This is a genomic window from Antribacter gilvus (assembly GCF_003946865.1).
GTDB classification, from domain to species: domain Bacteria; phylum Actinomycetota; class Actinomycetes; order Actinomycetales; family Cellulomonadaceae; genus Antribacter; species Antribacter gilvus.
Genome location: NZ_QXTH01000012.1, coordinates 1 through 57,671, shown reverse-complemented (window position 1 = coordinate 57,671; position 57,671 = coordinate 1). Strand labels below are relative to the sequence as shown.

Below are 57,671 nucleotides of genomic sequence, written 5' to 3'. Positions count from 1 at the left end.
GACTACCTGCGGGACGCGGACCGCCACGTGTCGCTCTTCGTGCAGGTCGAGTCCGCGACCGGCGTCGAGAACGCCGGCGCGATCGCGGCGGTCGGCGGGATCGACGGCGTGTTCGTCGGACCGTCCGACCTGGCCGCCTCCCTGGGCCTGCTCGGGCAGCAGACGCACCCGGACGTCGTCGCCGCCGTGCGCGCGACCTTCGAGGCGGTACGCGCCGCGGGCAAGCCCGTCGGCGTCAACGCCTTCGACCCGGCCGTGGCCCGGGACTACCTGGAGGCCGGTGCCTCCTTCGTGCTCGTCGGGGCCGACGTCGCGCTGCTCGCCCGTGGCTCGGAAGCCCTGGCGGAGACGTTTGTCGCCTGAGCGGGAATGCGGCCGACGTGCCTGTCCGATAATGGATTCGAGGGGCATTTTGAACCGGTTTCCTTGACGGATTGTGATATTCGATCGTTACCTTTCGCTGATGCGGGCGGGTGAAGTTTTTCTGGGTCGGTCTCGACGGGGCTACCGGGCCGGCTAGTGCCCTGACCTGGGACGAGATTGCGTCGGGCCATCACTTGGTACCGGGGAATCGCTGTGCTTTGACCGTTTCCCCGTCCGCTTGCGGTCCACTTGCGAGTGCCGGAACGTGGGCTTCGCCGTCGCGCACCGTCGCGCACGGCGTGGGCCGTGCATGGGCGCTGGGGGGCGAACAATATGGTTGCTCGACGCATTTCTGGTGGATACTCGCGGACGATTGCCATGGCTGTGACCGGGGTGCTGGCTCTTTCCTGAGCCGCGACCGCCTCTGTGGCCACGGCGCCGTCGGCGAGAGCGGCGGAGCAGAACGGCTACGTCTTCAACGACCCGTGGACCCTGGTGACACCGGGTACGGCGGCTACAAGCTTTACCGACCCGGCCTACCGGGCGAGCGCGACCAACACGGCGCGGACCACGATCCCCGCGGGGCTCGGGAGCGTGACCGTGACGGCGCAGTTCGCTCCCGACGCGACGAGGACCGCAGGAACGACGTTCCTGACCAACGGGACCAACCAGAGCGCCTACGGCGGCACGCCCGCGATGTTCCACGGTGCTCCCACCCCGGCGAACGTCCCGGCACTGGGCCTGCTGACCCACGCGTCAGGGGGCTGCGGCGGAGCGCTGGGGACGGCGGCGCACCAGAACTTCGCCAGCTCGTGCGACGTGGGCCTGCTGACCGTGACGTTCTCGCGGCCGGTCACCGACATGGTGCTCGACATCAGCGGCCTGGGCGGCTACGCGACGGCGCAGTACGAGCAGGCCCCCAACTTCTACGCCCGCGGCTCGTTCAACAGCACGATCTGGTCGATCGTCGGCGGCGGCGTGACCTTTGCGAACCCGACGGCGGGGCGCACCAACCTGGCCGTCAGCCCCACGTCGATGCAGGTCACGAACCGGAACACGAGCCCGTTCTGCAACACCCGGAACAAGTCGAACGACGGCACGCCGTCGGAGTCGCCCGACACCGACTTCGCGGGCTGCGGCTCCGTCATCCTCTCGGGCACCACCACCGCCGTGACGTTCCGGATCCAGTCGCTCGTGTCGCCCTTCAGCCTGTACCCGACCGCCACGTACGGCACCGGCTCGGCGCTGTTCCAGAACAACGGCACGGTGAACGCGGACGGCATCAACGGCGCCAACGTCACCTACAGCGAGCCGATCCTGCTGCCGAGCCGCACGGCCACCCTGGTCAACGCGGACCTGCAGCGCATCTCCTTCCGGCTCCCGGCGCTCGGCGTGCTCGGCGACAGGGTGTGGCAGGACGTCGACGGGGACGGGCTGCAGGATGCGGGCGAGCCCGGCGTCGCGGGCGTCACCGTCACGCTCACCGACGCGGACGGCAACCCCGTGCTCGGCGCGACGGGACAGCCGATCGCCACCACCACGACGGCCGCGGGCGCCTACACGTTCACGGGCCTGCCCTTCGGCACCTACCGGGTACGGTTCAGCGGCCTGCCCGCGGGCTTCTCCTTCGTGGCTCCGGACGCAGGCGACGACACGCTCGACTCGGATGCCGACCCGGCCACGGGTCTGACCCCGGCGACCACGCTGAGCAGCGCCGCGCCGCAGGATCTCACGCTCGACGCGGGGATCGCCCAGCTCGGCTCGATCGGTGACCGTGTCTGGCGTGACGACGACGGCGACGGCGTCCAGGACGCGGGGGAGCCCGGCGTCGGCGGGGTGACGGTCGTGCTCTACGACGCCGCGGGTGCCGAGGTGGCGCGGACGACGACCGCCGCGGACGGGACCTACCTGTTCGCGAGCCTGCCGCTGGGGGACTACGCGGTCGAGTTCACGGCCCTGCCCGCCGGCACGGTCCTGTCCCCGCAGGACGCGGGCGCGGACGACGCCGTCGACTCCGACGCCGATCCCGCCACCGGCCGGACCGGGACGGTGACGCTCACCCCGGCCGCCCGGGACGTGCTCACGGTCGACGCCGGAGTGGTCCCGCTCGGCGGGATCGGTGACACGGTGTGGAGCGACGTGGACCGCGACGGCCTCCAGGACGCGGGGGAGCCGGGCGTCGCCGGGGTCACCGTGGTCCTGTACGACGGAGCGGGCGCGGAGGTCGCGCGGACGACGACGGACGCGGACGGCGCGTACTGGTTCGGCGACCTGCCGCTGGGCGGCTACACGGTCGAGTTCACGGACCTGCCGACGGCGTCCACGCTCACCGCTCTGGACGCCGGGGACGACGCGCTGGACTCGGACGCCGACCCGGCCACGGGCCGGACGGCGACGGTCACGCTCACCGGCGACGCGCCGGTGGTCCAGACGGTCGACGCCGGCATCCTTGCGCCGCTCGGTTCCGTCGGCGACACGGTGTGGAGCGACGTGGACCGCGACGGCGTGCAGGACGCGGGCGAGCCGGGCGTGGCTGGGGTCACCGTGGTCCTGTACGACGCGGCGGGTGCCGAGGTGGCCCGCACGACGACGGACGCCGACGGGGGCTACCTGTTCTCCGGCCTGGCCATGGGCGACTACACCGTGGAGTTCACGGGCCTCCCGACGGGGACCACGCTGTCCCCGCAGGACACAGGCACGGACGACGGCCTCGACTCCGACGCCGACCCGGCCACCGGCCGGACCGGCACGGTGAGCCTGACGCCGGAGACGCCCGACGTCCTCACGGTCGACGCCGGGGTGCTGCCGCCGCTCGGTTCGATCGGCGACCTCGTCTGGCGCGACGCGGACGCCGACGGCGTCCAGGACGCGGGCGAGCCGGGCGTCGCCGCGGTCACCGTGGTCCTGTACGACGCGGCGGGCGCCGAGGTGGCCCGGACGACGTCGGACGCGAACGGCGCCTACCTGTTCGCGGGTCTGCCGATGGGCGACTACACGGTCGAGCTCACGGGCCTTCCGGCCGGGCTGGCCCTCACCGGGCAGGACCTCGGCGGGGACGACGCCCTCGACTCCGACGCGGATCCCGCCACGGGTCGCACCGGCACGGTCAGGCTGACGCCGGAACAGCCGGACGTCCTGACGGTCGACGCGGGCCTGGTCCCGCTCGGCTCGATCGGTGACCTGGTCTGGCGCGACCAGGACGGTGACGGCCTGCAGGACGAGGGCGAGCCAGGCCTGCCCGGGGTCACCGTGGTGCTCTACGACGCGGCGGGCGCCGAGGTGGCCCGGACGACGACGGACGCGGACGGCGGCTACCTGTTCGAGGACCTGCCTGTCGGCGACTACGCGGTCGAGTTCACGGGCCTGGCGGCCGACCAGCGGCTGACGGCCCTGGACGCGGGCGACGACGCCCTCGACTCCGACGCGGATCCCCTGACCGGCCGGACCGGCACGATCGCCGTCGTCGACGGCGCCCTCGACGTGCGCACGGTCGACGCCGGCGTGGTGCAGCTCGGGTCGGTCGGCGACACCGTGTGGCTCGACGAGGACCGGGACGGGGTGCAGGACGCCGGCGAGCCGGGCGTCCCGGCGGTGACCGTGGTCCTGCGCGACGCCGCGGGCGGCGAGGTCGCCCGGACCACCACCGACGAGAACGGCGCGTATCTCTTCGAGGGGTTGCCGCTCGGCGACTACTCGGTGCTCTTCGAGAACCTCCCGACGGCCGCCACGCTGACGACCCAGGGGTCCGGGACCGACCCGGCGCTCGACTCGGACGCCGACCCGGCCACGGGCAGCACCGGGACGGTCAGCCTGACCAACGAGGTCCCGGACCGCACGGACATCGACGCGGGCGTGCTGCCGCCGCTGGGCTCCATCGGCGACACCCTCTGGAGCGACCTGGACGGCGACGGGCTGCAGGGCGCGGGGGAGCCCGGCCTGGCCGGGGTCACCGTGGTCCTGTACGACGCGGACAGCGTGGAGGTGGGCCGCACGACGACCGCGGCGGACGGCACCTACCTGTTCGAGAACCTGCCGATGGGCGACTACACCGTCGCCGTCGAAGGGCTCGGCGACGACCAGATCCTCTCGCCGCAGGACGCCGGGGACGACGCGCTCGACTCGGACGCCGACCCGGCCACCGGCCGCACGGGCACGATCACCCTCGTCGCGGGGGCGAGGGACGTGCGCACGGTGGACATCGGCGTGGTGCAGCTCGGCTCCGTCGGAGACACGGTGTGGCGCGACCTGGACGACGACGGCGTCCAGGACGCCGGCGAGCCGGGCGTGGCCGCGGTGACCGTGGTGCTGCACGACGCCACGGGCGCCGAGGTGGCGCGGACCACCACGGCAGCGGACGGCACGTACCTGTTCGCGGGGCTGTCGCTCGGCGACTACTCGGTGACGTTCACGGCACCGGAGGGTCTCGGCCTCTCGCCGCAGGACGTGGGCGACGACATGCTGGACTCCGACGCCGACCCGCTGACCGGCTCCACCGGACCGGTGACGCTCACGGTCGACGCCCCGCACACCCGCGACCTGGACGCGGGTCTGGTCCGGCTCGGGTCCATCGGTGATGTGGTGTGGGACGACGTCGACGGTGACGGCGTGCAGGACGACGGCGAGCCCGGCCTGGCCGGGGTGACGGTGGTCCTGTTCGACGCGTCGGGCGCCGAGGTGGCCCGGACGACGACCGGCGCGGACGGTACGTACGTGTTCGGCGGCCTGCCGATGGCGGACTACTCCGTCGGGTTCGAGGGGCTGCCGGTCGGTACCGGCTTCTCGCCCGCGAACAGCGGCGGCGACGACGCGCTCGACTCGGACGCCGACCCCGTCACGGGGCGCACGGCGACGATCACGCTCACGAACGACGTGCCCGACCGGACGGACGTGGACGCGGGCGTCCAGGTGCTCGGTTCGATCGGCGACCGGGTGTGGCGCGACCTCGACGACGACGGTGTCCAGGACGACGGCGAGCCCGGCGCGGCCGGGGTCACCGTCGTGCTGCGGGCTTCCGACGGGGCCGAGCTTGCGCGGACGACGACCGCGGCGGACGGTTCGTACCTGTTCGGCGACCTGGTGCTCGGCGACTACGTCGTCGGCTTCGAGGCGCCTGACGGGTTCGGCCTGTCGCCGCAGGACATGGGCGACGACGCTCTGGACTCGGACGCCGACCCGGTGACGGGCCGGACGGCCGTGGTGACTCTCATCCGTGACCTGCCGGACGTGCTCACGGTCGACGCCGGCCTGGTGCGGCTCGGGTCGATCGGTGACCGCGTGTGGCAGGACCTCGACGGTGACGGTGTCCAGGACCCGGGCGAGCCGGGCCTGGCCGGCGTGACGGTGGTCCTCTACGACGCGACGGGAGCCGAGGTTGCCCGGACCGCCACGGCGGCGGACGGCTCGTACCTGTTCGCGGGCCTGCCGATGGGCGACTACACGGTGGGGCTCGAGGGCCTCCCGGCGGACACGACGCTCTCGCCCGTCTCGCAGGGTGGCGATCCCGCGCTCGACTCCGACGTCGACCCGGCCACCGGCCGCACGGCCGCGGTCGCGCTGACCGACGAGGCCCCCGACCGGACCGACGTCGACGCGGGCGTGCAGCCCACGGGGTCGATCGGCGACACGGTCTGGCGCGACCTGGACGACGACGGCGTGCAGGACGCGGGCGAGCCGGGCGTCGGCGGTGTGACCGTGGTGCTCTACGACACGACGGGTGCCGAGGTGGCCCGCACGACGGCCGCCGATGACGGCACCTACCTGTTCGACGGTCTCGTCCTGGGCGACTACACCGTGGGGTTCGAGGGCCTGGCCGGCGACCTCGCGTGGACGGGCTCGGACGTCGGCGACGACGCGCTCGACTCCGACGCCGACCCGGCCACGGGCCGTACCGCGACGATCACCCTCACCACCGACGTCCCGGACCGGACGGACGTGGACGCGGGGCTGGTGCAGCTCGGGTCGATCGGTGACGTGGTGTGGGACGACGTCGACGGTGACGGCGTGCAGGACGTGGGCGAGCCCGGGATTCCGGGCGTGGCCGTGGTGCTGTACGACGCCGACGGCGTCGAGGTGGCCCGGACGATGACGGCTGGGGACGGGTCGTACCTGTTCGCGGACCTACCGATGGGTGACTACACGGCCGGGTTCGAGGGGCTCCCGGCGGACACGGCGTTCTCGCCCGCGAACAGCGGCGGGGACGACCTGCTCGACTCCGACGCCGACCCCGTCACGGGCCGGACCGGGACGGTCACGCTGACGAACGACGCGCCCGTCCGGACCGACGTGGACGCAGGCCTGCAGCGGACGGGATCGCTGGGCGACGTCGTCTGGCGTGACCTGGACGACGACGGCGTCCAGGACGCCGGGGAGTCTGGCGTTGCCGACGTCACGGTGGTGCTCTACACCTCGGCGGGCGCCGAGGTGGCCCGCACGACGACGGGCGCCGACGGTTCCTACCTGTTCGGCGACCTGGTGCTCGGCGACTACGTCGTCGGCTTCGAGGCGCCCGACGGGCTGGGCTTCTCCCCGCAGGACGTGGGGGAGGACGCGCTCGACTCCGACGCCGACCCGGTGACGGGCCGCGTGGCCCCGGTACTCCTCACCCGTGAGGTCCCGGACGTGCTCACGGTCGACGCCGGACTGGTCCAGCTCGGCTCGATCGGCGACCGCGTCTGGGACGACGCCGACGGCGACGGCCTCCAGGACGACGGTGAGCCGGGGACCCCCGGCGTGACCGTGATCCTCTACGGCGGAGACGGCGTCGAGGTGGCGCGCACCACCACGGCCGCCGACGGCTCGTACCTGTTCGAGAGCCTGCCCATGGGCGACTACGCCGTCGGTCTCGAGGGGCTGCCGGCCGACACCGCGTTCTCGCCGGCCGCGCAGGGCGCCGACCCGGCGCTCGACTCCGACGTCGACCCGGCGACCGGCCGCACCGGCACGGTCACGCTGAGCAACGAGGCGCCGGACCGGACGGACGTCGACGCGGGACTCTTCCCGGTGGGCTCCCTCGGCGACACGGTGTGGCGCGACCTGGACGACGACGGCGTGCAGGACGCGGGCGAGCCTGGCCTTCCGGGCGTGGCCGTGGTGCTCTACGACGCCACCGGCGCCGAGGCGGCCCGCACGACGACCGCCGACGACGGCTCGTACGTCTTCGGCGCGCTCCCGCTCGGCGACTACACGGTGTCGTTCGCGGCTCCCGACGGCTTCGGCCTCTCGCCGCAGGACTCGGGGGCCGACGACGCGCTCGACTCCGACGCCGACCCGGTCTCCGGCTCGACCGGGACCGTGACCCTCACGCGTGAGGCGCCGCACCGCACCGACGTGGACGCGGGCGTGGTCCGGCTCGGGTCGATCGGCGACACCGTGTGGGACGACGTGGACGGCGACGGCGTGCAGAACGCGGGCGAGCCGGGCCTCCCGGGCGTGACCGTGGTGCTCTACGACGCCGCGGGCGCCGAGGTCGCCCGGACCACGACCACGGACGACGGCACCTATCTGCTGACGGGTCTCCCGATGGGGGACTACACGGTCGGGTTCGAGGGCCTTCCCGCGGACACGGCGTTCTCGCCGTCGGGCCAGGGTGGCGACCCGGCACTCGACTCGGACGCGGACCCGGTCACGGGCCGCACCGCGACGATCACCCTGACGAACGAGGTGCCGGACCGCACCGACGTGGACGCGGGCCTGCAGAGGCTCGGGTCGATCGGCGACCGGGTCTGGCGGGACCTGGACGGCGACGGCGTGCAGGGCGACGGGGAGCCCGGCGTGGCCGGGGTCACCGTGGTGCTCTACGACGCCGCGGGCGACGAGGTCGCGAGCACCACGACTGCGGAGGACGGCACCTACCTCTTCGAGGACCTGGTGCTGGCCGACTACTCCGTCGGGTTCGACGGACTGCCCGACGGCACGGCCTTCACTCGCGCGGCGCAGGGCGGCGACCCGGCGCTCGACTCGGACGCCGACCCGGCCACGCGCGGCACGAGCACCGTCGCGCTGACGCGCGAGGCCCCCGACCGCACCGACCTGGACGCCGGCCTGGTCCAGCTGGGCTCGATCGGTGACACCGTCTGGGTGGACCTCGACGGTGACGGCGTGCGGGACGACGGCGAGCCCGGCCTGGCCGGGGTGACCGTCGTGCTCTACGACGCCACCGGCGTCGAGGTCGCGCGGACGACGACGGCGGCCGATGGTTCCTATGGGTTCGAGAGCCTGCCGATGGGGGACTACACCGTCGGGTTCGAAGGACTGCCGGCCGACACCGCGTTCTCGCCGGCCGCGCAGGGCGGCGACCCGGCGCTGGACTCGGACGTCGACCCGGCGACCGGCCGGACGGCCACGGTCACGCTGACCAACGACGTCCCGGACCGCACCGACGTGGACGCGGGCCTTCAGCCCACGGGCTCGATCGGCGACACCGTCTGGCGCGACCTGGACGACGACGGTGTGCAGGACGCGGGCGAGCCCGGTCTGGCCGGGGTGGTGGTCGTGCTCGACGACGCGACCGGCGCCGAGGCGGCCCGGACCACCACGGCCGAGGACGGTTCGTACGTCTTCGACGACCTCGAGCTGGGCGAGTACGTGGTGGGCTTCGAGGGCCTGCCGACGGGCTTGGCGTGGGCTCCGGTGGCCCAGGCGGACGACCCGGCGCTCGACTCCGACGCCGACCCGGCCACCGGCCGTACCGGTGCGGTGACCCTGACCAACGAGGCGCCGGACCGGACGGACGTCGACGCCGGCGTGGTCCAGCTCGGGTCGATCGGCGACGCCGTCTGGAGCGACCTGGACGGAGACGGCACGCAGGATGCGGGTGAGCCCGGGGTCCCCGGCGTGACCGTCGTCCTGTACGACGCAGCCGGCGTCGAGGTCGGGCGGACCACGACCGCGGACGACGGTTCGTACGTCTTCAGCGGTCAGCCGATGGGCGACTACACGGTCGGGTTCGAAGGCCTTCCGGCGGACACGGCGTTCTCGCCGTCGGGCCAGGGTGATGACCCGGCGCTCGACTCGGACGCGAACCCGGCCACGGGCCGCACGGCGACGAGCTCGCTGACGAACGAGGCCCCGGACCGGACGGACGTGGACGCGGGGCTCCAGCCGACGGGCGCGATCGGGGACCTGGTCTGGCGCGACCTGGACGACGACGGGGTCCAGGACGACGGAGAGCCCGGCCTGGCCGGGGTGACGGTGGTCCTGTACGACGCCGCTGGAGCCGAGGTGGCGCGGACGATCACGACGGCCGACGGCTCGTACCTGTTCGACGACCTGGTGCTCGGGGAGTACACGGTCGGCACCGAGGTGCCGGACGGCCTCGGGTTCGCCCCTCTGGACGCGGGCGACGACGCGACCGACTCGGATGCCGACCCGGTGACGGGCCGCACGGCCGCGGTGGTCCTGACCCTGGACCTGCCGGAGGTGCTCACGGTGGACGTCGGCCTGGTCCAGCTGGGCACGATCGGCGACCGGGTGTGGAGCGACGTCGACGGCGACGGCGTGCAGGACGACGGCGAGGCCGGGACCCCCGGTATCACCGTGGTTCTGTACGACGTCGACGGCATCGAGGTGGCTCGCGCCACCACCGCGGCCGACGGTTCGTACCTGTTCACCGGCCTGCCGATGGGCGACTACACGGTCGGGTTCGAGGGGCTTCCTGCGGGGACGGTGTTCTCGCCGTCGGGCCAGGGTGGTGACCCGGTGCTCGACTCGGACGCCGACCCGGCCACGGGCCGGACCGGCACGATCACGCTGACCAACGAAGCGCCGGACAGCGCGGGCGCCGACGCAGGCCTGGTCCGGCTCGGCTCCGTCGGGAACCGGGTGTGGGACGACGTCGACGGTGACGGCGTGCAGGACGACGGCGAGCCCGGCCTGGCCGGGGTGACCGTGGTCCTGTACGACGGGACCGGCACGGAGACGACCAGGATGACGACCGGCACGGACGGCGGCTACCTGTTCGACGGCCTGCTGCTGGGCGACTACACCGTCGCCTTCTCCGGCCTGCCGCTGTGGATGGCGTTCTCGCCGTCGGTTCAGGGCGGCGACGCGGCGCTCGACTCCGACGTCGACCCAGGCACGGGGCGCACGGCCACCATCACGCTGTCCGACGACGTCCCGGACCGGACCGACGTCGACGCGGGCGTCCAGCCCGTCGGGGCGATCGGTGACACGGTGTGGCTCGACGCGGACGGCGACGGTGTCCAGGACACGGGCGAGCCCGGCGTGGCCGGGGTGGTCGTGACCCTCTACGACGAGAGCGGCGCGGAGGTCGCCCGCACCACGACCGGCGCGGACGGCAGCTACCTCTTCGAGGACGTGCCGCTCGGCACCTACACGGCCGGGTTCTCGGGGCTGCCCTCGGGCGCCCGGTTCACGTCACCCGGCGCGGGCGGCGACACCGGGGCCGACTCCGACGTCGACCCGGGCTCTGGGCGCACCGGACCCGTGGTCCTCACGCGCGATGCTCCGGAGCGGCTCGACGTCGACGCCGGCCTGGTCCGGCCCGTGGCAGGCCCGCCCGACCGACGCGACCCGACCCCCGTGCCCCGCAGGCCCGCGACGGCGCTGCCGGTCACGGGCGCCGAGATCGGGGCGACGATCGGTGCGGTGGTCCTGCTGGTCGTCGTCGGGTCCGTCCTCCTGGGGATGCGGAGGCGAGGACAGAGCGGCTGAGCGGCACCGTTTTTGCGTCGAGCCAGGTGATGGGCCCGGATCTGCGGTTCTCCCGCAGATCCGGGCCCATCACCTATGGGTGAAAAGAGGGTGAAACCCTTCCGGGGTAGATATCCCGTATATACCTTTCGGACCGTACGTGTGACGTCCACATACCCCGGGAGGAAGCATGCGCTCGACCGCCAGGTGGTTCCGACGATCCGTGGCCGCCCTCACAGCGGTGACAGTCCTGGCTCCGATGGTGGGAGCCACAGCACAGGCGAACGAGACACCCCTGTGGCAGACCGAGATCGCCCAGATCCCGTCCACCGAGTACAGCCGCGACGCACTGCACTACGTGACCGAGGCGACCGAGGCCCTGCGGCCCTGGGTCGGCCAGGACGGGCTCGACGTGTCCAGGCTCGAGCCCGTCCTGGCGGACGTCGGCACCCGTTACTACGACGGCGCGCGGTTCGCGTCGCGCGCCGACGCCGACGCCGCGTTCGACAACCTCACCCACTTCGAGTCCTTCCTCAAGTCCCGGATGACGGGCGCCTCACCGCCCGACGGAGATGCTGAGGTCGGCCACGTGACAGCCCTCGTCAGCTCGATGACCGGGGTGCGCCTGCTGGCGGACGCCGCGATCCAGGACGCCGACGCCACGATCGGGCCGTTCCGCTCGCCCGACCTGCCGGCCGACATCGAGGTCCCCGCCGGGATGGACCAGGCCTTCGCGCTGCTCGACAGCGCCGAGGCGGACCTCGCCAAGGCCGACGAGATGTTCCTCAAGGCCAACATCACGCCCGCGACGATCAACTCGGAGCGCGCCTGGAGCAACGGGTTCGCCGTCCTCGAGACGTTCGGCATCACGTACGACGGCGACCACGACCAGGACGGTCTCAAGGACGTCCTGGAGCTGATGTTCGGCTCCAGCCCCCTGCTCAGCGACTCCGACTTCGACGGCCTGACCGACAGCTTCGAGATCACCGAGCTGATCGGCTGGACCTGGCCGGGCAACCCCGACAGCGACGCTGACGGGCTCGGCGACGGCGCGGAGGACGTTGACGGTGACGGCCTGACCAATCTGCAGGAGCAGGAGCTCGGCACCTCGCCGACCAACCCGGACACCGACGGCGACCGGGTCAGCGACGGCGACGAGGTCGCCGCAGGCACGAACCCGCTCGTGCCCGACCAGCCGGACCCCGAGCCCGTCCCGCCCACGAACCTGCCACCTATCGAGACCCAGCCGACCGAGGCGGACACCGACGGCGACGGCCTCACGGACACCGACGAGTCGGACGACATCGGGTCGGACCCCGCGGACCCGGACAGTGACGGTGACGGTCTCAGCGACTCCGAGGAAGTCAACCTGGACATCAGCCCGCTCTCCACCGACACGGACGGGGACGGGCTGAGCGACGGCTACGAGGTGCAGAACGCCGCGGCCGAGGGCATCGACCCGGCCGTGTTCGACGAGCGGCTGAGCAAGTGGGACTACATCTCGGACTTCCTGCTCGGCATGTTCGCGGGCGAGTTCTCGCCGCGCGACTCCCTGGCGTGGCTCGCGGGGAACCTCTGCTCGGGGGCGCTGAGCTTCATCCCGGTCGTGGGGTGGATCGTCGGCGGAATCGCGGACATCCGCGACACCCTCGGCGCTGCGATCCACGGCGACTGGGTCGGCGCGGGCCTGAGCGTCACCGGCGTGGTGCCTTATGCGGGCGACGCCGTCGCGATCGTCGGGAAGATCCTGAAGTGGGTCAACCGGACCTTCAGCACGACGGCCATCCGGCCCTCCCGGTTCACCGAGGGCGTCTCCGACTTCATGCGACGGGACGACGTCCCCCGCTTCCTCAAGGTCGAGATCCTCGAGTCGATGCTCGGTGACGCGTGGACACCGCTGATGCGCTGGGCCGGTGACGACGTCGACGCCGCCAGGGCGGAGGACCTGCTCCTGCTCCTCTCGCGGAGCAGGAACCTCGATCTCCAGAAGCTCGGGTCGCAGCTGAACCACTCGCTGTCGCGGCCCGGGGCATCCGCGCCCTGGATGCGGGCCGACCCCGTCCCGGGCGGCAGGGACATCCCGGCGAACAAGGTCGGCGAGGTGTGGGTCGCCTCCGAGATCAGCACGCGGACGGGTCGCCAGGTCACGATCGACCCCGCCACCAACACGATCAAGGCGTCGGACGGCAGCGAACGGATCGTCGACGGGCTCGAGCACCTGGGAGACGGCCGCGTCGTCGCCCACGAGACCAAGACAGGCCTGACGAACCCGGACTGGACGTCGCACATCCTGGGGCAGTGCCAGAAGGACGCCCAGCTGCGGCGTGAGGGCAAGATCGTTGATGCCATCTGGCACTTCGTGGGCAACAACCGGGCTCTCGGCGACAGCGACGACCTGCTGGGCCGGTCGATCGGCATCCGCGACGAGGTGTTCGACTGCCTGACCGCCAACGGCATCGCGTTCATCATCCACCGCCCGAGCGGCGACGTGCTGCCGTAGTCCGGCGCCCGTACCGCGCCCAGGAGCCTCCTGGGCGCGGTACGGGCGTCAGTCCCAGTACGCCCGCCAGAACCGGTTGCCGAGAAGGCCGGCCGCGGTCTCGGTGAGACGGTCGCCGTAGATGTCGTGCTCGCTGTAGACGCGGAACTCGTGAGCCGTCTGGAGCGCCTCGTACCGCGACAGGGGTGGGCGCGCAACGCTGAGGCCTACCGAGTCGCCCGCCATCGTGAACACGCGGGCCCCGTACCGCTGCTCGAAGTAGCGCAGCGTCGCGGAGTGCTTGGAAGGGCGCGGGAAGGCCTCCCAGCCGGTGTACCCGATCACGCAGGGCGCCTGCCACGAGGACGAGGCCTCCAGGAGGAGGACGACCGGCGCGCTGGGAACCGTCGCGAGAAGCTCGACCCCCTCGTCCCGGGGGGTGATCTCCGGCCAGGGCTCCGCGCCGTCGACGTAGGCCACGACGTCGTCCCGGACCCACTCGCGGCTCCGGAGGGCGTTCTCGAAGTCCGCAGCCAGCTGCGCGGCCACGTCGAGGCGTAGCGAGACCGCCAGGTTCTCCTCGCTCGTGCGGCTCTGGTCAGGGCGCTCCGTGAACGCCCGGATGCTCTCGGCGTCCGTCACGATCGGTACCAGCCCGCTCGTGCTCGACGCGTCGGAGAGCCTCTTCCACCAGGAGTGCGCCTCGTCCCGTGCGACGCCGAACCCCTCGAGCACCCTCCCGTCGGCGAACGTCATCATCGGCTCGCGCTCGGGCAGGTCACGGTCGATATCCACCCGGACATCCTGACCGCACCCCCCGCCGACCGCAACGACCCGCGAGGACCGGCGCGCCCCTGCCTCGCATGCCGGGGCCCGAACCCGCCACGTGAGGCAGGATGGGACCCATGTTCCGCATCGGCCTCACAGGCGGTATCGCCGCCGGCAAGTCCGTCGTGGCGCGGCGTCTCGCCGAGCTCGGCGCCGTCGTCATCGACCACGACGTCCTCGCGCGCGAGGCGGTCGCCCCCGGGTCGGTGGGCCTGGAGGAGATCCTCCTGGCGTTCGGCGAGGGCGTCCTGACGGCCGACGGCGAGCTCGACAGACCCGCCCTCGGACGGATCGTCTTCGACGACGCCGCGGCGCGCGAACGGCTGGAGGGGATCGTCCACCCCGAGGTGCGCCGCCTGTCGGCGGAGCGCGAGGCGGCGGCGGGAGCGGCGCAACCGGGGGTCGTCGTCGTGCACGACATCCCGCTCCTCGTCGAGACCGGCCAGGCCGAGCACTTCCACCTCCTCGTGGTGGTGCACGCGCCCGCGGACCTGCGGGTGCAGCGCCTCGTCGCGTCCCGGGGCCTCGCCGAGGAGGAGGCGCGCTCCCGGGTCGCGGCCCAGGCGTCGGACGACGAGAGGCTCGCGGTCGCGGACGTGACGCTCGACGGCACCGGCACCGAGGACGAGCTCCGCGGGCAGGTCGACGCCCTGTGGGCGCGCGTGGCCGAGGAGATCGCGCAGGAGACCGACGCCGAGGCGAGCGCGTGAGGCCCACCGTCCTGGTGACGGGCTTCGAGCCGTTCGGCGGCGACCCGGTCAACTCGTCGTGGGAGGCCGTCCGCCTGCTCGCCGAGCTCTGGGACGCCGACGTCGAGGGCGCCGACCTGGCGACCGCCGTCCTCCCCGTCACCTTTGGCGACGCTCCGACGGCGCTCGCCACTGCCGTGGCGGAGGCCCGGCCGTCCGTGGTCGTCGCCGTCGGTCTGGCCGGCGGCGCGGCCGACGTCCGGCTGGAGCGCGTGGCGATCAACGTCGCCGACGCGCGCATCCCCGACAACGGCGGCGCGCAGCCCGTCGACGAGCCCCTCGACCCGCAGGGTCCCGCCGCCGCCTTCACGGGCCTCCCCGTCAAGGCCGCGCTCGCGGCCCTGCGGGAGGCGGGCATCCCCGCCGTGGTCTCGAACACCGCGGGGACGTACGTCTGCAACGCCACGTTCTACGCCCTCATGCGGGCGGCCGAGGGCGCCGACGGCGTCCTGGCCGGCTTCGTGCACGTCCCCCGTACCGCGGAGGAGGAGGCCGACGCCGCCGCAGCCCTCCCGGTCGCGACGCTCGCCGAGGCCCTGAGGATCGTCGTGCGCACCACGCTCGACGTGTCCGCGGGCCGGCTGACGGAGCCGGCGCTCGCGGCGGGGGCCGAGCACTGACCCGAGGATGTCAGTGGGTCGCCGTACCGTAGTGACATGCGACCCGTGACCGACCTGCAGCGCACGGTGGCCCCGTTCGAGGTCATCTCCGAGTACACGCCGAGCGGTGACCAGCCCACGGCGATCGCCGATCTCTCCTCCCGGATCCAGGCGGGGGAGAAGGACGTGGTGCTCCTCGGCGCCACCGGCACGGGCAAGAGCGCCACCACGGCGTGGCTGATCGAGAAGCTGCAGCGGCCCACCCTGGTGATGGCACCCAACAAGACGCTGGCCGCGCAGCTCGCGACGGAGTTCCGGGAGCTGCTGCCCAACAACGCGGTCGAGTACTTCGTCTCGTACTACGACTACTACCAGCCCGAGGCGTACATCGCGCAGACGGACACCTACATCGAGAAGGACTCGTCGATCAACGACGAGGTGGAGCGGCTCCGCCACTCGGCCACGAGCTCGCTGCTGACCCGCCGGGACGTCATCGTGGTCGCATCGGTGTCGTGCATCTACGGCCTGGGCACGCCGCAGGAGTACGTGGACCGCATGGTGCGCCTCGACGTCGGGGACGTCGTGGACCGCGACCAGCTGCTGCGCAGGTTCGTGACCATGCAGTACACGCGCAACGACCTGGCGTTCACCCGTGGCACGTTCCGGGTCCGCGGCGACACCGTCGAGATCATCCCGGTGTACGAGGAGCTCGCGATCCGGATCGAGATGTTCGGCGACGAGATCGAGTCGATCCAGACGCTGCACCCGCTGACGGGAGACGTGATCCGTCAGGAGAAGAGCGTCTACCTGTTCCCGGCCACGCACTACGTCGCCGGGCCGGAGCGCATGGAGCGGGCCCTCGTCGGCATCGAGGCCGAGCTGGAGGAGCGGCTCGCCGAGCTCGAGCGCCAGAACAAGCTGCTCGAAGCGCAGCGGCTGCGCATGCGCACCACGTACGACATCGAGATGATGCGCCAGATCGGTACCTGCAACGGCATCGAGAACTACTCCCGGCACATCGACGGCCGCGAGGCGGGTACCGCCCCCAACACGCTCCTCGACTACTTCCCGGAAGACTTCCTGCTCGTCATCGACGAGTCGCACGTGACGGTCCCGCAGATCGGAGCCATGTTCGAGGGCGACATGTCGCGCAAGCGCAGCCTCGTGGACCACGGCTTCCGCCTGCCGAGCGCCATGGACAACCGGCCGCTCCGGTGGGAGGAGTTCGTCGAGCGCATCGGGCAGACGGTCTACCTGTCGGCCACGCCGGGCGCCTACGAGGTGTCCCAGTCGGACGGCGTGGTGGAGCAGATCATCCGGCCCACCGGCCTCATCGACCCCGAGGTGGTGGTGAAGCCGACGACCGGCCAGATCGACGACCTCCTCCACGAGATCCGCGAACGTGTGGAGCGCAACGAGCGCGTCCTGGTCACCACGCTGACCAAGAAGATGGCAGAGGACCTGACGGACTACTTCCTCGAGAAGGACGTGCGGGTCCGCTACCTGCACTCGGAGGTGGATACGCTCCGCCGGGTCGAGCTGCTGCGCGAGCTCCGGTTCGGCGAGTACGACGTGCTGGTGGGGATCAACCTCCTCCGCGAGGGTCTCGACCTGCCCGAGGTGTCGCTGGTGGCGATCCTGGATGCCGACAAGGAGGGCTTCCTGCGCTCCGGCAGGTCGTTGATCCAGACCATCGGCCGCGCCGCCCGTAACGTGTCCGGCCAGGTGCACATGTACGCGGACCGGATCACGCCCGCCATGGCCCAGGCCATCGAGGAGACCAGCCGGCGCCGTGAGAAGCAGGTGGCGTACAACCTGGCCAACGGGGTGGACCCCACGCCGCTGCGCAAGAAGATCGCCGACGTGACGGACATGCTCGCGCGCGAGGACCTGGACACGGCGGAGCTCCTGGCGGGCGGCTACCGCAAGCCGGGCGGCCGCGGCAAGGCTCCGGTCCCCGGCTCGCCGAAGGAGGGCGCCACCACGGGCAACCGGCTCTCCGGCGCTGCGGCGAGCGAGCTGGCGGAGCTGATCCAGGAACTCACGGCCCAGATGCACGGCGCCGCGGCGGAGCTGCAGTTCGAGGTCGCCGCCCGTCTGCGCGACGAGATCTCCGGGCTGAAGAAGGAGCTCCGGCAGATGCAGGCGGCCACGGCCTGAGCTGCCCTGTGACTCAGCCCACGGAGCGCACCGCCACATACGTCCCGTAGTATGACTCCCCGTTGGAGGGGAGTACTCCCGTCGTGCGGTGAGGTCGTCAATACGGTCGCCAGAGTTGTCGACCCGGTCTCATCGGCTCGCAGGTGCGTCCCGGCCGAGCAAGGCTCAGGCTGGTCGTAGCGAGCGGAGAAGACCTCCGGTGCCCCGTCATGTACCGGAGGTTGGCGCGCCCGTGTGGCGACCTCCTTTCCCTGGAAGGAAACTGAATGATCCACGAGCTACCTGTGGGGTTCGAGGTGACGGCACTCATCGCCGTCGTCGTGCTCCTCGTACTCGACCTGCTGATCGTCGGACGACGTCCGCACGTGCCGAGCATGAAGGAGAGCGCCCTCTGGGTGGGCTTCTACGTGGGGCTCGCGGTGATCTTCGGCGGCATCGTGTGGGCGGTCGGCGGGGCGAGCCCCGCGGGCGAGTTCTATGCCGGCTGGCTCACGGAGTACTCCCTGAGCGTCGACAACCTCTTCGTGTTCGTCATCATCATGTCCCGCTTCGCGGTGCCCCGTGACCAGCAGCAGCGCGTGCTGATGATCGGCATCATCATGGCGCTCGTCATGCGCGGCGCCTTCATCCTGGCCGGCGCGGCCATCATCGAGCGCTACACCGCCGTCTTCTACATCTTCGGCGCGTTCCTCATCTACACCGCCATCAACATGGTGCGCCACAAGGAAGAGGAAGAGGAGTACAAGGAGAACGCCCTGATCCGCAACGTGCGCCGGGTCCTGCCGATGCACAACGCCTACGACGGCAAGAAGGTCCGCACGGTCGTCGACGGAAAGCGCCTCTTCACGCCGATGCTCGTCGTCTTCGTGGCGATCGGCTCCACCGACCTGCTCTTCGCCTTCGACTCCATCCCGGCGATCTTCGGCCTCACGAAGGACCCGTTCATCGTCTTCACGGCGAACGTGTTCGCGCTCATGGGCCTGCGCCAGCTCTACTTCCTGCTCGGCGGCCTCCTGGAGCGGCTGGTCTACCTCCCGCTCGCCCTGGCGTTCATCCTGGGCTTCATCGGCGTCAAGCTCATCCTCGAGGCCCTGCACACCAACACGCTGCCGTTCCTCAACGGCGGACACGGGTTCCACTGGGCGCCGGAGGTGCCGATCTGGCTGTCGCTCACGGTCATCGTGGCGTCGCTCGCCGTCGGCACGGTGGCGAGCCTGATCAAGATGCGCCACGAGGAGCGTGTGGCGGCTCGCGTCGGCGAGTGACCCCAGCGGCCGCAGGCCGCTCTCCCTCGCGCTGCCCGACGGCGTCCCGCGCACCCAGGTGCGCGGGACGCCGTCGGCGTCTGCCCGCTGGGCGCGGCGACGGTCGGGCGCGGCGCCGTCAGGAGGCGAAGCCGCCGATGACGACGTTCCACTCCCGGACGTCGCGCCCCGCGACGAGGCCGGCCTCGACGAACGGGTCGGCGTCGACGAGCGCGTCGAGCGCGTCGCGGGAGGCGGCCTCGAAGATGAGGAGCGCGCCGTCGGGGACACCCGCGACGGGGGCCAGCGGCCCGGAGGCGCGCACGACGCCGTCGTCGGCCAGGCCTGACAGGTAGGTGCGGTGGTCGGCGCGGACGGCGTCCCGCTGGGCGGTGTCGTCGGTGTAGGTGTAGGTCACGGCGTAGGTAGGCACGGACTCATCCAACCACCGGCACGACGGCGTCCGCCCCCGGCACGACGGCGCCCGCCCACCCGAGGGGTGGGCGGGCGCCGTCGGAGTGCTAGCGCGAGGTCACTTCTCCCCGTCGGCGAGGGCCACGAGAGCAGCCGCCTTGGAGGCGTACTTCCAGTTGCCCAGCTCGGCGATCGTCGTGATCTTGAGCCCTGCGAGGATCTCGTCGTGCTTCACGGTGAGGCCCTCGAGCGCCGACGGCGGCGCCTGCAGGATCTCAGCGATCGACTTGTCCTCGTACGCCTTGTCCACCAGCTTCTTGATGTTCACGCCCACGGGAGTACCTTTCGGGTGAGGTGTCAGAGTTGACGCCTGGAAGCATGTCCCGGGACGTCACCCTCTGCAACAGGTGGCGCCGACGACAGCCGGGCGGTCACCAGCCCCGTGCCCGCCACTCGTCGAGGTGGGGGCGCTCGCGGCCCAGCGTCGTGTCCTTGCCGTGGCCCGGGTAGACCCAGGTGTCGTCGCCGAAGCGGTCGAAGAGCCGGTCCGTGACGTCGCCGAGGAGCTGCGCGAAGCGCTCAGGGTCCTGCTGGGTGTTGCCCACCCCGCCCGGGAACAGGCTGTCGCCGGTGAAGAGGTGAACCCGGTGCGCGACGGCGCCCGGCGCGTGCGCCCCTGCGGGCTCCGTGTACGCGTAGGTGACAGACCCCGGGGTGTGCCCGCGGAGGTGGATCACGTCCAGGGCCACCTCGCCGAAGGTGACGCGGTCGCCGTGGTGCAGCGGCGTCTCGACCCGCACGCCCGTGGCGGCCTCGATCGCTCCGGCGTCCTCCGCGCCGGCGACGGTCCGTGCCCCGGTGACCTCGACGACGTCGGACAGCGCGCCCAGGTGGTCGCGGTGCTGGTGCGTGGTGGCGACCACGTCCAGCGGCGGGCCCTGGTCCAGCGGGCCCTCGCCGGGGCCGTCGCCCTCTGCCTCGTCGACGAGGTCCATGAGGCGCTGGGCGTCCGCGGCGGCGTCGATCAGGAGCTGCGCGCCGGTGCGCCGGCACGTGAGCAGGTAGGCGTTGTTGTCCGCCGGACCGACAGAGACCTTGCGGATCACGAGCCGGTCGAGCTCGCGCACGTCGGCGGCGCAGTCCGGGAAGACGTCGCCGGTGTAGCCGGGGTAGTCGCTCATGCAGCCAGTTTGTCAGGTTCGTCTTGACCTTGCCGGGAGACGAATGTGACATAGAACAGGCGTGCGAATCTCGCGGCGGGGCCGTACCATATTGCGGTGAGCAACCGCCTCGTCGTGTCCGGCGCCCGTGAGCACAACCTGAAGAACGTGGACCTGGATCTCCCCAGGGACAAGCTCATCGTGTTCACCGGCCTGTCCGGTTCCGGCAAGTCCTCGCTGGCGTTCGACACGATCTTCGCGGAGGGCCAGCGCCGCTATGTCGAGTCGCTGTCCGCCTACGCGCGGCAGTTCCTGGGCCAGATGGACAAGCCCGACGTCGACTTCATCGAGGGCCTCTCGCCCGCGGTGTCGATCGACCAGAAGTCGACCAACCGGAACCCGCGGTCGACCGTCGGCACCATCACCGAGGTCTACGACTACCTGCGCCTGCTCTACGCGCGCGCCGGCACGCAGTTCTGCCCGGTCTGCGGCGAGAAGGTCCAGTCGCAGACGCCGCAGCAGATCGTCGACCGCGTGCTCGAGCTGCCCGAGGGCACCCGCTACCAGGTCCTGGCACCCGTGGTCCGCGGCCGCAAGGGCGAGTACTCCGACCTCTTCAAGGAGCTGCAGGCCAAGGGCTTCGCGCGCGCCCGGGTGGACGGCGAGGTGGTCCAGCTCACGGAGCCGCCCACGCTCGAGAAGAAGCTCAAGCACGACATCGAGGTGGTCGTGGACCGCCTCGTGTCCCGCGAGGGCGTGCAGCGCCGCCTCACCGACTCCGTCGAGACCGCGCTGGGCCTCGCCGGCGGCCTCGTGATGATCGAGCTGGTCGACGCCGACATCGACGACCTGGACCGCGTCCGCAAGTACTCCGAGAAGCGGGCCTGCCCCAACGAGCACCCGCTGGCCCTCGACGAGATCGAGCCGCGCACCTTCTCCTTCAACGCGCCCTACGGCGCCTGCCCGGAGTGCACGGGCATCGGCTTCCGGCTCGAGGTCGACCCCGAGCTGATCGTCCCCGACGAGGAGAAGTCGCTGCGCGAGGGCGCCATCGTGCCGTGGGCCCAGACGTCGTCCGAGTACTTCGAGCGGGTCCTGACGGCGCTCGCGGAGGAGCTGGGCTTCTCCATGGACGCGCCGTGGCGCGCTCTGCCACAGCGGGCCAAGGACTCGGTGCTGTACGGGCGCGACCACCAGGTCCACGTGAAGTACAAGAACCGCTGGGGGCGCGAGCGCCAGTACTCCACCGGGTTCGAGGGCGCGGTGACGTTCCTCCAGCGCCGCCACCTGGAGACGGACTCCGACTGGTCGAAGGAGAAGTACGAGGCCTTCATGCGTGAGGTCCCGTGCCCCGTCTGCAAGGGCGACCGCCTCAAGCCCGAGGTCCTCGCGGTCAAGGTGGACGGCCGGTCCATCGCCGACGTGTGCCGCCTGCCGATCGTCGAGGCCGCGGAGTTCCTGAAGGGCATCGAGCTGGGCGTGCGCGAGCAGCAGATCGCCGCCGAGGTGCTCAAGGAGATCCACGCCCGGCTCGGCTTCCTGCTGGACGTCGGCCTCGACTACCTGTCGCTCGAGCGGCCCGCCGGGACCCTGTCCGGCGGCGAGGCGCAGCGCATCCGCCTGGCCACCCAGATCGGTTCGGGCCTCGTGGGCGTGCTCTACGTCCTGGACGAGCCGTCGATCGGCCTCCACCAGCGGGACAACCGCCGCCTCATCGAGACCCTGACCCGGCTGCGGGACCTGGGAAACACCCTCATCGTCGTCGAGCACGACGAGGACACGATCCGTACGGCCGACTGGATCGTCGACGTCGGCCCGGGCGCCGGCGAGCACGGCGGTCGCGTGGTGCACTCCGGCGACTACGCGGGGCTGCTGGAGGCCCCCGAGTCCGTGACGGGGGCTTACCTCTCCGGTCGGCGCACGGTCCCGGTCCCGGCGGTCCGCCGTCCTGCGGACCCGAAGCGGGTCGTCAGCGTGGTGGGCGCCCGCGAGCACAACCTGACGGGGATCGACGTGTCGTTCCCGCTCGGCGTGTTCACGGCGATCACGGGCGTCTCGGGCTCCGGCAAGTCCACGCTCGTGAACTCGATCCTCTACACGGTGCTGGCGAACGAGCTGAACGGCGCACGCCGGCCGGCCGGCCGGCACACCCGCGTCACCGGTATGGAGCACCTCGACAAGGTGGTGCACGTGGACCAGGGGCCGATCGGTCGTACCCCGCGGTCCAACCCCGCCACGTACACGGGTGTGTGGGACCGGATCCGCAAGATCTTCGCGGAGACCGAGGAGGCCAAGGTGCGGGGCTACGGGCCCGGCCGCTTCTCCTTCAACGTCAAGGGCGGTCGCTGCGAGGCCTGCTCCGGCGACGGCACGATCAAGATCGAGATGAACTTCCTGCCGGACGTCTACGTCCCCTGCGAGGTGTGCCACGGGGCGCGCTACAACCGCGAGACGCTCGAGGTGCACTTCAAGGGCAAGACGGTCGCCGACGTGCTCGACATGCCGATCGAGGAGGCCGCGGAGTTCTTCGCCGCGTTCCCGGCGATCTCCCGGTTCATGAAGACCCTGGTCGACGTCGGGCTCGGCTACGTCCGCCTCGGACAGCCGGCACCCACCCTGTCCGGCGGTGAGGCGCAGCGCGTCAAGCTCGCCGCGGAGCTGCAGAAGCGGTCGACCGGCCGGACGATCTACGTCCTGGACGAGCCCACGACCGGCCTGCACTTCGAGGACATCCGCAAGCTCCTGGGGGTGCTGCAGTCGCTCGTCGACAAGGGCAACACCGTCCTGGTGATCGAGCACAACCTCGACGTCATCAAGAACGCGGACTGGGTGATCGACATGGGCCCCGAGGGTGGTTCGGGCGGTGGCCGTGTGGTCGCGGAGGGCACGCCCGAGCAGATCGCGCAGGTACCGGAGAGCCACACGGGCCGGTTCCTGGCCGATGCGCTCGACGGGCACCCGCCGGTGGAGCAGCCGCCGTCGAACGGCGCCGCCAAGCGCAAGCCGAAGGTGGCGGTGACGGCCGGGGCGTGACAGCGTCCGCGCGCGCGACGCCGGCGGGGTTCCTCAGACCGGTCGTGGTGCGCCACACGGTTTCGCAGGTGGTGAAGCCGGCTGACCCAGTAGCGGATGACGCCCGGGTCCTGGTGGTACGGGAACGTCTGGCCCAACGCCTCGCGCCAGAGCACATCCTGAGCGCGCTTCCGTGACCGACTGGCCCCGGCGTCGGGCAGGAGGCTCGCCCAGGTTCCGAACGTCAGGTTCGCCACGAGGTCGTCATGCGTGACGGGGAGTCCCCTGCGAGGGTGGGTCGCCTGGCGGGCGTCGCGGTTCTCGGTGGCTCGGCGAAGTGCACGGGCGTGCGTGCTGCAGAGCCTGCCCTGCCGGACCGTGTTGAGCAGGCCGTGCAGCGGAGCGGCGGGGCGGAGGCCGGAACGCTTGCGAGGCGGAAAGCGGCACTGTTGATCTCCTCATCAGAGACGCGGGCTTGAGACCGCGTGAATACATTGAGCCAACCCCCCGGATCCTCGGATCCGGGGGGCGCTTACATTTTCGGACCTCTAGCCGGGTTCCGCGCGCTGGGCCGCGTCGCTGTGGAAAAGCCGGTGGCACGGGGCGGCCTCACTCAGCGCACCCCAGAGGGTGACAAAACGCTTAGGCGCGTGGCCGGCCCCGGAGCCGCGGACGAACCTTGCGTCGACAGCCGCACGACGACGCCGTCGTGCCCGACGCGAAGGAGGACGCCCTGTGCGTTCCATGCTGACGAAGTCGTTCGCCCTGCTCATCGGCCTGACGGTCGCCGGGCTTGCTGCCGCGGGCCCGGCCGCTGCGGCCCCTGCGCCCCAGCCGTCCGGTCCGGTGCCCACCAAGACGGTGACGCAGACCAACAAGGTGCTCGTCGCGTCGATGCGTATCGACACCCCGTACGGCTCGAACGAGGCGTGCGGCCGCGCCTCGGCGTCGTACATGATCAGCGGCCCGTGGACCGAGTACAAGTGCTCCGGCTACGACTACACCTGGTACCTGCGGCTGTACGAGTACCGCACGGAGACGGTCCAGGTGCAGGTGCCGATGACCTGGCAGGTCGTGGCGCAGGGGTGGGGTGGTTCGTTCTCCTCGTTGTCGTCGTGCGAGAGCTCGGGCCGGCTCGCGATCACCCAGCCCGCCACCACCTGGAACGGATACACCTGCGGCAGCGTGTACGTGAACACGTGGGGGCTCTACCTGCTCCGCAGCGCCTGGGCGTGACGATCCGCCGTCGGCCGGGGTGAGCGACGACGCCCCGGCCGACGGCGTGCCGCCCCAGCCCTGGCCCTCCGGGCTCCCCGCCCCTAGGGTGGCGAGCATGAGCGGAGCCCTCCACGACTATTCCGTGACGGTGGCCTGGACGGGAGCGGGGGAGCGGGGCACGGCGTCGTACACCGCCTACTCCCGGGACCACGACGTCCTCCTGCCGCACAAGCCGCCGCTGCCCGGGTCGAGCGATCCCGCCTACCGGGGCGACCCGCACCGGTACAGCCCTGAAGAGCTCTTCGTCGCGAGCCTGTCGCAGTGCCACATGCTGTGGTTCCTGCACCTCGCGGCCGAGTCGGGCCTGGTGGTGCGGGACTACACCGACGAGGTGACAGGCACCATGCGGGTCGAGGCCCGCGGTGAAGGCCAGTTCACGGACGTGACGCTGCGCCCGCGGGTGATCGCTGACCCGGGCGAGATGTCCACGGACGAGCACATCGCCGCGCTGCACCACCGGGCGCACGCGATGTGCTTCATCGCGCGGTCGGTGAACTTCCCGGTGCGCGTGGAGCCGGTCCCGGTGCGCCTCGCCGCCTGAAACCCCGCCGCCTGAGGCCTCGCCGCCTGAAACCCCGCCGCCTCGGCGGGGGCCACGACGAGGGCAACGGCACAGCCGTGCCGAGCGTCCTGGGTGGTGAGGGCAGCCGTCGGGGCGCCCGAGGAGGAGGACCATCGTGCGTACCCGGATCCTGACCGCGTCCCTCGTGGGGGCCGCACTGGCCCTGACGGCGGCCTGCGCGAGCCCGGTCGAGGGCCCCGGCGGCACGCCCGGGGCGAGCCCGTCGGGCGCGCCGGGCAGCAACGCGCCGGGCACCAGCGCCCCGGCGTCGGAGCCGGCCGTGAGCGAGCCGGGCGCGTCCCCGGCAGCACCCGGTGGCACGATGCCGGTCGAGGACGGTTACCAGCCGTCGTGGTTCGAGGGCACAGCGTGGTCGTGCGGCATGCCGGAGACGGAGCTGGTGCCGGCGGAGAAGGAGTACCGCCTCGTCGTGGCGGGGGCGGTGACGGACGTGGTGAACGGCGAGCCTTCGCACACCACGGACAGGTTCCTCCCGGTCCGCCTCGAGGGCCCGGCCGGTGCCGTGTGGGTGAGCCCGCCGGAGACCGTCTGGACGCAGGACGGGGTCGTGGTGCACCTCCCGGCGCTGGCCGACTCCGGCCCGGTCGAGGTGGAGCCGGGCGGCGAGCTGGCCGGCGTGCTGCGCCCTCTCTCGCACTGCCTGCCCGGACCCGAGACCGGGGGCATGACCACCTACGAGACGCCGATGGCCGCGGGCGAGTACCAGGTCCGCGCGTTCGTCGAGGTGCAGCCGGCCAGCTCCCCGCGCCGGTTCCTGCTGAGCGAGCCCGTGGCCGTGGTGGTGACGGCGGACGGAGTGTCAGAGTCCTGAAATAGGCTCGTCCGCATGGCCGATCCCGCCACCTACCGTCCCGCCTCCGGGGAGATCCCCACGTCGCCCGGTGTCTACCGGTTCCGCGACGAGCACGGCCGCGTCATCTACGTGGGCAAGGCGAAGAACCTGCGCTCGCGGCTGGGGAACTACTTCCAGGACGTGGCGAACCTCCACGAGCGCACGCAGCGGATGGTGACCACCGCCGCGTCCGTCGAGTGGACGGTGGTGGGCACCGAGGTCGAGGCGCTCGCGCTGGAGTACTCGTGGATCAAGGAGTTCGATCCGCGGTTCAACGTCAAGTACCGGGACGACAAGTCGTACCCGTACCTGGCGGTCACGATGGGCGAGCTGGTCCCGCGCGCGCAGGTCATGCGGGGAGCCAAGCGCCCGGGCACCCGGTACTTCGGGCCGTACGGGCACGCCTGGGCCATCCGGGAGACCCTCGACCTGCTGCTGCGCGTCTTCCCTGTCCGGACGTGCTCCGCGGGCGTGTACAAGCGCGCCCAGCAGACGGGCCGGCCGTGCCTCCTCGGCTACATCGACAAGTGCTCGGCGCCGTGCGTGGGCCGGATCAGCACGGACGACCACCGCGCCCTCGCAGCCGACTTCTGCGACTTCATGGCGGGCGACACCGCCCGGTTCGAACGGCGGCTCACGCAGCGCATGCAGGAGGCCGCGGCGTCGATGGAGTACGAGCAGGCCGCCCGCCTGCGCGACGACATCCAGGCGCTGCGCCGCGCCACCGAGAAGAACGCGGTGGTGCTCGGCGACGCCACGGACGCCGACGTGTTCGCGCTCGTCGGCGACGACCTGGAGGCCGCGATCCAGGTCTTCCACGTCCGCGGCGGCCGCATCCGCGGCCAGCGCGGCTGGGTGGTGGAGAAGGTCGAGGACGTCACGGACGCGGAGCTGGTGGAGCACCTGCTCCAGCAGGTCTACGGCCAGGTGGACGACGACGTCGCGGCCGCCTCGGGCGGTGACGCCGGCTCCGCCCGGGCGGCCGCACGGGACGCAGTGCCCCGCGAGGTGCTCGTCCCCGTGCTCCCGCCGGACCTGGACCAGGTCACCACCTGGCTCAGCGGGCTGCGCGGCGCGCGGGTGGACGTGCGCGTACCCCAGCGGGGCGACAAGCGGGAGCTCGCGGAGACGGTCCGCAAGAACGCGGAGCACGCGCTCGCGCTGCACCGGACCCGCCGGGCCGGCGACCTCACCACCCGCAGCCAGGCGCTGCGCGAGATCCAGGAGGCGTTGAGCCTGGACTCCGCGCCGCTGCGCATCGAGTGCTACGACGTGTCGCACACCCAGGGCACGTACCAGTCCGCGTCCATGGTCGTGTTCGAGGACGGGCTGCCGCGCAAGAGCGAGTACCGGTCGTTCAGCGTGCGCGGCCCCGAGGGCGAGGGCGCGCGCGACGACACCTCGGCGATGCACGAGGTCATCACCCGTCGCTTCCGCCGCTACCTGCAGGACCGGCTGGCGTCGGGCGAGGTAGAGGTGGACGACCGGGTGGACGCGGACGAGGCACCGGCCCCGGAGGCACGGACGCCGCGGTCCGGCGAGGTCCCGGCGGACGCGCCGCCCGAGCGGCCCCGCTTCGCCTACCCGCCCAACCTCGTGGTGGTCGACGGCGGCCCGCCCCAGGTCGCCGCCGCCGCCCGGGCGCTGGAGGAGCTCGGCATCACGGACGTCGCCCTCTGCGGGCTCGCCAAGCGGCTCGAGGAGGTCTGGGTGCCGGGGGACGAGTACCCCGTCATCCTCCAGCGCTCGTCCGAGGGCCTGTACCTGCTGCAGCGCGTGCGGGACGAGGCGCACCGGTTCGCCATCAGCCAGCACCGCAAGCGGCGCAGCAAGGGCATGACGGCGTCGGTGCTCGACGACGTCCCGGGGCTGGGCCCCGCCCGCAAGAAGACGCTGCTGACGCACTTCGGCTCCCTCAAGCGGCTGCGCGCCGCGAGCGTCGAGGAGATCGCCAGCGTGCGCGGCATGGGCGACAAGACGGCGCGAGCGGTCCTCGACGCCCTGAACAGCGACGGGAGTTCGAACGCGGCCCCGAGCCCTGGCATGCTGGGTACATGAGCGAGCCGTCCCCTATCACCGCCCCGAACGGGATCGCCGCCATCGAGGCCGCGGCCCCCGCTCCCGAGCGCACCGAGCCGGAGGTGCTGATCATCACCGGCATGTCGGGCGCCGGGCGCTCGCGTGCCGCGGCGGTGGTGGAGGACCTCGACTGGTACGTGGTCGACAACCTCCCGCCGATGATGCTCGTCCCCATGGTCGACCTCATGGCCAAGGGCTCGTCGATCGAACGCGTGGCCGCCGTCGTGGACGTCCGCGGCCGGCAGTTCTTCGCGGAGCTCGACAAGGTGCTGGCCCACATGTCCGAGGCCGGCGTGTTCTACCGGATCCTCTACCTGGACGCGTCCGACGAGGTGCTCGTGCGCCGCTACGAGCAGGTGCGCCGCCCCCACCCGCTGCAGGGCGAGGGCCGGATCCTCGACGGCATCGCCGAGGAGCGTCGCCTCCTCGCGAGCCTCGCCGAGCGGGCCGACGTGGTCATCGACACGTCCGACCTCAACGTCCACGACCTCGCGCGCGAGATCCGCGCCGCGCTGTCCGACGGCAACCCCGAGGCGCTGCGCGTCAACCTCCTCTCGTTCGGCTTCAAGTACGGCATCCCCCTGGACGCCGACCACGTCGTGGACGTGCGCTTCCTGGCGAACCCGTACTGGATCACCGAGCTGCGGCACCTCACGGGCCGCGACGCCCCCGTCCGCGACTACGTGCTCGCGCGGCCCGGCGCCCGCGACTTCGTGGACCGGTACGTGGCGGCCCTCGAGCCTGTCCTCGCCGGCTACCTCCACGAGGAGAAGCGCTACGTGACGATCGCCGTGGGGTGCACCGGCGGGAAGCACCGGTCCGTCGCGATGGCCGACGCCGTCGCCGACCGCCTGCGCGCAGCCGGGCACCGCGTGACCGTCACCGCCCGGGACCTGGGACGCGAATGAGCACGCCGTTGCCCCCGGGTGGCCCGGGCACGAGCTGGGCGTCCGGCACCACGTCGCGGCCGGAGTGGAGCCGCAACCCGGCGGTGGTCGCCCTCGGCGGCGGCCACGGCCTCTCGGCGAGCCTCTCCGCGCTGCGCCTGATGTCCGACCGGCTCACGGCGATCGTGACGGTCGCCGACGACGGCGGGTCGTCGGGCCGGCTCCGGGAGGAGCTGGACGTGCTCCCGCCCGGCGATCTGCGGATGGCGCTCGCGGCCCTCTGCGACGACTCGGAGTGGGGGCAGACGTGGAGCGGGCTGCTGCAGCACCGGTTCACGTCCACGGGCGACCTCGACCGGCACGCGGTGGGCAACCTGCTCATCGTCGCGCTCTGGGAGCGGCTGGGTGACACCGTGGCCGGGCTTGACTGGGTGGGGCGGCTGCTCGGGGCGCGGGGGCGTGTCCTGCCGATGGCGTCCGTGCCGCTCGTCGTCGAGGCGGACGTGCGGCGCGGTCCGGTCGACGGGCCGCTGGAGACCGTGGTGGGGCAGAGCAAGGTCGCGGTGACGGACGGGCGGATCGAGCAGCTCCGGCTCCTGCCCGCCGACCCGCCGGCCCCGCCCGAGGCCGTCCAGGCCGTCCTCGACGCCGACTGGGTCGTGCTGGGGCCGGGGTCCTGGTATTCGTCGGTCCTGGTGCACCTCCTGGTCCCGGAGCTCGCGGCGGCCCTGCACGAGACGACCGCACGGCGCTGCGTCACCCTCAACCTGTCGGCGGACACCGGGGAGACGGCGGGGCTCACCGCGATCGACCACCTGGAGGCCCTGCACAAGCACGCCCCCGGCCTGCGGGTGGACGCGGTGCTCGCCGACCCGTCGGCCGTCGAGGACGTGACGGGCCTGTCCGACGCCGCGGCGTCGATGGGTGCGCGGCTGCTGATGCGCCAGGTGCGTCGCGGCGACGGCACGGCGCGGCACGACTCGCTGCGCCTGGCCGCGGCCTACCGGGACGTGTTCGACGGCGTGCTGGGGGACGTGTAGCCGAGTTTATCCGCGCGTCGCGCCAGACACGCCGGGACATTTCGCCCTCTTGACCGCGATTCCACCCGCCCTGACCCTTGCTGCCATGGCAGGATGACCGCATGGCGCTCACGGCACAGGTCAAGGAGGAGCTCGCGCGGGTCAAGGTGGCCAGGACCTCGTGCCGCAAGGCAGAGGTTTCGGCGACCCTGCGCTTCTCCGGTGGCCTGCACATCATCTCCGGTCGCGTGGTCATCGAGGCGGAGCTCGACACCGAGCTGGCGGCCGCGAGGCTCCGGCACGCGATCCACGACCTCTACGGTCACACGAGCGAGCTGATCGTGGTGCAGGCCGGCGGCCTGCGCAAGAGCAGCCGCTACGTGGTCCGGGTGGTCCGCGAGGGCGAGTCGCTCGCCCGGCAGACCGGCCTGCTGGACGTCCGTGGACGCCCCGTGCGGGGCCTCGCCCCCGAGGTGGTCTCCGCGGGGGTCCCCGAGGCCGAGGCGGTCTGGCGGGGCGCGTTCCTGGCGCACGGCTCGCTCACCGAGCCGGGCCGCTCCATGGCGCTCGAGGTGACGAGCCCGGGGCCCGAGGCGGCGCTGGCCCTCGTGGGGGCGGCGCGCAGGCTCGGCGTCTCGGCGAAGTCGCGAGAGGTGCGGGGAGTCGACCGGGTCGTGATCCGGGACGGCGACGCGATCGCCACGATGCTCCAGCGCATCGGCGCCACCGACACCCTCACCGTGTGGGAGGAGCGCCGCGCGCGCCGCGAGGTGCGCGGCACGGCCAACCGGCTCGCGAACTTCGACGACGCCAACCTGCGCCGGTCCGCCCGTGCGGCGGTCGCCGCGGGGGCACGTGTCCAGCGGGCGTTCGAGATCCTGGGCGACGAGGTCCCGGAGCACCTGCGCGAGGCGGGGGAGCTGCGCCTGGCGCACAAGCAGGCCTCGCTCGAGGAGCTCGGCCGGCTGGCCGACCCGCAGCTGTCGAAGGACGCCGTCGCGGGCCGGATCCGGCGCCTCCTCTCGACCGCCGACAAGCGTGCTGCGGACCTCGGGATCCCCGACACCGAGGCCGGTCTGAGCCCGGACCTGCTCGATCTGTGAGACGCCCGCCCCCTGGTCGGCCTGAGGTCACGTGAGGGGCGGTATCGGGTATAGGCTCGCAAGCGTCAGGTGACGACGGTGTGACCTTCACGTGTCCATCGTGTTCTCTGCGTCCTGGTCGTGAGGGTCTGCCGACCTCACCCGCATGCTGCGAGCGCCCCGTGCGCCGCGACACAGATACGAACCGTGTGCGTCGGGTTCGCCGGCGCGCCCTGAGGAGGCATTGTGACCATCCGCGTCGGTATCAACGGCTTCGGCCGCATCGGACGGAACTTCTACCGCGCCATCATCGCGTCGGGTGCTGACATCGAGATCGTCGGTGTGAACGACCTGACCGACAACGCGACGCTCGCGCACCTGCTGAAGTACGACACCGTGCTGGGACGCTTCCCGCTGAGCGTCGACTTCGACGACGAGAACATCATCGTCGACGGGAAGAAGATCCGTGCTCTCGCCGAGCGTGACCCCGCGAACCTCCCCTGGGGGGAGCTCGGCGCGGACATCGTGATCGAGTCGACCGGTTTCTTCACGGACGCCTCGAAGGCCAAGGCCCACATCGACGGTGGGGCCAAGAAGGTCATCATCTCGGCGCCGGCGAAGAACGAGGACGCCACGTTCGTCATGGGTGTCAACAACGAGCAGTACGACGCTGCCGCGCACCACATCATCTCGAACGCGTCGTGCACCACGAACTGCCTCGCCCCGCTGGCGAAGGCGCTCAACGACTCGATCGGCATCGAGCGCGGTCTCATGACCACGATCCACGCGTACACGGGCGACCAGAACCTCCAGGACGGCCCGCACAAGGACCTGCGCCGCGCCCGTGCGGCCGCGCAGAACATCGTCCCCACGTCGACCGGTGCGGCCAAGGCCGTCTCGCTCGTGCTGCCGGAGCTCAAGGGCAAGCTGGACGGCTACGCGCTCCGCGTGCCGACCATCACCGGTTCCGCCACGGACCTCACGTTCACGGCGTCGCGCGAGGTGACGGTGGACGAGGTCAACGCCGCCGTCAAGGCCGCGTCGGAGGGCGTGCTCAAGGGCGTCCTCGAGTACGTGGACGACGAGATCGTGTCGTCGGACATCATCACGAACCCGCACCAGAGCATCTTCGACTCGAAGCTGACCAAGGTGATCGGTGACCAGGTCAAGGTCGTCGCGTGGTACGACAACGAGTGGGGCTACTCCAACAGCCTCGTCGCGCTGACGTCCTTCGTGGGCGAGAAGCTCTGACGAAGCCCGGCGAGCGCGTACCCGCGTGACCGCGAAGGGGAGCCCTGGTCCCATCGGTGCCGGGCCGGCTTCGGCCGGACCGGCCGGGACCAGGGCTTCCCTGTGCGCGGTGCGCTCCTGAGAGGAAAGGCTGGTATGAAGACCATCGACTCGCTCGGCGACCTGCGCGGCAAGCGCGTGCTCGTCCGCTCCGACTTCAACGTCCCGCTCGACGGGACGACCATCACCGACGACGGCCGCATCCAGGCCGCGCTGCCGACGCTGCGCCGCCTGACCGACGCGGGCGCCCGCGTGGTCGTGATGGCGCACCTCGGCCGTCCCAAGGGCTCCCCGGACCCCCAGTACTCCCTGGGCCCCGTCGCGGCCCGCCTGGGCGAGCTGCTGGGCCAGGACGTCGTCCTCGCCGAGGACCTCGTGGGCCCGTCGGCCCAGAAGACCGTGGCGGCCCTCGAGGACGGCCAGGTGGCCCTCCTGGAGAACGTCCGCTTCGACGCCCGCGAGACGTCGAAGGTGGACGCCGAGCGCGAGGAGCTCGCGGGTGAGCTCGCCGCCCTGGCCGACGCGTTCGTGTCGGACGGCTTCGGCGTGGTGCACCGCAAGCAGGCCTCGGTGTACGACGTGGCCAAGGTGCTCCCGGCCGCGGCCGGCGACCTCGTCCTCAAGGAGGTCGAGTCGCTGTCCCGCGCCACGACGGACCCGGCCCGGCCGTACGCCGTGGTGCTCGGCGGCTCCAAGGTGTCCGACAAGCTCGGCGTCATCGCGAACCTCCTCACCAAGGCCGACCGCCTCCTCATCGGCGGCGGCATGGTCTTCACGTTCCTCAAGGCCCAGGGGCACGCCGTCGGCTCGTCCCTCCTCGAGGAGGACCAGGTCGAGACGGTCAAGGGCTACCTGGAGACGGCGGCGGCCAACGGCGTCGAGATCGTGCTCCCGGTCGACATCGTCGCCGCGGACTCGTTCGCGGCCGACGCTCCGCACCGCACCGTCCCCGCGGACGCCATCCCCGACGGCACCATGGGCCTCGACATCGGCCCGGACTCCGCCGCGCTCTTCGCGGACCGGCTCTCGGAGGCCCGCACGATCGCCTGGAACGGCCCCATGGGCGTGTTCGAGTTCGAGGCGTTCGCGGCCGGCACCAAGACCGTCGCGCAGGGCATCATCGACGCGACCGCGGACGGCGCCTTCTCGATCGTGGGCGGCGGCGACTCCGCCGCGGCGGTCCGCCTCCTCGGCTTCGACGAGGCGGGCTTCAGCCACATCTCCACGGGCGGCGGCGCGAGCCTCGAGCTGCTCGAGGGCAAGGAGCTCCCCGGCATCACGGTCCTCTCCGGGGACTGAGCCCAGAGTGAAGCGCAGGGTGGGGGCCGAGGAACGAGGCGCCCGCCCGAAGCGGAACGCCGGGCTCAGGCCGCAGACAGGTAGGACTGAGCACCACTTTCCCTGGTGCCCGACGCCGGACCGGTCGCCTTCACGCGAAGGCGACCAGAACGGCGTCGGGCACCGTCCGGACGAACTGAGGAAGTACTGACGTGGCTACCACCCGCACGCCGCTCATGGCGGGCAACTGGAAGATGAACCTGGACCACCACGAGGCGATCCAGACCGTGCAGAAGCTGGCGTGGACGCTGAAGGACGGCAAGCACGACTACGCCGCCGTCGAGGTGGCCGTGCTGCCGCCGTTCACGGACCTGCGCTCGGTGCAGACCCTGGTCGACGCCGACAAGCTGGAGATCGTGTACGGCGCGCAGGACGTGTCGAAGCACGAGTCGGGCGCGTACACGGGCGAGATCTCGGCGGCGATGCTCGCCAAGCTCGGCGTCACGTACGTGGCGGTGGGTCACTCGGAGCGCCGGGAGTACCACGGCGAGTCCGACGCCCTGGTGAACGAGAAGGTCCGTGCGGCCTTCGCGCACGGCCTCGTGCCGATCCTGTGCGTCGGCGAGGGCCTGGACGTGCGCAAGGCGGGCGACCAGGTGTCGTACACGCTGGCGCAGGTCGAGGCGGCGCTGGCCGACGTCACGGCCGAGCAGGCCGTCACGATCGTGATCGCGTACGAGCCCGTGTGGGCCATCGGCACGGGCGAGGTCGCCACGCCGGAGGACGCCCAGGAGGTGTGCGGCGCGATCCGCGGCAAGCTCGCCGAGCTGTACGACGAGAACGCCGCCGCCGCTGTCCGCGTGCTGTACGGCGGCTCGGTGAAGTCGGGCAACGTCGCGCAGATCATGGCGAAGCCCGACGTGGACGGTGCCCTCGTGGGTGGCGCGAGCCTCGACCCGGAGGAGTTCGCGAAGATCGTCCGGTATCAGGCGCACGTCCTCTCCTGAGGTACCCTCAGACCCGCGACTTGCGCGGCTGGCGAGGCCCTGACCTGGGGTTTCGCCCGCTGCGGCATCTCTCGCCTACTCTTGACCCGACCCGTCGCCGGAGTGATCTCCGGCACACCGAGAATCCGAGGACGTAACCGTGGACGCGCTCCGCATCATCCTGCAGGTCCTGCTGGTGCTCACCAGCGCCTTCCTGACCATGCTTGTCCTGCTCCACAAGGGCAAGGGCGGCGGCCTCTCCGACATGTTCGGCGGCGGAGTCTCGATGGGCGCCGGTTCCTCCGGCGTGGCCGAGCGGAACCTGAACCGCATCACGATCGCGTTCGCCCTCGTGTGGACGGTCGTCATCGTCCTGCTCGGTCTGATCCAGAAGGTGAGCTGACGCCACACCCGGCGTTGCTCCAGGCCAGACCTCACGGAGGGGACGAGGAACGTGGCATCAGGCGGTCATGCGATCCGAGGGAGCCGCGTCGGCGCGGGCCCGCTCGGTGAGTCCGAGCGAGGTGAGACCGCGCCACGGGTGCGCGTCTCCTACTGGTGTGCCAACGGGCACGAGACCTCACCGAGCTTCTCGGTGGGCGAGGACGTCGAGCCTCCCGAGCAGTGGGACTGCCCGCGCTGCGGGTTCCCCGCGGGCCTCGACCCGGCGAGCCCGCCGTCGCCCATGCGCAACGAGCCGTACAAGACGCACCTCGCGTACGTGAAGGAGCGACGGACCGAGGCCGACGGCGCTGCCCTCCTCGAGGAGGCGCTCGAGGCGCTGCGCGTGCGTCGCGGCGGCGTGCGGAGCTAGCACTCGCTCGGTGCGAGCACCCGAACATGCGATTGTGGCCGGTCCTGAGTCCAGGACCGGCCACAACCACATGTTCGACAGGGTGGTCGCCGAGCGCTACCGCCCGGCGGCCGCCGCGTCCACGAGCCAGAGCGTGCGCTCCGAGCCGACGGCGCCGGCGGCCGGCACCTCGTGGAGGTCGCCGCCGGCGAGGGCGGCCGCGGCCTGGCCCGCCTTGTCGGCCCCGTTCACCACGAGCCACACCTCCCGGGCGGCGCGGATCGTCTCGAAGGTGAGCGAGACGCGCTCCGGCGGCGGCTTGGGGGAGCCGTGCACGCCCACCGTGGCCCCGATGGCGTCCAGCCCTTCGTGGCCGGGGAAGAGGGACGCCACGTGCCCGTCCGGCCCCATGCCGAGCAGCAGCACGTCGAACGCCGGGACCGGGCTGCCGAAAGTCGCCAGCTCGGCGGCGTAGGCCTGGGCGGCCTCCTCCGGCGTCGCCACGGCGGACGGCCCGGGCATGGGGTGCACGTTCCCCGCCGGCAGCCCGTGCGACGCCACCAGGGCGTCGACCAGGGCCTCGCGGGCCTGGGTCTCGTTGCGGTCGGGGTCGCCGTCGCGCAGGAAGCGCTCGTCGCCCCACCAGAGGTGCACGCCCGACCAGTCGACTGCCCCGAGCACCGGGTTCGACGCCATGGCGGCGAGCGTCCGGATACCCACGGTGCCGCCCGTGACGACCACGTGCACCGGGGAGCGCACCGACTGGACGTCCAGGATCCGCGTCAGGAGCCGCGCCGCGACAGCCTCGGCGAGGACCCCTGCGTCCGGGTGCACCACCACGAGACGCCCGGCCGTCATGACCCCGTCTCCACGAGCGGCAGGCCCTTGGTGAGGACCTCCTCGTAGATCTCGTCCGGGTCGAGACGCCGCAGCTCCTCGATCAGCGCCTCGTTGAGGGCGCGGATCGGCAGGGCGATGCGGCGGTCCGGCTTGCCGGGCTGGGAGATCGTCACGGTGCGGCCGTCGGGGCGGTCCAGCACGATCGGCCCGCTCTTGCGCTCGAGGATCACCTTGGTGATGGCCTCGGCGTTCTTCACCCTCACCACGGCGGCGGGGCAGCGGAGGCGGGCGCCCAGCCACGCGGCGAGGAGGTCGAGCGACGTGTGGTCGCGCTGGCCCTCGACGCGCACGGACAGCACCGGCTCGAACGGCGGCTGCTCGACGGCGGCCGCGATGAGGCCGCGCCACAGCGTCACCCGGGCCCACGCGAGGTCCGTGTCGCCCGGGGCGTAGGTGGTGGCGAGCGTGCCGAGCATGCCCACCGGGTCCTTCGCCACCGTCGTGTCGGTGATGCGCCGGTGCGCCATGGCCCCCACAGGGTCCGACGACGGCTCGTCGGGCGCCTCCCGCGGCCACCACACCACGATCGGCGCGTCGGGCAGCAGGAGCGGCATCACGAGGGTGTCGCCGCGCTCCAGGAGCGGTCCGAAGGCGCGCAGCACGACCACCTCGGACGCGCCGGCGTCGCCGCCCACGCGGATCTGGGCGTCGAGGCGTGCCTCGCTGCCGCGGCTCGCGGGGGCGACGACGATGACGCGGCACGGGTGCTCCCGCGACGCGTCGTTCGCGGCCTCGACGGCGGTCTCGACGTCCCGCTCGTCGGCGAGGACCACGAGGGTCAGGACGCGACCGAGGGCGACGGCGCCGCCCTCGTCGCGCAGGCGCACGAGGCGCTTGTTCACCGCGTTCGCGGTGGTGTCCGGCATGTCGATGATCATCGGGGATCTCCTGAGGTCTGTACCGGGATCACGGCGCTCACGGCGTGGCTCACGGCCGGCGCTGAGCTGTCTGGCGCCGTCTCGTGACCCGGGGCTCCCGGGCCGTGCGCCACTTCCGGGCTCACGGCCGGCGCCAGGCGCGCCCGTCGCGCGCCATCATCGCGTCGGCCGACGGCGGCCCCCACGTGCCGGACGCATACTGCTCCGGCTGGCCCTGCTTGGCCCAGTACGCGGTGATGGGGTCGAGGATCTTCCAGGAGAGCTCGACCTCCTCGCGCGTGGGGAACAGCGGCGGGTCGCCGAGCAGCACGTCGAGGATGAGCCGCTCGTACGCCTCGGGAGACGACTCGGTGAACGAGTGGCCGTAACCGAAGTCCATCGTCACGTCGCGCACCTGCATCGCCGTGCCGGGAACCTTGGCACCGAACCGCAGGGTCACGCCCTCGTCCGGCTGCACGCGGATGACGAGCGCGTTGTTGCCCAGCTCGGACGTGAGGGACGACTCGAAGGGGAGGTGCGGCGCCTTCTTGAAGACGACGGCCACCTCGGTGACGCGCCGGCCGAGGCGCTTGCCCGAACGGAGGTAGAACGGCACGCCCGCCCACCGCCGGTTGTCGATGTCGACCCGGATGCCGGCGAACGTCTCGGTGACGGACTCCTTCGGGATGCCGTCCTCCTCGAGGAAGCCCCGGACCTCCTCGCCACCCTGCCACGCGGCCGCGTACTGCCCGCGGGCGGTGTGCTTGCCCAGGTCGCGGGGGAGCCGCACGGAGGACAGCACCTTGATCTTCTCGGCGCGCAGCTCGGCGGCGTCGAAGGTCACCGGCTCCTCCATCGCGACGAGGGCGAGGAGCTGCAGGAGGTGGTTCTGGATGACGTCGCGGGCGGCGCCGATCCCGTCGTAGTAGCCCGCGCGGCCACCGATGCCGATGTCCTCGGCCATGGTGATCTGCACGTGGTCCACGTAGTTCGCGTTCCACAGCGGCTCGAACATCTGGTTCGCGAAGCGCAGCGCCAGGAGGTTCTGGACCGTCTCCTTGCCCAGGTAGTGGTCGATCCGGAACACCGAGTCGGGCGAGAAGACCTCCGACACCACCGCGTCCAGCTCCTTGGCGCTGGCCAGGTCGTGCCCGAACGGCTTCTCGATGACCACGCGGCGCCACGCGAACCCGTCGGCCGGGTCCGTGTCGGGCGCGGAGAGGCCCGAGCGGGACAGCTGGCGGCACACGACCGGGAAGGCGCTCGGGGGCACCGACAGGTAGAACGCGTGGTTGCCACCGGTGCCGCGCTCGGCGTCGAGCTTCTCGACGGTCTGCCGGAGCGTCTCGAACGCCGCGTCGTCGTCGAAGGAGCCCTGCACGAACCGGATGCCCTCGGCGAGCTGGCGCCACGTCGCCTCGCGGAAGGGCGTGCGCGCGTTCTCCTTGACGGCGTCGTGCACGATCTGGGCGAAGTCCTGGTCGGCCCAGTCGCGGCGGGCGAAGCCCGTCAGCGCGAAGCCGGGCGGCAGGAGGCCGCGGTTGGCCAGGTCGTACACGGCGGGCATGAGCTTCTTGCGCGCCAGGTCGCCCGTGACACCGAAGATGACCAGGCCGCACGGCCCGGCGATCCGGGGCAGGCGGAGGTCGAGGGGGTCGCGCAGCGGGTTGAGGTCCGCGGTGATCTTGGCCGGTCTCACTTGTCAGCCGCTCCGTCCAGGCCCGCCTGCGTGGTGGCGAGGAGCTCGTTCCAGCTCACCTCGAACTTGGTGACGCCCTCGTTCTCGAGCTTCTCGGTGACCTCGTCCATGGAGATCCCGACGGCCTCGACGGCGGCGACGGTGGCCGCCGCGGACTCGGCGGTCCCGGTGACGGTGTCGCCGAGGACGATGCCGTGGTCGGCGAAGGCGTTCAGGGTGCCCTCCGGCATCGTGTTCACGACGCCGGGCACGACGAGCTCGTCGACGTACATGGTGTCGCGGTACTCGGGGTTCTTCACGCCGGTGGACGCCCAGAGCGGGCGCTGCGGGTGCGCGCCGGCGGCCTCGAGGGCCTTCCAGCGGTCGGAGGAGAAGACCTCTTCCCACGCGGCGTACGCGAGGCGGGCGTTGGCGATGGCGGCCTGGCCACGCAGGGCGAGGGCCTCGTCGGTGCCGACCTTGTCGAGGCGCTTGTCGACCTCGGCGTCCACCCGCGAGACGAAGAACGAGGCCACCGAGCCGACGGGGGCGAGGTCGATGCCCGCCTCCTTGGCGCGCTCGAGCCCGGTGAGGAAGGCGTCCATGACGGCGTGGTAGCGCTCGATGGAGAAGATGAGGGTCACGTTGACGCTGATGCCTGCGGCGAGCGTCCGGGTGATGGCGTCCAGGCCCTCGACGGTGGCCGGGATCTTGATCATCACGTTGGGGCGGTCCACCGTGGTCCACAGGCGCTGGGCCGTGGCGACGGTGGCCTCCGTGTCGCGGGCGAGGCGCGGGTCCACCTCGATGGAGACGCGGCCGTCCACGGTGCCCGTGGCGTCGTAGACGGGGCGGAGCACGTCCGCGGCCTCACGCACGTCGTCCGTGGTGATCCGCTCCACGGCGGCCTCGACGTCCTGGTCCGCCAGCTCGGCGAGCGTGTCGTCGTACGCGGTGCCGGCGGCCAGGGCCGCGGCGAAGATGGTGGGGTTGGTGGTCACGCCGACCACGTCCTTCTCGGCGATCAGCCCCGCGAGGTTGCCGGTGCGCAACCGCTCGCGGGACAGGTCGTCGAGCCAGATGGAGACACCCGCCTCCGACAGGCGACGGGTCGGGCGCGGCGTCTCTTCGCCGGTGGTGGTGTCGGTCATGATGCCCTTCTCTCGTGCTCGACTGCTCAGTGGGCCGCACCAGGCTCCCCGGCCGGCCCCGGATGGCCCTGCCCGGCCGGGTGGGTACCCGGCCGGGCAGGACGTCGCCGGGCCCCCGCCCGACGGGACTGCTCAGGCCTGCGTGGCCGCGATGGAGTCGCGGGCGGCGGCCGCCACGGCCTCCGCCGTGATGCCGAACTCCTGGTAGAGCACCTTGTAGTCCGCCGACGCGCCGTAGTGCTCGAGCGAGACGGTGCGGCCGGCGTCGCCGACCAGCTCCCGCCAGCCCTGCGCCACGCCCGCCTCGACCGAGACGCGCGCCTTGACGGAGGACGGGAGCACCGACTCGCGGTACTCGGCGTCCTGGCGGGCGAACCACTCGAACGACGGCAGCGAGACCACGCGGGCCTGGACGCCGTCGGCGGCGAGGAGGGCTCGCGCCTCGACGGCGAGCTGCACCTCGGAGCCGGTGCCGAGGAGGATGACGTCCGGCGTGCCGTCGGTGTCGAGCAGCACGTAGCCGCCCTTGAGGGTGCCCTCGGCGCCCGCGAAGCCCTGCTCGCCGCGGGGGAACGTGGGCACGTTCTGACGGGTGAGGACGATGCCCGCCGGGTGGGTGGTGCTCTGCAGGATCCCGCGCCAGGCGTAGGCGGTCTCGTTGGCGTCCGCCGGGCGGACGACGTCGAGACCCGGGATGGCGCGCAGGGCGGCCAGGTGCTCCACCGGCTGGTGGGTGGGGCCGTCCTCGCCGAGGCCGATCGAGTCGTGCGTCCACACGAAGGTGGTGGGGATCTGCATGAGGGCCGCGAGACGCACCGAGGCGCGCATGTAGTCGGCGAACTGCAGGAACGTGCCGCCGTACGGGCGGGTCAGGCCGTGCAGCACGATGCCGTTGAGGATCGCGCCCATCGCGTGCTCGCGGATGCCGAAGTGCAGCGTGCGGCCGTACTCGTGACCGGGGAACTTCTTGGTCGCGTGCTCGGTCGGCACGAACGACGGCTCGCCGTCCATGGTCGTGTTGTTCGAGCCGGCGAGGTCGGCGGAGCCGCCCCAGAGCTCGGGCAGCACGTCCTTGAGCGCCGTGAGGACCTTGCCCGAGGCGGCGCGGGTGGCGACGCCCTTGGGGTCGGCGTCGAACGTCGGCAGCGAGTCGGCCCAGCCCTCGGGCAGCTCGTGGGCGCGCAGGCGCTCCAGCAGGGCGGCGCCCGACGGGTTGGCGGTGCGCCACGCCTCGAACGACGTCTCCCAGGCGGCGCGCTGCTCGGACTGGCGCCCGGCCACGGCACGCGTGTACGAGAGCACCTCGTCGTCGATCGCGAACGACACCTCGGGGTCGAGGCCGAGCTCGGTCTTGAGGCCCTTGACCTCGTCGGCGCCCAGCGCCGAGCCGTGGATCCCGCCGGTGTTCTGCTTGGTGGGCGACGGCCAGCCGATGATCGTGCGCAGCGCGATGATCGAGGGCTTGCCGGTCTCCGCCTTGGCGGCGTCGATCGCGGCGGCGAGGGCGTCGACGTCCTCGCCGTAGCCGGTGCCGCCGGAGGTCCAGTCGACCCGCTGGGTGTGCCAGCCGTAGGCGGCGTAGCGGCCCAGGACGTCCTCGCTGAAGGCGATGTCCGTGTCGTCCTCGATCGAGATCCGGTTGTCGTCCCAGATGACGATGAGGTTGCCGAGCCGCTGGTGGCCCGCGAGCGACGAGGCCTCGGCCGTCACGCCCTCCTGCAGGTCGCCGTCCGACGCGATCACGTACACGTGGTGGTCGAACGGGCTCTCGCCCGGCGCCGAGCTCGGGTCGAGGAGACCCCGCTCGCGACGCGACGCGAACGCCATGCCGACGGACGAGGCGAGGCCCTGGCCCAGGGGGCCCGTGGTGATCTCGACGCCCGCGGTGTGCCCGAACTCGGGGTGGCCCGGGGTCTTGGAGCCCCACTGGCGCAGCCCTGCGAGGTCGTCCATCTCGAGGCCGTAGCCCGCGAGGAACAGCTGCAGGTAGATGGTCAGCGACGAGTGGCCCGCCGAGAGCACGAACCGGTCCCGGCCCACCCACGCGGGGTCGGCGGGGTCATGGCGCATGGCCTTCTGGAACAGCAGGTAGGCGGCGGGCGCGAGGGAGATCGCCGTACCCGGGTGGCCGTTGCCGACCTTCTCGACGGCGTCGGCCGCGAGAGCCTTGATGGACCTCACCGCCCGCTCGTCGAGCTCCGACCAGTCCAGCGGCGTCAGGGCGGGGTCGAACGCGTTCACGTATCCTCTTCTCTCCCCGGGCGGGGGCGGGAGGTCCCCCCGGGACGTGCCCGGGACTACCTCCACGGCTCCGGCCGCGGGTCGTGCGTGTGGCGGGCCGGCTGCTGCCGGCCACCGTGGTACCGAGTATGTGGACACGCAGGTGAGGTCGGTTGGTTCCCGACGCGCTCGGGGGTGAAGAGGCCCTGCGGTCGCAAACCCACCCTATACGCGACGTGGCCTGACCGCCGGGGCCCATCTCACACCTCGGAGGGCCGCGGCGGGAGCGGCCCGGGCCTGCGGGGACGTACCATGAGACGGCCCGAGTACTCGGAGCCCCACCCGGAACCTTCCCTCCGCGGAACCTCCCGAACGGATGACCGACGCGCGTGACCACGAGCCAGACGACCACCGGCAGGACCTCGCGCACCCGCGAGGGCGGCGCGAGCGACGGGGTCGTCACCGGCGCCCGGCCCGGCACGTGGTTCCTGCGGCGGGCCGGCGCCTACGTCGCGCTGACCAAGCCGCGGGTCATCGAGCTCCTGCTCGTGACGACCGTGCCGACCATGATCCTGGCCGAGGGCGGCCTGCCTGACCTCGGGCTGATCCTGCTCACGCTGGTCGGCGGCGCGGCGGCCGCGGGCTCCGCGAACGCCTTCAACTGCTACATCGACCGCGACATCGACGCGATCATGAACCGCACCAAGCGGCGGCCGCTCGTCACGGGCGAGATCACGCCGCGGGCGGGCCTCGTGTTCGCGACGATCCTCGGCGTCCTGTCGCTCTCGTGGTTCGCGTTCCTGGTCAACCCGGCGTCCGCGTGGCTGACGTTCGCGGCCATCGCGATCTACGTCGTGGGCTACACGATGATCCTCAAGCGCCGCACGCCGCAGAACATCGTGTGGGGCGGCATCGCGGGCTGCATGCCGGTCTTCATCGGCTGGGCCGCCGTCACGGGCGGCATGAGCTGGGCCGGCCTCGTGCTCTTCGGCGTGATCTTCTTCTGGACGCCGCCGCACTACTGGCCGCTGTCGATCAAGTTCAAGAAGGACTACGCGAACGCGGGCGTGCCGATGCTCCCCGTCGTGAGCGACGACAAGCGGGTCGCCGCCGAGATGATCGGCTACACGATCGCGATGATCGCCTGCTCCCTCGCGCTCACGCCGCTCGCCGGCATGACGTGGGTCTACACGGTGGGCGCCGCGGCCCTCGGCGCGTGGTTCCTCTGGTCCACCGTCGCGATGCAGCGCCGGGCCAAGGACCCGTCGCGCAAGCTCGGCGCCATGAAGGTCTTCCACGCCTCCATCACGTACCTCACGCTGCTCTTCGTCCTCGTCGCGGTGGACGTCTTCCTGCCGTTCTGACCCGCAGCGGACCGCGCGTAGCCTTGTGACCGTGACCGTGACCGACCAGACCGACGCCAGCCTTCCGCGGGACCCGCACGCGACCCTGCCGGCGGAGGCCGCGACGACCGTCGACCTGACCCCGCGGCGCGCCGCGCGCGAGAAGTCCCGCGTGGCGCCCGACTACGCCCGTTCCTGGCTGCTGCTCTCCGCGCTGCGTACCGGCGACTTCGACCGCGCCCAGCTCTCCCGCGCCGACCAGGTGATCCTCGACTGCGAGGACGCCATCGACGACAGCCTGAAGGACGAGGCGCGCGACCACGTCATCGCCTGGCTCCGGAGCGGCGGCAGCGCCTGGGTGCGCATCAACGACCGGCACTCCGCCGCCTGGGCCGACGACGTCGCCCTCCTGCGCGACGTCCAGGGCCTCGCCGGCGTGATGCTCGCCAAGACGGAGTCCGCGGACGACGTCGTGGACACCGCCCAGCGCCTCGGCGGCGACGTGCCCGTGGTGGCGCTCGTCGAGTCCGCGGTCGGCATCGAGGAGGCCGTGTCCATCGCCCGGGCCCGCGGCACCTTCCGCCTCGCGTTCGGCTCCGGCGACTACCGCCGCGACACCGGCTCCGCCAACGAGCCCATCGCCATGGCGTACCCGCGGTCGCGCCTCGTCGCGGCCAGCCGGGTGGGCGGCCTCCCCGGGCCCGTCGACGGCCCCACCGTGGGCACCGCCCACGCCCTGCTCCGCGAGCAGTCCGGTGACGCCGTCGTGCTCGGCATGACCGGCAAGCTCTGCCTCGACCTCGAGCAGCCCGCGGTCATCAACGAGTGCTTCGCGCCGTCGCCGTCCGACGTCGCCTGGGCCGTCGACTTCCTCGCCGACTTCGAGGCCGCCGGCTCCGTGATCCGCGACGGGTCCGACAAGCCCCGCCTGGCGCGGGCGCAGGTCATCAAGAGCCGCGCCGAGCTCTTCGGGATCAACCCCTCGTGAACCTGTCGTAAACCCCCATCACGCCCCGCCCGGCGTGCCGCACCCGGCGCGCCGGGCGGGCCTGGGCATGATGACCACGTGCCCGCCGCCCTGACCGAGGTTCCCGTACGCCCAGGTAGCGCCCTCGACCCGTGCCTGCGCGACTACCTCGCGCACCTCCGGGTGGAGCGAGGACTCTCGGCCAACACCGTCTCCGCCTACCGGCGTGACCTCGCCCGCTACACGGCCTACCTGGTCACGGCCGGGCGCACCCGCCTCGACGAGGTGGGCGAGGCGGACGTCAACGCCTTCGTCACGGCGCTCCGCCAGGGGTCCGACGGCGGAGCGCGGCTCTCCCCGTCCTCCACCGCCAGGGCGCTCGCGGCGGTCCGCGGCTGGCACCGCTTCGCGCAGGCGGAGGGCCTCGCCGCCGAGGACCCGTCCGCCGAGGTCCACGCACCCACCCAGCTGCGCCGCCTCCCGCACGCGCTCTCCGTCGACGACGTCACGCGGCTCCTCGAGGCCGCCGGCGCCGGCGAGGGGCCCCTGCCGCTGCGTGACCGCGCCCTCCTCGAGCTGCTCTACGCCACCGGCGGGCGCATCTCCGAGATCGTCGGGCTCGACGTCGACGCGTTCCACCGGGGGTCGGACGAGCAGCGCACGGGCGGGACGACGGCGGAGGGCGACCCTGGCGCCGCCCCACCCCACGAAGTGTCCTCGCTTCGCTCCGGTACTTCGCAGGGGCCCCAGGGGATCGGGCAGCCGGGGGCCGTGGTGCGCCTGCACGGCAAGGGCGGCAAGGAGCGGGCCGTGCCCGTGGGCTCCTACGCGCGGACCGCGGTCGAGGCCTACCTGGTGCGCGCGCGGCCCGCCCTCGCGGCCGCGGGCCGTGGGACGCCCGCCCTCTTCCTCAACACGCGGGGCGCCCGGCTGTCGCGGCAGACGGCCTGGGCCGTGCTGCAGGCCGCGGCGCAGCGCGCGGGTCTCACGGAGCGGGTGTCGCCGCACACCCTGCGCCACTCGTACGCCACCCACCTGCTCGCCGGGGGAGCGGACGTGCGCGTGGTCCAGGAGCTCCTCGGCCACGCGTCGGTGACGACCACGCAGATCTACACCATGGTGACGCCCGACACGCTGCGCGAGGTCTACGCGGCGGCGCACCCGCGGGCGCGCTGATGGGCGGCGCGCCGAGGCTTCCACCTGGCGGCGACGAATCCCTGGGGTACCGTGGCGGCGTGAGCGAGGCACCCATGCGGGAGGGAGCGAGCCAGATGACAGACGCACCGGCCGTCGCAGTCGTCAACACACCCACGGCAGCTCGAAGCCCTGAGGGGGAGATCCTCCGGGACGTCGTCGGCAGGCCTATGCCGACGTTCCCGGTGCCGCCGCCCCTCGCGTCCCACGGCCCCGCGCGCATCATCGCGATGTGCAACCAGAAGGGCGGCGTGGGTAAGACGACGTCGACGATCAACCTCGGCGCCGCGCTCGCGGAGTACGGCCGCCGGGTGCTCCTCGTCGACTTCGACCCGCAGGGCGCCGCGTCCGTGGGGATCGGCGTGAACCCGCACGAGCTCGACCTGACGGTCTACAACCTGCTCATGGAGCGGGGCGTGCGGATCGAGGACGTGCTCATCCCGTCGGGCATCGAGAACCTCGACGTGCTGCCCGCCAACATCGACCTCTCCGCGGCCGAGGTGCAGCTCGTCGGCGAGGTGGCCCGCGAGTCCGTGCTGGCACGCGCCCTGCGTCCCGTCATCGACGACTACGACGTGGTCCTCATCGACTGCCAGCCGTCGCTCGGTCTGCTCACCGTCAACGCGCTGACCGCGGCACACGGCGTGCTGATCCCGCTCGAGTGCGAGTTCTTCGCGCTGCGCGGCGTCGCGCTGCTGGTGGAGACCATCGAGAAGGTGCGCGACCGGCTCAACCCGGCGCTCGAGATCGACGGTATCCTCCCCACCATGTACGACTCGCGCACCCTCCACTCCCGTGAGGTCGTGGCCCGGGTGCACGAGGCCTTCGGCAGCGTGCTCCTGCACTCGGTCATCGGCCGCACCGTGAAGTTCCCGGACGCGTCCGTGGCCGCGGAGCCCATCACCGCCTACGCGCCCGGTCACCCGGGCGCCGCCGCCTACCGGCTGCTGGCCCGGGAGCTCGTGTCGCGTGGCGACGCTGCCTGACACGCTGGAGGCGCCGGCGGAGGACCTCGCCGCGGCGCCGGTCGTCGACGGCCTGCCCGAGCCGCCCGCCCGCGCGGGGTTCCACGTCCACCTCACCAACTTCACCGGTCCGTTCGACCTGCTGCTGTCGCTGATCGCCAAGCACGAGCTCGACGTCACCGAGGTGGCGCTGGCCGCCGTGACCGACGAGTTCGTGGCGCACATCCGCGCCGCCGAGGCGGTCACCCGCGAGGCCGAGGCCCGCGGCGAGACCGTCCCCTCGTGGGACCTCGGCGTGGCCAGCGAGTTCCTCGTCATCGCCGCGACGCTGCTCGACCTCAAGGCGGCGCGGCTGCTGCCCGGCGTGGTCGACGAGGACGCCGAGGACCTGGAGCTGCTCGAGGCGCGCGACCTCCTGTTCGCCCGGCTGCTGCAGTACCGCGCCTACAAGCAGGTGTCGGGCGTGCTCGCCGAGCGCATGGCCGCCGCTGGGCGCCGGGTCCCGCGCCTCGCGCCGCTGGAGCAGCACCTGGCCGCCCTCCTGCCCGAGCTCGTGTGGGACCTCGACGGGGCGCGGCTGGCCGAGCTGGCCGCCCGGGCCCTGACGCCCAAGGTTCCGCCCATGGTGTCGCTGAGCCACCTGCACGGGTCGTCCGTGAGCGTCCGCGAGGAGGCCGGCGTGATCGTGCGACGCCTGCGGCGGGAGCACGTGGCCACGTTCCGGGCGCTGACCTCCGGGTCCGAGCGGCTGGTGGTGGTGGCGCGCTTCCTCGCGCTCCTCGAGCTGTTCCGGGACGCGCTCGTCAGCTTCGAGCAGGTGACGCCGCTCGGCGAGCTGACCGTGCGGTGGACCGGCGAGCCGGACGGTGGCGGCAAGTACCTGGACCAGTCGGGCGGGCCCAGCGAGTTCGACGAGCCCGTGAGCGAGCCGGTGGCGGCTCCCCGGGACCTCGACGGGGCAGGCACCGACAGCTCGGAGGAGGCACCGTGACAGAACAGACAGTGATCTCCGGCACCACGCCCGACGATCTGGCCGGGGCGACGTCCGTGCCCGGCCCGGCCGAGGCCGCCGACGGCACGTCACCCGAGCAGGACACCCTCGTCCTGGTCGACGTGCACTCGCTGCCGGGCGGCGCACCGGCGGCGCTCGAGGCCGTGCTGATGGTGGCTGACGCGCCGGTCCCGGCGGAGCGGCTGGCCGTGGCGATGGACCTGCCGCTGCCCGAGGTGGAGCGCCTGCTGGCCGAGCTCGCCGCCGAGTACCTCGGTGACCTGGGCGGACGTCCGCGCGGCTTCGAGCTGCGCCGCAACGCCGACGGCTGGCGCATCTACTCGTCGGTGGCGCACGCGGACGTCGTCGGACGCTTCGTGCTGGACGGTCAGTCGTCCCGCCTGAGCCAGGCCGCGCTGGAGACGCTCGCCGTGATCGCGTATCGTCAACCGGTCACCCGCGGGCAGGTCTCGGCCGTGCGCGGGGTGAACGTGGACGGCGTGGTACGCACGCTCCTGACCCGCGGCCTCATCGCGGAGATCGGCCAGGACCCCACCACGGGTGCCGTCCTGTTCGGAACCACGGGATACTTCTTGGAGCGGATGGGCTTCTCGTCGCTCGACGAGCTGCCCCCGCTCGCACCCCACCTGCCCGACCTGGACGCACTGGACCAGCTCGGGGCAGACGACTGACGACGGAAAGCAGACGATGAACGAGGATCGCCGCGGCGGGAGCCGCCGCGCAGGAGAAGGCCCCAAGGGCAACCACCGAGGGCAGGGTGGGCCCAAGAAGCCCACCGGCGGAAAGCCGGCCGCCGGCCGGGGAGGCGCCCCGCGGAGCGCGGGGAAGCGCACCGGCGGGCCGCAGCGGACGCCGGGGCAGCGCCCCGTGCAGGACCCGACCGTCCCGATGCGCGACGTCCACGTCGCCGACGGCGTCCGGCTGCAGAAGGTGCTCGCCACGGCGGGCCTCGGCTCGCGCCGCGCGTGCGAGGACCTCATCGCGGGCGGCCACGTCGAGGTCGACGGGATCATCGTCACCGAGCTCGGCGTCCGCGTGGACCCGGCGACGGCGATCATCCACGTGGACGGGCTCCGCATCCAGCTCGACCAGGACAAGATCACGCTGGTGCTGAACAAGCCGTTGGGCGTGGTGTCGTCGATGAGCGACCCGATGGGCCGCCCCACGCTCGCCGACCTGGTCCGCGACCGTGAGGAGCGCCTCTTCCACGTGGGTCGCCTCGACGCCGAGAGCGAGGGTCTCATCATCCTCACGAACGACGGCGAGCTGGCGAACCGGCTGGCGCACCCCAAGTACGAGATCCAGAAGACCTACCTGGTGACCGTCGAGGGCGGCGAGGTGTACCCGCGCGTCGGCAAGCAGCTGATGACGGGTGTCGAGCTCGAGGACGGGCCCGCCAAGCTGGACAAGTTCCGTGTCGTCGACGAGGTCCCGGGCCTCACCATGGTCGAGGTGGTGCTCCACGAGGGCCGCAACCGGATCGTGCGCCGCATGTTCGAGTCGGTGGGTCACCCGGTGACCCGGCTCGTGCGCACGCGGATCGGCCCCATCCCGCTGGGCGACCTCAAGGCCGGGCGCTACCGCGTCCTGGGCCGCGTGGAGCTGGGCACCCTCATGGGGGCTGTGGACCTGTGACGCAGACCGAGGGGAGCATGGGCGTGGGGATCGTCGTCGCCATCGACGGGCCGTCGGGATCGGGCAAGTCGAGCGTCTCGCGCGCCGTCGCCCACGAGCTCGGCCTGGCGTACCTCGACACGGGTGCGATGTACCGGGCGGCCACCGTGTGGTGCCTGCAGCGCGGCGAGGACCTGACGGACCAGCACGCCGTCGCGCACGCCGTGCGCGTGATGCCGCTGGTCATGGGCCTCGACCCCGCCGAGCCGGGCGTCGAGGTCGAGGGCCGCGACGTCACCGACGCGATCCGCACCACCGAGGTCACGGCCGCGGTGTCGGCGGTGGCCACCAACCTGGAGGTCCGCGCCGAGCTCCGCCGCCGCCAGCGCGCCGTCGTCGAGGCCGAGTCCGGCCCCGGGGCGACGTTCTCCGGCGGACGCGGCGTGGTCGCCGAGGGCCGCGACATCACCACGGTCGTGGCGCCCGACGCCGACGCCCGGATCCTCCTGACCGCCAGCGAGGAGGCGCGCCTGCGCCGCCGTTCGCTCGAGGTGCACGGAGCAGCAGACGAGAAGGCCGTCGAGGCCACCAAGGACCAGGTGCTGCGGCGCGACAGGGACGACGCGACGGTGTCGCAGTTCCTCGTCGCAGCCGACGGCGTGGTGACGGTGGACTCGTCCGACCTGGACTTCGACCAGACGGTGCAGGCGGTGCTCGGGGTCGTCACGCAGATGACCGGCCGCGAGCAGGCCCCGGCACCGTCGACCCTGGGAGAATGAGCACATGAGCCACGACGCACCTGACCTGGTCGACTCCGTCGACACCCCTGACGGCGCGCCGGCGGACCCGACCGAGACGCTCGTCGAGACCGAGGAGGAGGCCGCGCGCGAACGTGCGCTGCGTGCCGGACTCGAGGACTTCGAGCTGGACGACGAGGACCGCTCCCTCATCGACGGCGAGTGGGACGCCGACGCCGGGCGCGTGCCCGAGGCGCCGCTTCCCGTGCTGGCCATCATCGGCCGCCCGAACGTGGGCAAGTCCACGCTCGTCAACCGCATCATCGGCCGCCGCGAGGCGGTCGTCGAGGACAAGCCCGGCGTCACGCGCGACCGCGTGAGCTACCCGGCCGAGTGGTCGGGACGCGAGTTCCTGCTGGTCGACACCGGCGGCTGGGAGGTCGACGTCGCCGGGATCGAGTCCAAGGTCGCCGAGCAGGCGGAGGTCGCGATCTCGCTGGCCGACGCCGTGATCTTCGTCGTCGACGCCACGGTGGGCGCCACGGCCACCGACGAGCGGGTGGTGGCGCTCCTGCGCCGCTCCGGCAAGCCGGTGCTGCTGTGCGCCAACAAGGTCGACGGACCCTCGGGCGAGGCGGACGCCGCCTACCTGTGGAGCCTCGGCCTGGGCGAGCCGTTCCCCATCTCGGCCCTCCACGGCCGTGGCATGGGCGAGCTGCTCGACGCCGCGATGAAGATCCTGCCGACCGTCTCCGGGCACGGCACGGCGCGGCCCGCGGGCCCGCGCCGCGTGGCCCTGGTGGGCCGCCCGAACGTCGGCAAGTCCTCGCTGCTGAACAAGATCGCCGGCTCCGAGCGCGTCGTCGTCGACGAGGTCGCGGGAACCACGCGCGACCCGGTCGACGAGCTGGTCGAGCTTCGCGGCATCCCGTACTGGTTCGTGGACACGGCAGGCATCCGCCGTCGCGTGCACCAGACCAAGGGGGCCGACTTCTACGCCTCGCTGCGCACGCAGGCCGCGATCGAGAAGGCGGAGATCGGCGTGGTCCTCGTGGACGCGTCGGCGCCGCTGACCGAGCAGGACACCCGCGTCATCTCGCAGGTGGTGGACGCGGGCCGCGCCCTCGTCATCGCCTACAACAAGTGGGACCTGATGGACGAGGACCGTCGTCCGTACCTGGAGCGGGAGATCGAGAAGGACCTGGTCCAGGTCACGTGGGCGCCCCGCGTCAACGTCTCGGCCCGCACCGGCTGGCACACGGACAAGCTGGTCCCGGCGATCGAGCGCTCGCTCGCGTCGTGGGACACGCGCATCCCCACGGGCAAGCTCAACGCGTTCCTCGGTGAGCTCGTGGCGGGGCACCCGCACCCGCTGCGCGGCGGCAAGCAGCCGCGCATCCTGTTCGCCACGCAGGCGTCCACGCGGCCGCCGCGGTTCGTCATCTTCGCGACCGGCTTCCTCGAGGCGGGCTACCGCCGGTACATCGAGCGCCGCCTGCGTGAGACGTTCGGCTTCGAGGGCACGCCCATCGCGATCAGCGTCCGCGTGCGGGAGAAGCGCAAGCGCTGACGCTGCCCGACGGCGCCCAGGGGTCACCTTCCGTACGGAAGGTGACCCCTTCGTCGTCGGCCCCGGCTCGGGGACCGGGTCAGGAGGCCAGCCGCGCTCGGGTGGTGCGCCCACCGGCGGGTGCGGCGTCGCGCTCGGGCTGGTTGACCTCGGCCCACACGGCGTCGAGGGAGAGGCCGAGGACGTCGGCGATCGCGGCGATGGTGGAGAAGGCGGGCGTCGCCACCCGGCCCGACTCGATCTTGCGGAGCGTCTCGGGGGAGACGCGTGCGTCCAGCGCGACCTCGAGCATCGAGCGGTCCGCACGGGCGCGACGGAGCAGCGCGCCGAGGCGTTGTCCGCGTTCGATCTCAGCGGGAGTGAGGGGCAGCCTGACCATGGTTCCAATTCTAATCCCGGGATAGTATGACCGGTATAGTTATTGGAGCGGTAGAGAGAGGCGTCGCATGATCGAGATCCTGAACCCCGCCGAGGTGGCCCGCGCACGGGACACCGGTGCCCTGGTGGGCGGCATCCTGCAGGCGCTGAGGAGCCGCTGCACGGTCGGCACCAACCTCCTGGAGATCGACCGGTGGGCCGCGACCATGATCGCCGAGGCCGGGGCGCAGTCCTGCTACGTCGACTATGCGCCGTCCTTCGGGCGCGGACCGTTCGGTCACCACATCTGCACGGCCGTCAACGACGCGGTGCTCCACGGGATGCCGCACGACCAGGCGCTCGCGGACGGCGACCTGCTGACCCTCGACCTCGCCGTCTCCCTGCGCGGGATCGCCGCGGACGCGGCGATCAGCTTCGTCGTGGGCGGGTCACGGCCGCCGGAGAGCGTCGCGCTGATCCGCGCGACCGAGCGCGCGCTCGACGCAGGGATCGCCGCCGCGGTTCCCGGGGCGCGGGTCGGCGACGTCTCCCACGCGATCGGGACCGTCCTCGCCGAGGCGGGCTACGCGATCAACACCGAGTTCGGTGGCCACGGCATCGGGTCGACCATGCACCAGGACCCCCATGTCGCGAACTCCGGACGGCCTGGCCGGGGATACGTGCTGCGACCCGGGTTGCTGCTGGCCCTCGAGCCCTGGGCCATGGCGGACACCGACAGGCTCATCACGGATGCCGACGGGTGGACGCTCCGGAGCGCGACCGGGTGTCGCACGGCGCACAGCGAGCACACGATCGCGATCACGAGCGAGGGGGCCGAGATCCTCACGCTCGCACCCCGGTCCGAAACTTCGGCCGCGGGTCATGTGATGGTCGCCCAGTAGTCATGTGGTGTGTCCTGTTTGTCCGGAGGATGGTGGCTGTTTGCCAACCCGGACCGAGGAGGACACATGCTCGACCGAAGGATTCTCGCCGTCGCCGCCGCTGCGGCGCTCGCCGTCGTAGGGACCGTCCTGCCCGCCGCGCCCGCGCAGGCGGTCGCCTCCCACGCGCAGCTCGCGCTCCGCTGGGCCCCCGTGCACCACCAGGACGTGGACCAGACGGGCGACCACGCGCTCGGCGGCCGAGCGGACTACGTCACGCGCATCGACTTCGACGGCGACTGGACCGCCCGCGACAACTGGGACGACGCGGCTCGGGCGGGCGTGTCGTTCGCGGCGGTGTCGTACTACTCGGTCGTGGAGACGTCCACGCACTGGTACCTGACCTACCTGTTCTTCCACCCGCGCGACTGGGTGGACCAGCCGTTCGACTCCGAGCACGAGAACGACGCCGAGGGCCTGCTGCTCGCCGTCGAGAAGGACGGCTCGACGTACGGCGTGCTGCGCGGGGCCGTCACCGTGGCGCACACGAACTTCTACTCGTACACGCCGTCGGGCAGCACGTGGAGCTCCGGCAGGGAGTCGGTGGACGGGACGCTCAACCTGGCCGCGTCGCCGGTGGACGGCCTCGCCCACCCGGTCACCGCGCAGGAGGCCAAGGGTCACGGCCTCAAGGCTCACCCGCAGTACCAGATCAACGGCGACGGGGTGGTCTACTACCCGTCGACCGTGTCCGAGGCGCCGTCCGGCCCGAACGACCGCGACGTCCGCTATGCGCTCGTGGACATGCTCGGCGCCGACGGGCTGTGGTCGCGTCGTGCGGATGCGGGCCTGTTCGCGAGCCATGGCGCGTTCGCCGGCGACACCTCCGGCGGCTGTGGCTCGGGCACCTTCGGCGGCTGCGGCACCAACTCGGCGAACGCCCCGTGGGGCTGGGACGACGGCGACGACCTCCCCGCCCGCGGCGAGCTCGCGACCGACCCGGCCAAGCTGGTGGCGGAGTACTTCACGATCCCCGGGACGTTCTCGCGGACGTACGTGTCGAACCCGTACCGCGGCTGACGGCGCGCGCGCGTGCGTGCGAATCGTTGCCGAAAAGGATTGAGGACCCGCCTAATCGATTTTGGCGCCCCGTTCCGCTTCCATCGATGTAAAGGCCGTCGTACCGTCGGTCGGCGAGGCTGGTAAGCGCTTCCACCGCCTCGGACCGACTCTCACCCTGAGGGGGATCAATGAAGATCGGAAAGGTCAGCGCCACGATGCGAGGACTGCGGATCGCCGTTGCGGGCGCCATCACGCTCGCCCTCGCCGGCGCAGGTTTCGCGGCCCTGCCGGCGAGCGCGGCAACCGTCGACACGAGCGCGTACTACGTGCTCGTCAACCGCCAGAGCGGCAAGGCCATGGAGGTCGCGGACTGGTCCACGGCCGACGGCGCCGTCGTGCAGCAGTGGACCCGGAACGACGGCGCCTGGCAGCAGTGGCGGTTCGTCGACTCCGGCGGCGGCTACTACCGCCTGCAGAACCGGCACTCCGGCAAGGTCCTCGACCTGTGGGAGTGGAGCACCGCCGACGGCGGCGGGTTCCGCCAGTACACCGACCTCAACGGGTACAACCAGCAGTTCCGCCTGGTCGACTCGGAGGGCGGCCGCGTGCGGCTCGTCAACCGGCACAGCAACAAGGCGGTCACCGTCACGGACCGCTCCACGGCCGACGGCGCCACCGTCACCCAGCTCACCGACGGCAACCAGTACAACCAGCAGTGGGAGCTCGTCCGGGTGGGCGGCTCCACGAACCCGCCCGCCACCGGGCTCGCGGGCTGGGCGGCGCAGAACGGCGGCACCACCGGTGGCGGCGGTGCGTCGGCGGTCACGGTGACGTCGGCGTCGGCGCTCACGAGCGCCGTGTCGAGCGACAGCGCGAAGGTCGTGCGGGTCTCGGGGAACATCTCGTGCAGCGGGATGATCCGCGTGGGCTCGAACACCACCGTCGAGGGCGCGTCCGGCGCCCGGATCACGGGCTGCGGCCTCAGCATCGTCGGCGAGCGGAACGTCGTCGTCCGCAACCTCCGGTTCGGCGGCTGGGACGACGACGCGATCAACATCGAGACGTCCACCAACGTCTGGGTGGACCACAACACGTTCGGCATCGGCTACGACGGCTCCGTCGACACCAAGCGCGGCTCGGACTACGTGACGATCTCGTGGAACCACTTCGACGGCCACGACAAGAACTCGCTCGTGGGCCACTCCGACAGCAACGGGTCGCAGGACCGCGGGAAGCTGCGCGTGACCTACCACCACAACTGGTTCGACGGCACCAACCAGCGCAACCCGCGCGTCCGCTTCGGCAACCCGGTGCACGTCTACAACAACCTGTACTCGAACGTCGGCAGCTACGGCGTCGCGTCCACCATGGAGGGTGGCGTGCTCGTCGAGGGCAACTACTTCGAGAACACCAGCGACCCGTTCCACCTGGGTGAGGGCAGCTCGCCCGCCGGCACCCTCGTGGCGCGGAACAACCACTTTGTGGGATCGGGGAGCGGCCAGACCGGCGGCTCGGTGAGCTCGATCCCCTACTCGTACACGCTCGACGCGGCCTCGTCGGTCAAGTCGATCGTGTCCGCTGGAGCCGGTGCCCCCTGACCGTCTCCTGTCATACCGACGGCCCGCGCCGAACGCCCCCGGCGTGGGCCGTCGTGCGCTCCGAGGCCCGGCCGCGGCCCCGGCGGGCACGTGGCACCCGGCGCGGGGCGACGCCCGCGTAGGCGTCGGGTACGTCCTCGACCGGGACGTCGAACACCCGGGCGACCCGCGTGCCGTCGTCGTACCGGGCCCAGCCGGGGTCGCCCTGCACCGCGAACGCGACGGCGCTGCCGTGCACGGCGTCGGCGAGCTCCTGGGGCGGGGCGGCGCCGGCGATCGCCGGGACGCCCGGCGCGTCGAGGCAGTCGTAGAAGAACGGGACGTCCAGGCAGTGGGCCGCCACGCCGAGCGCGGGGGAGGGCCACGCGAAGCGGTACAACCAGGTGGGTGCGGGGGAGCGGACCTCCGCGACGAAGGGCGCCGGCGTGCGGAACAGCTGGTCCGTCACGTACTGGCCGAGCACGGCCGCGGTGCCCCGCCGCCGGAGCTCCCCGTGCGCGGCGAGCCAGGCCGCGCGGCCGGCCGACATCCCGATCGCGCGCAGGAGCGGGCCGGGAGGGACGAGCCGGAGCAGGTGCCGTGCGCTGTCGAGGGCGTTGACGAACTCCTCGTCGGTGGTGCCGAGGACGAGCGGCACGTCGGAGCCGGTCCCGGCGGCGAGCGAGTCCAGCGTGGGCCGGGGGACCAGGTCGTCGTCGACCGTGGGGCCGAACGACAGCCCGTCGTCGAGCATCCTCGAGAGGATCGCGACGGGGTTGCGCCCCTCGGGACGCGAGGCCCGCCGCTGGAGCGCGAGGACCCGCTCCTCGCCGAGCGCCGACAGCCCGGCCCGGGTGGGCGGCACGCCGCCGAGCCGCGCCAGGCGCCGCCCGAGCCGTTCGGCGTTCTCGGCGGGCACCACCGTCGAGACCGCCGACATCGCGTACGCCTGGTGGAACAGGCCGCGGGCCGCGGGCGTCCCGAGGAGCGTGAGGACAGCGCCGCCGCCCGCCGACTGGCCCGCGACCGTCACGCGCGCCGGGTCCCCGCCGAACGCCGCGACGTTGTCGCGCACCCACGCGAGGGCAAGGAGCCAGTCCCGGACGCCGCGGTTCGACGGGGCGTCCTCGATCCAGCCGAACCCGTCGAAGCCGAGGCGGTACGAGATCGTCACCACGACGACGCCGTCGCGGTTGAACGCCCGGCCGTCGTACCAGGGGCTGGCGGGGGAGCCGGCGTAGAAGCCGCCGCCGTGGATCCAGACGAGGACGGGGAGCCCTTCGCCGGGCGGGGCGGGTGCGGGGGAGGGTGTGAAGACGTTCACGTTGAGCGTGGACGGGCCGGGCACGCTGGGCTCGGGGATGAGCGTGACGCCCGGGTCGCCACGCTGCGCGGTGGCGCCGTGCTCGAGCGCGTCACGCACCCCCGGCCACGGCCGGTGCGGCACGGGCGCGGCGAAGCGGAGCGCCCCCACGGGCGGCTCCGCGAACGGGATGCCCAGGAAGGCCGCCGACGACCCGCTGCTCCCGGGGTCGCCCCGCCACCGGCCGCGGACCCGGCCCGCGACGGTGCCGGCCTCGACGGGCTCGCCGGTCGTGGTCCGGTCCATGGGCGGCCCCCTCCGCTGGTGCCGGGCGGGCGGCGCGCGCCGGCTGCCCCGAGCCTACGTTCGGGTGTGGACGATCGGCAGTTCGGTGCGTGATCGGTAGTTCGAACTGCCGATCATGCATGTGATGTCTCAGGACATCGTGCGTGGTTGTGTCTCGGGACATCGTGCACGGTGTGGTGTCTCAGGACATCGTGCACGGTCGGGTTTGTCAT

43 protein-coding genes (1 of these 43 running past the window's edge) are annotated in these 57,671 nt (G+C 72.3%); 32 read left to right on the top strand and 11 right to left on the bottom strand.

Features of this window, described 5'->3' with window-relative positions; all coding sequences use genetic code 11:
- From D1350_RS19185 to D1350_RS19175, 3 genes are all read left to right on the top strand, one after another.
- Window positions 1-363 carry the 3' end of an HpcH/HpaI aldolase family protein gene (locus tag D1350_RS19185; RefSeq protein ID WP_206074608.1) on the top strand. The gene continues 417 nt to the left of window position 1, outside the view, so the window shows 363 of its 780 coding nt (coding positions 418-780); its start codon lies beyond the left edge, outside the window; its stop codon occupies window positions 361-363.
- A 426-nt stretch (window positions 364-789) separates the two neighbouring features.
- Window positions 790-11,034 carry an SdrD B-like domain-containing protein gene (locus tag D1350_RS19180; RefSeq protein ID WP_125777655.1) on the top strand — a complete coding sequence of 3,415 codons (10,245 nt, stop codon included), beginning with the start codon at window positions 790-792 and terminating at the stop codon, window positions 11,032-11,034.
- 202 nt (window positions 11,035-11,236) lie between these two features.
- A complete protein-coding gene (locus D1350_RS19175) occupies window positions 11,237-13,513 on the top strand; it encodes a hypothetical protein (protein ID WP_125777654.1) in 2,277 nt (758 codons plus the stop codon).
- Between the two features lie 48 nt (window positions 13,514-13,561).
- Here the strand turns inward: D1350_RS19175 and D1350_RS19170 are convergent, their stop codons facing one another.
- Entirely contained in the window at window positions 13,562-14,287 is a 726-nt protein-coding gene (locus D1350_RS19170) for a DUF4253 domain-containing protein (protein ID WP_125777653.1), read from the bottom strand.
- Window positions 14,288-14,397: 110 nt separating this feature from the next.
- Between D1350_RS19170 and coaE the strand changes: the two genes are divergently transcribed.
- The 4 genes from coaE to D1350_RS19150 all read left to right on the top strand — a co-directional run bounded on the left by coaE (window position 14,398) and on the right by D1350_RS19150 (window position 19,093).
- On the top strand, window positions 14,398-15,030 hold the full coding sequence (coaE, locus tag D1350_RS19165; RefSeq protein ID WP_125777652.1) for a dephospho-CoA kinase: 633 nt from the start codon (window positions 14,398-14,400) through the stop codon (window positions 15,028-15,030).
- On the top strand, window positions 15,027-15,689 hold the full coding sequence (gene pcp, locus D1350_RS19160; RefSeq protein ID WP_125777651.1) for a pyroglutamyl-peptidase I: 663 nt from the start codon (window positions 15,027-15,029) through the stop codon (window positions 15,687-15,689). Before coaE ends, pcp begins: the two co-directional genes overlap by 4 nt.
- A gap of 36 nt (window positions 15,690-15,725) precedes the next feature.
- On the top strand, window positions 15,726-17,828 hold the full coding sequence (gene uvrB, locus D1350_RS19155) for an excinuclease ABC subunit UvrB (RefSeq protein WP_125777650.1): 2,103 nt from the start codon (window positions 15,726-15,728) through the stop codon (window positions 17,826-17,828).
- Window positions 17,829-18,094: 266 nt separating this feature from the next.
- Window positions 18,095-19,093 carry a TerC family protein gene (locus D1350_RS19150; protein ID WP_125777649.1) on the top strand — a complete coding sequence of 333 codons (999 nt, stop codon included), beginning with the start codon at window positions 18,095-18,097 and terminating at the stop codon, window positions 19,091-19,093.
- Window positions 19,094-19,211: 118 nt separating this feature from the next.
- Here the strand turns inward: D1350_RS19150 and D1350_RS19145 are convergent, their stop codons facing one another.
- The 3 genes from D1350_RS19145 to D1350_RS19135 all read right to left on the bottom strand — a co-directional run bounded on the left by D1350_RS19145 (window position 19,212) and on the right by D1350_RS19135 (window position 20,667).
- On the bottom strand, window positions 19,212-19,505 hold the full coding sequence (locus tag D1350_RS19145) for a YciI family protein (RefSeq protein WP_125777648.1): 294 nt from the start codon (window positions 19,503-19,505) through the stop codon (window positions 19,212-19,214).
- A gap of 99 nt (window positions 19,506-19,604) precedes the next feature.
- Complete coding sequence (locus D1350_RS19140) at window positions 19,605-19,814, bottom strand: hypothetical protein (protein ID WP_240644206.1); 210 nt, start codon at window positions 19,812-19,814, stop codon at window positions 19,605-19,607.
- Window positions 19,815-19,917: 103 nt separating this feature from the next.
- Complete coding sequence (locus D1350_RS19135) at window positions 19,918-20,667, bottom strand: MBL fold metallo-hydrolase (RefSeq protein ID WP_125777646.1); 750 nt, start codon at window positions 20,665-20,667, stop codon at window positions 19,918-19,920.
- Between the two features lie 96 nt (window positions 20,668-20,763).
- On the opposite strand from D1350_RS19135, the gene uvrA reads away from it, so the two are divergent.
- The 13 genes from uvrA to D1350_RS19070 all read left to right on the top strand — a co-directional run bounded on the left by uvrA (window position 20,764) and on the right by D1350_RS19070 (window position 35,786).
- Window positions 20,764-23,679 (top strand): excinuclease ABC subunit UvrA, encoded by a 2,916-nt coding sequence (gene uvrA / locus D1350_RS19130; protein ID WP_125777645.1) that lies wholly within the window; start codon window positions 20,764-20,766, stop codon window positions 23,677-23,679.
- Window positions 23,680-24,393: 714 nt separating this feature from the next.
- On the top strand, window positions 24,394-24,894 hold the full coding sequence (locus D1350_RS19125) for a hypothetical protein (RefSeq protein ID WP_125777644.1): 501 nt from the start codon (window positions 24,394-24,396) through the stop codon (window positions 24,892-24,894).
- Window positions 24,895-24,991: 97 nt separating this feature from the next.
- Complete coding sequence (locus D1350_RS19120) at window positions 24,992-25,477, top strand: OsmC family protein (protein WP_125777643.1); 486 nt, start codon at window positions 24,992-24,994, stop codon at window positions 25,475-25,477.
- Window positions 25,478-25,613: 136 nt separating this feature from the next.
- Entirely contained in the window at window positions 25,614-26,330 is a 717-nt protein-coding gene (locus tag D1350_RS19115; RefSeq protein WP_125777642.1) for a hypothetical protein, read from the top strand.
- A gap of 15 nt (window positions 26,331-26,345) precedes the next feature.
- The gene (gene uvrC / locus D1350_RS19110; RefSeq protein WP_125777641.1) at window positions 26,346-28,409 is read left to right on the top strand and encodes an excinuclease ABC subunit UvrC; all 2,064 of its coding nucleotides are present in this window, start codon (window positions 26,346-26,348) and stop codon (window positions 28,407-28,409) included.
- Window positions 28,406-29,338: an RNase adapter RapZ gene (rapZ, locus tag D1350_RS19105; RefSeq protein WP_125777640.1), complete on the top strand. Its 933-nt coding sequence runs from the start codon at window positions 28,406-28,408 to the stop codon at window positions 29,336-29,338. The genes uvrC and rapZ overlap by 4 nt, the downstream gene beginning before the upstream one ends.
- A complete protein-coding gene (locus D1350_RS19100; protein WP_125777639.1) occupies window positions 29,335-30,357 on the top strand; it encodes a gluconeogenesis factor YvcK family protein in 1,023 nt (340 codons plus the stop codon). The genes rapZ and D1350_RS19100 overlap by 4 nt, the downstream gene beginning before the upstream one ends.
- A gap of 101 nt (window positions 30,358-30,458) precedes the next feature.
- Window positions 30,459-31,439 carry a DNA-binding protein WhiA gene (gene whiA / locus D1350_RS19095; protein ID WP_125777638.1) on the top strand — a complete coding sequence of 327 codons (981 nt, stop codon included), beginning with the start codon at window positions 30,459-30,461 and terminating at the stop codon, window positions 31,437-31,439.
- A 225-nt stretch (window positions 31,440-31,664) separates the two neighbouring features.
- Window positions 31,665-32,669, top strand: coding sequence for a type I glyceraldehyde-3-phosphate dehydrogenase (gap, locus tag D1350_RS19090; RefSeq protein WP_125777637.1), 1,005 nt, complete (start codon window positions 31,665-31,667; stop codon window positions 32,667-32,669).
- 135 nt (window positions 32,670-32,804) lie between these two features.
- A complete protein-coding gene (locus tag D1350_RS19085; protein ID WP_125777636.1) occupies window positions 32,805-34,007 on the top strand; it encodes a phosphoglycerate kinase in 1,203 nt (400 codons plus the stop codon).
- 215 nt (window positions 34,008-34,222) lie between these two features.
- Window positions 34,223-34,993 (top strand): triose-phosphate isomerase, encoded by a 771-nt coding sequence (tpiA, locus tag D1350_RS19080; RefSeq protein WP_240644217.1) that lies wholly within the window; start codon window positions 34,223-34,225, stop codon window positions 34,991-34,993.
- 139 nt (window positions 34,994-35,132) lie between these two features.
- Window positions 35,133-35,375, top strand: a complete 243-nt coding sequence (gene secG, locus D1350_RS19075; RefSeq protein WP_125777634.1) for a preprotein translocase subunit SecG — start codon at window positions 35,133-35,135, stop codon at window positions 35,373-35,375.
- Window positions 35,376-35,426: 51 nt separating this feature from the next.
- The gene (locus D1350_RS19070) at window positions 35,427-35,786 is read left to right on the top strand and encodes an RNA polymerase-binding protein RbpA (protein ID WP_125777633.1); all 360 of its coding nucleotides are present in this window, start codon (window positions 35,427-35,429) and stop codon (window positions 35,784-35,786) included.
- Between the two features lie 96 nt (window positions 35,787-35,882).
- On the opposite strand, the gene pgl is transcribed toward D1350_RS19070, so the two are convergent.
- From pgl to tkt, 5 genes are all read right to left on the bottom strand, one after another.
- Window positions 35,883-36,623, bottom strand: a complete 741-nt coding sequence (pgl, locus tag D1350_RS19065) for a 6-phosphogluconolactonase (protein WP_125777632.1) — start codon at window positions 36,621-36,623, stop codon at window positions 35,883-35,885.
- The gene (locus tag D1350_RS19060) at window positions 36,620-37,543 is read right to left on the bottom strand and encodes a glucose-6-phosphate dehydrogenase assembly protein OpcA (RefSeq protein ID WP_125777631.1); all 924 of its coding nucleotides are present in this window, start codon (window positions 37,541-37,543) and stop codon (window positions 36,620-36,622) included. The genes pgl and D1350_RS19060 overlap by 4 nt, the downstream gene beginning before the upstream one ends.
- Before the next feature lie 121 nt (window positions 37,544-37,664).
- Window positions 37,665-39,221 carry a glucose-6-phosphate dehydrogenase gene (gene zwf, locus D1350_RS19055; protein WP_125777630.1) on the bottom strand — a complete coding sequence of 519 codons (1,557 nt, stop codon included), beginning with the start codon at window positions 39,219-39,221 and terminating at the stop codon, window positions 37,665-37,667.
- Window positions 39,218-40,351, bottom strand: a complete 1,134-nt coding sequence (gene tal, locus D1350_RS19050; protein ID WP_125777629.1) for a transaldolase — start codon at window positions 40,349-40,351, stop codon at window positions 39,218-39,220. Before tal ends, zwf begins: the two co-directional genes overlap by 4 nt.
- A gap of 132 nt (window positions 40,352-40,483) precedes the next feature.
- Window positions 40,484-42,592 (bottom strand): transketolase, encoded by a 2,109-nt coding sequence (gene tkt / locus D1350_RS19045; RefSeq protein WP_125777628.1) that lies wholly within the window; start codon window positions 42,590-42,592, stop codon window positions 40,484-40,486.
- Window positions 42,593-42,960: 368 nt separating this feature from the next.
- Here tkt and D1350_RS19040 point away from each other — a divergent pair, with 368 nt between their 5' ends.
- The 9 genes from D1350_RS19040 (at window position 42,961) to der (ending at window position 51,973) form a co-directional block, all read left to right on the top strand.
- Window positions 42,961-43,935, top strand: coding sequence for a heme o synthase (locus D1350_RS19040; protein ID WP_125777627.1), 975 nt, complete (start codon window positions 42,961-42,963; stop codon window positions 43,933-43,935).
- Between the two features lie 115 nt (window positions 43,936-44,050).
- Window positions 44,051-44,902 (top strand): HpcH/HpaI aldolase/citrate lyase family protein, encoded by an 852-nt coding sequence (locus D1350_RS19035; protein WP_125777717.1) that lies wholly within the window; start codon window positions 44,051-44,053, stop codon window positions 44,900-44,902.
- Window positions 44,903-44,980: 78 nt separating this feature from the next.
- On the top strand, window positions 44,981-46,057 hold the full coding sequence (locus D1350_RS19030) for a site-specific tyrosine recombinase XerD (RefSeq protein WP_240644205.1): 1,077 nt from the start codon (window positions 44,981-44,983) through the stop codon (window positions 46,055-46,057).
- Between the two features lie 188 nt (window positions 46,058-46,245).
- Window positions 46,246-47,061, top strand: a complete 816-nt coding sequence (locus D1350_RS19025) for a ParA family protein (RefSeq protein WP_125777715.1) — start codon at window positions 46,246-46,248, stop codon at window positions 47,059-47,061.
- Window positions 47,045-48,031, top strand: coding sequence for a segregation and condensation protein A (locus tag D1350_RS19020; RefSeq protein WP_125777626.1), 987 nt, complete (start codon window positions 47,045-47,047; stop codon window positions 48,029-48,031). Before D1350_RS19025 ends, D1350_RS19020 begins: the two co-directional genes overlap by 17 nt.
- Window positions 48,032-48,087: 56 nt before the next feature.
- Window positions 48,088-48,723 carry an SMC-Scp complex subunit ScpB gene (scpB, locus tag D1350_RS19015; RefSeq protein WP_420807823.1) on the top strand — a complete coding sequence of 212 codons (636 nt, stop codon included), beginning with the start codon at window positions 48,088-48,090 and terminating at the stop codon, window positions 48,721-48,723.
- A gap of 16 nt (window positions 48,724-48,739) precedes the next feature.
- Entirely contained in the window at window positions 48,740-49,687 is a 948-nt protein-coding gene (locus D1350_RS19010) for a pseudouridine synthase (RefSeq protein WP_240644204.1), read from the top strand.
- A gap of 17 nt (window positions 49,688-49,704) precedes the next feature.
- Window positions 49,705-50,445, top strand: a complete 741-nt coding sequence (cmk, locus tag D1350_RS19005; RefSeq protein WP_125777712.1) for a (d)CMP kinase — start codon at window positions 49,705-49,707, stop codon at window positions 50,443-50,445.
- Window positions 50,446-50,449: 4 nt separating this feature from the next.
- Window positions 50,450-51,973 (top strand): ribosome biogenesis GTPase Der, encoded by a 1,524-nt coding sequence (gene der / locus D1350_RS19000; protein WP_125777625.1) that lies wholly within the window; start codon window positions 50,450-50,452, stop codon window positions 51,971-51,973.
- A gap of 79 nt (window positions 51,974-52,052) precedes the next feature.
- Here der and D1350_RS18995 read toward each other — a convergent pair whose 3' ends face one another.
- Window positions 52,053-52,352, bottom strand: a complete 300-nt coding sequence (locus D1350_RS18995; protein ID WP_125777624.1) for a helix-turn-helix domain-containing protein — start codon at window positions 52,350-52,352, stop codon at window positions 52,053-52,055.
- A gap of 67 nt (window positions 52,353-52,419) precedes the next feature.
- Between D1350_RS18995 and map the strand changes: the two genes are divergently transcribed.
- From map to D1350_RS18980, 3 genes are all read left to right on the top strand, one after another.
- Window positions 52,420-53,232, top strand: a complete 813-nt coding sequence (gene map, locus D1350_RS18990) for a type I methionyl aminopeptidase (protein ID WP_125777623.1) — start codon at window positions 52,420-52,422, stop codon at window positions 53,230-53,232.
- Between the two features lie 66 nt (window positions 53,233-53,298).
- Window positions 53,299-54,291, top strand: a complete 993-nt coding sequence (locus D1350_RS18985; RefSeq protein ID WP_125777622.1) for a hypothetical protein — start codon at window positions 53,299-53,301, stop codon at window positions 54,289-54,291.
- Between the two features lie 170 nt (window positions 54,292-54,461).
- Window positions 54,462-55,871 carry a pectate lyase family protein gene (locus tag D1350_RS18980; RefSeq protein ID WP_125777621.1) on the top strand — a complete coding sequence of 470 codons (1,410 nt, stop codon included), beginning with the start codon at window positions 54,462-54,464 and terminating at the stop codon, window positions 55,869-55,871.
- Between the two features lie 10 nt (window positions 55,872-55,881).
- Here the strand turns inward: D1350_RS18980 and D1350_RS18975 are convergent, their stop codons facing one another.
- Window positions 55,882-57,459, bottom strand: coding sequence for a carboxylesterase/lipase family protein (locus tag D1350_RS18975; RefSeq protein ID WP_125777620.1), 1,578 nt, complete (start codon window positions 57,457-57,459; stop codon window positions 55,882-55,884).
- Window positions 57,460-57,671 lie beyond the last annotated feature (212 nt).

Bases quoted from the DNA above. Each gene is read 5' to 3' on its own strand.
- D1350_RS18975 (WP_125777620.1), bottom strand. From the start codon at position 57,459: ATGGACCGGACCACGACCGGCGAGCCCGTCGAGGCCGGCACCGTCGCG.
- cmk (WP_125777712.1), top strand. From the start codon at position 49,705: ATGGGCGTGGGGATCGTCGTCGCCATCGACGGGCCGTCGGGATCGGGC.
- whiA (WP_125777638.1), top strand. From the start codon at position 30,459: ATGGCGCTCACGGCACAGGTCAAGGAGGAGCTCGCGCGGGTCAAGGTG.
- map (WP_125777623.1), top strand. From the start codon at position 52,420: ATGATCGAGATCCTGAACCCCGCCGAGGTGGCCCGCGCACGGGACACC.
- D1350_RS19135 (WP_125777646.1), bottom strand. From the start codon at position 20,667: ATGAGCGACTACCCCGGCTACACCGGCGACGTCTTCCCGGACTGCGCC.
- uvrC (WP_125777641.1), top strand. From the start codon at position 26,346: ATGGCCGATCCCGCCACCTACCGTCCCGCCTCCGGGGAGATCCCCACG.
- D1350_RS19150 (WP_125777649.1), top strand. From the start codon at position 18,095: ATGATCCACGAGCTACCTGTGGGGTTCGAGGTGACGGCACTCATCGCC.
- D1350_RS19100 (WP_125777639.1), top strand. From the start codon at position 29,335: ATGAGCACGCCGTTGCCCCCGGGTGGCCCGGGCACGAGCTGGGCGTCC.
- D1350_RS19085 (WP_125777636.1), top strand. From the start codon at position 32,805: ATGAAGACCATCGACTCGCTCGGCGACCTGCGCGGCAAGCGCGTGCTC.
- uvrB (WP_125777650.1), top strand. From the start codon at position 15,726: ATGCGACCCGTGACCGACCTGCAGCGCACGGTGGCCCCGTTCGAGGTC.
- rapZ (WP_125777640.1), top strand. From the start codon at position 28,406: ATGAGCGAGCCGTCCCCTATCACCGCCCCGAACGGGATCGCCGCCATC.
- D1350_RS18980 (WP_125777621.1), top strand. From the start codon at position 54,462: ATGAAGATCGGAAAGGTCAGCGCCACGATGCGAGGACTGCGGATCGCC.
- D1350_RS18985 (WP_125777622.1), top strand. From the start codon at position 53,299: ATGCTCGACCGAAGGATTCTCGCCGTCGCCGCCGCTGCGGCGCTCGCC.
- D1350_RS19060 (WP_125777631.1), bottom strand. From the start codon at position 37,543: ATGATCATCGACATGCCGGACACCACCGCGAACGCGGTGAACAAGCGC.
- D1350_RS18995 (WP_125777624.1), bottom strand. From the start codon at position 52,352: ATGGTCAGGCTGCCCCTCACTCCCGCTGAGATCGAACGCGGACAACGC.
- tpiA (WP_240644217.1), top strand. From the start codon at position 34,223: ATGGCGGGCAACTGGAAGATGAACCTGGACCACCACGAGGCGATCCAG.
- D1350_RS19010 (WP_240644204.1), top strand. From the start codon at position 48,740: ATGAACGAGGATCGCCGCGGCGGGAGCCGCCGCGCAGGAGAAGGCCCC.
- D1350_RS19025 (WP_125777715.1), top strand. From the start codon at position 46,246: ATGCCGACGTTCCCGGTGCCGCCGCCCCTCGCGTCCCACGGCCCCGCG.
- D1350_RS19120 (WP_125777643.1), top strand. From the start codon at position 24,992: ATGAGCGGAGCCCTCCACGACTATTCCGTGACGGTGGCCTGGACGGGA.
- pgl (WP_125777632.1), bottom strand. From the start codon at position 36,623: ATGACGGCCGGGCGTCTCGTGGTGGTGCACCCGGACGCAGGGGTCCTC.
- tal (WP_125777629.1), bottom strand. From the start codon at position 40,351: ATGACCGACACCACCACCGGCGAAGAGACGCCGCGCCCGACCCGTCGC.
- der (WP_125777625.1), top strand. From the start codon at position 50,450: ATGAGCCACGACGCACCTGACCTGGTCGACTCCGTCGACACCCCTGAC.
- coaE (WP_125777652.1), top strand. From the start codon at position 14,398: ATGTTCCGCATCGGCCTCACAGGCGGTATCGCCGCCGGCAAGTCCGTC.